The organism is Algoriphagus aurantiacus (genome assembly GCF_035156405.1).
GTDB classification, from domain to species: domain Bacteria; phylum Bacteroidota; class Bacteroidia; order Cytophagales; family Cyclobacteriaceae; genus Algoriphagus; species Algoriphagus aurantiacus.
This window is the reverse complement of the sequence record NZ_JAXRUT010000022.1, coordinates 57,510-99,854: the sequence shown is the minus strand read 5'-3', so window position 1 is coordinate 99,854 and position 42,345 is coordinate 57,510. Positions and strand designations below refer to the sequence as shown.

At 37.8% G+C, this 42,345-nt stretch carries 31 protein-coding genes (1 of these 31 cut by a window edge); 6 read left to right on the top strand and 25 right to left on the bottom strand.

Annotation, left to right across the window (positions count from 1 at the left end; all coding sequences use genetic code 11):
• Positions 1–1,209 precede the first annotated feature (1,209 nt).
• The gene (locus SYJ56_RS19400) at positions 1,210–1,491 is read left to right on the top strand and encodes a DUF6520 family protein (protein ID WP_323837044.1); all 282 of its coding nucleotides are present in this window, start codon (positions 1,210–1,212) and stop codon (positions 1,489–1,491) included.
• A gap of 43 nt (positions 1,492–1,534) precedes the next feature.
• Here SYJ56_RS19400 and SYJ56_RS19395 read toward each other — a convergent pair whose 3' ends face one another.
• The 3 genes from SYJ56_RS19395 to SYJ56_RS19385 are packed head-to-tail and all read right to left on the bottom strand — an operon-like array spanning position 1,535 to position 8,000.
• Complete coding sequence (locus SYJ56_RS19395) at positions 1,535–2,914, bottom strand: RagB/SusD family nutrient uptake outer membrane protein (protein WP_323837042.1); 1,380 nt, start codon at positions 2,912–2,914, stop codon at positions 1,535–1,537.
• Between the two features lie 41 nt (positions 2,915–2,955).
• Positions 2,956–6,123: a SusC/RagA family TonB-linked outer membrane protein gene (locus SYJ56_RS19390; RefSeq protein WP_323837040.1), complete on the bottom strand. Its 3,168-nt coding sequence runs from the start codon at positions 6,121–6,123 to the stop codon at positions 2,956–2,958.
• A 41-nt stretch (positions 6,124–6,164) separates the two neighbouring features.
• The gene (locus SYJ56_RS19385; protein WP_323837039.1) at positions 6,165–8,000 is read right to left on the bottom strand and encodes a TlpA family protein disulfide reductase; all 1,836 of its coding nucleotides are present in this window, start codon (positions 7,998–8,000) and stop codon (positions 6,165–6,167) included.
• Positions 8,001–8,773: 773 nt separating this feature from the next.
• Between SYJ56_RS19385 and SYJ56_RS19380 the strand changes: the two genes are divergently transcribed.
• Both SYJ56_RS19380 and SYJ56_RS19375 read left to right on the top strand, forming a co-directional pair.
• On the top strand, positions 8,774–9,172 hold the full coding sequence (locus SYJ56_RS19380) for a helix-turn-helix domain-containing protein (RefSeq protein WP_323837037.1): 399 nt from the start codon (positions 8,774–8,776) through the stop codon (positions 9,170–9,172).
• The gene (locus SYJ56_RS19375; RefSeq protein ID WP_323837035.1) at positions 9,169–9,507 is read left to right on the top strand and encodes a helix-turn-helix domain-containing protein; all 339 of its coding nucleotides are present in this window, start codon (positions 9,169–9,171) and stop codon (positions 9,505–9,507) included. Before SYJ56_RS19380 ends, SYJ56_RS19375 begins: the two co-directional genes overlap by 4 nt.
• Before the next feature lie 134 nt (positions 9,508–9,641).
• Here SYJ56_RS19375 and SYJ56_RS19370 read toward each other — a convergent pair whose 3' ends face one another.
• The 3 genes from SYJ56_RS19370 to SYJ56_RS19360 all read right to left on the bottom strand — a co-directional run bounded on the left by SYJ56_RS19370 (position 9,642) and on the right by SYJ56_RS19360 (position 20,373).
• A complete protein-coding gene (locus SYJ56_RS19370) occupies positions 9,642–10,730 on the bottom strand; it encodes a helix-turn-helix transcriptional regulator (RefSeq protein ID WP_323837033.1) in 1,089 nt (362 codons plus the stop codon).
• 91 nt (positions 10,731–10,821) lie between these two features.
• Complete coding sequence (locus SYJ56_RS19365) at positions 10,822–17,049, bottom strand: DEAD/DEAH box helicase (RefSeq protein ID WP_323837032.1); 6,228 nt, start codon at positions 17,047–17,049, stop codon at positions 10,822–10,824.
• 3 nt (positions 17,050–17,052) lie between these two features.
• A complete protein-coding gene (locus SYJ56_RS19360) occupies positions 17,053–20,373 on the bottom strand; it encodes an STY4851/ECs_5259 family protein (protein WP_323837031.1) in 3,321 nt (1,106 codons plus the stop codon).
• Between the two features lie 496 nt (positions 20,374–20,869).
• Between SYJ56_RS19360 and SYJ56_RS19355 the strand changes: the two genes are divergently transcribed.
• The gene (locus tag SYJ56_RS19355; protein WP_323837029.1) at positions 20,870–21,037 is read left to right on the top strand and encodes a hypothetical protein; all 168 of its coding nucleotides are present in this window, start codon (positions 20,870–20,872) and stop codon (positions 21,035–21,037) included.
• A 36-nt stretch (positions 21,038–21,073) separates the two neighbouring features.
• Positions 21,074–21,784, top strand: coding sequence for an HNH endonuclease (locus tag SYJ56_RS19350; RefSeq protein ID WP_323837027.1), 711 nt, complete (start codon positions 21,074–21,076; stop codon positions 21,782–21,784).
• A gap of 59 nt (positions 21,785–21,843) precedes the next feature.
• Here SYJ56_RS19350 and SYJ56_RS19345 read toward each other — a convergent pair whose 3' ends face one another.
• The 17 genes from SYJ56_RS19345 to SYJ56_RS19265 form a co-directional block, all read right to left on the bottom strand.
• A complete protein-coding gene (locus SYJ56_RS19345) occupies positions 21,844–22,926 on the bottom strand; it encodes an HpaII family restriction endonuclease (RefSeq protein WP_323837025.1) in 1,083 nt (360 codons plus the stop codon).
• Positions 22,920–24,194 (bottom strand): DNA cytosine methyltransferase, encoded by a 1,275-nt coding sequence (locus SYJ56_RS19340; RefSeq protein ID WP_323837024.1) that lies wholly within the window; start codon positions 24,192–24,194, stop codon positions 22,920–22,922. The genes SYJ56_RS19345 and SYJ56_RS19340 overlap by 7 nt, the downstream gene beginning before the upstream one ends.
• A 236-nt stretch (positions 24,195–24,430) precedes the next feature.
• Positions 24,431–24,970 carry a hypothetical protein gene (locus tag SYJ56_RS19335; protein WP_323837023.1) on the bottom strand — a complete coding sequence of 180 codons (540 nt, stop codon included), beginning with the start codon at positions 24,968–24,970 and terminating at the stop codon, positions 24,431–24,433.
• Positions 24,957–25,316 carry a hypothetical protein gene (locus SYJ56_RS19330; RefSeq protein WP_323837022.1) on the bottom strand — a complete coding sequence of 120 codons (360 nt, stop codon included), beginning with the start codon at positions 25,314–25,316 and terminating at the stop codon, positions 24,957–24,959. The genes SYJ56_RS19335 and SYJ56_RS19330 overlap by 14 nt, the downstream gene beginning before the upstream one ends.
• 147 nt (positions 25,317–25,463) lie before the next feature.
• The gene (locus SYJ56_RS19325) at positions 25,464–25,940 is read right to left on the bottom strand and encodes a very short patch repair endonuclease (RefSeq protein ID WP_323837020.1); all 477 of its coding nucleotides are present in this window, start codon (positions 25,938–25,940) and stop codon (positions 25,464–25,466) included.
• 345 nt (positions 25,941–26,285) lie between these two features.
• Entirely contained in the window at positions 26,286–26,843 is a 558-nt protein-coding gene (locus SYJ56_RS19320) for a TIR domain-containing protein (RefSeq protein ID WP_323837019.1), read from the bottom strand.
• Positions 26,844–26,943: 100 nt separating this feature from the next.
• A complete protein-coding gene (locus tag SYJ56_RS19315; protein ID WP_323837017.1) occupies positions 26,944–27,426 on the bottom strand; it encodes a very short patch repair endonuclease in 483 nt (160 codons plus the stop codon).
• Positions 27,427–27,856: 430 nt separating this feature from the next.
• Positions 27,857–28,780, bottom strand: coding sequence for a hypothetical protein (locus tag SYJ56_RS19310; protein ID WP_323837015.1), 924 nt, complete (start codon positions 28,778–28,780; stop codon positions 27,857–27,859).
• Entirely contained in the window at positions 28,777–29,229 is a 453-nt protein-coding gene (locus SYJ56_RS19305; RefSeq protein ID WP_323837014.1) for a hypothetical protein, read from the bottom strand. Before SYJ56_RS19305 ends, SYJ56_RS19310 begins: the two co-directional genes overlap by 4 nt.
• On the bottom strand, positions 29,222–29,644 hold the full coding sequence (locus SYJ56_RS19300; protein ID WP_323837013.1) for a hypothetical protein: 423 nt from the start codon (positions 29,642–29,644) through the stop codon (positions 29,222–29,224). Before SYJ56_RS19300 ends, SYJ56_RS19305 begins: the two co-directional genes overlap by 8 nt.
• Before the next feature lie 648 nt (positions 29,645–30,292).
• On the bottom strand, positions 30,293–31,078 hold the full coding sequence (locus SYJ56_RS19295) for a hypothetical protein (protein WP_323837012.1): 786 nt from the start codon (positions 31,076–31,078) through the stop codon (positions 30,293–30,295).
• Positions 31,079–31,314: 236 nt separating this feature from the next.
• Positions 31,315–31,968, bottom strand: a complete 654-nt coding sequence (locus tag SYJ56_RS19290; protein ID WP_323837010.1) for a hypothetical protein — start codon at positions 31,966–31,968, stop codon at positions 31,315–31,317.
• Between the two features lie 191 nt (positions 31,969–32,159).
• Positions 32,160–33,824, bottom strand: coding sequence for an amidohydrolase family protein (locus tag SYJ56_RS19285; RefSeq protein ID WP_323837009.1), 1,665 nt, complete (start codon positions 33,822–33,824; stop codon positions 32,160–32,162).
• Complete coding sequence (locus SYJ56_RS19280; protein WP_323837008.1) at positions 33,775–34,818, bottom strand: amidohydrolase family protein; 1,044 nt, start codon at positions 34,816–34,818, stop codon at positions 33,775–33,777. Before SYJ56_RS19280 ends, SYJ56_RS19285 begins: the two co-directional genes overlap by 50 nt.
• Positions 34,819–34,997: 179 nt before the next feature.
• Positions 34,998–35,717, bottom strand: coding sequence for a hypothetical protein (locus SYJ56_RS19275; RefSeq protein WP_323837007.1), 720 nt, complete (start codon positions 35,715–35,717; stop codon positions 34,998–35,000).
• 681 nt (positions 35,718–36,398) lie between these two features.
• Positions 36,399–37,277: a hypothetical protein gene (locus SYJ56_RS19270; RefSeq protein WP_323837006.1), complete on the bottom strand. Its 879-nt coding sequence runs from the start codon at positions 37,275–37,277 to the stop codon at positions 36,399–36,401.
• A complete protein-coding gene (locus tag SYJ56_RS19265; RefSeq protein ID WP_323837003.1) occupies positions 37,274–39,154 on the bottom strand; it encodes a caspase family protein in 1,881 nt (626 codons plus the stop codon). Before SYJ56_RS19265 ends, SYJ56_RS19270 begins: the two co-directional genes overlap by 4 nt.
• 774 nt (positions 39,155–39,928) lie before the next feature.
• On the opposite strand from SYJ56_RS19265, the gene SYJ56_RS19260 reads away from it, so the two are divergent.
• Complete coding sequence (locus tag SYJ56_RS19260; protein WP_323837001.1) at positions 39,929–40,174, top strand: hypothetical protein; 246 nt, start codon at positions 39,929–39,931, stop codon at positions 40,172–40,174.
• A 247-nt stretch (positions 40,175–40,421) separates the two neighbouring features.
• Here the strand turns inward: SYJ56_RS19260 and SYJ56_RS19255 are convergent, their stop codons facing one another.
• Positions 40,422–41,198, bottom strand: coding sequence for an NERD domain-containing protein (locus SYJ56_RS19255; protein ID WP_323836999.1), 777 nt, complete (start codon positions 41,196–41,198; stop codon positions 40,422–40,424).
• Positions 41,199–41,396: 198 nt separating this feature from the next.
• Positions 41,397–42,345, bottom strand: partial view of a PDDEXK nuclease domain-containing protein gene (locus tag SYJ56_RS19250; RefSeq protein ID WP_323836997.1) — the 3' portion only. It continues 329 nt past the right edge of the window; only the last 949 of its 1,278 coding nucleotides appear in the window; its start codon lies off the right edge, out of view — the gene reads right to left on this strand; it ends in the stop codon at positions 41,397–41,399.

Below are 42,345 nucleotides of genomic sequence, written 5' to 3'. Positions count from 1 at the left end.
AGTGTTGGTTTTAAGAATTTAAAATGATTTATAGATTCTAATTGGAACGGCGGATCAACTCCCCCTTATAGCAGCAATAGAATAAAATATTGCAGCCATTAGCAAAGGGGGTTAGGGGGATTTTGAGTGGAATGTATTGAAAAGTCTGAAGGCAGTCAGGAGACTGCAATATCCTCAGCAAAAAGTCAGGAGACTTGCGCTAGCTGAGCTTGACCAACCCCATAGGCATGGCAGATTTGTCACTTGTCCGCCGTGGCAGAGCACCGGGTTTTAACCCGGTGAAAAAAAGATAAAAGGCCGTTTCCCTCGGACATGAAGTATGGTGGTAGTACGAAAGTGTGCCCCGAGAAGGTCTATAGAGTCTGTGAATTGTCGGATTAGAAATCCTACGATAACGGATCGGGATTACAAATCCCGATCAGCTGAGCGGAGGACCCGATCAGCGGAGGACTCCGATCTGCGCTAATGCCGGTTAACATCACCACCAAAAAAAGCGGAACCTTTCGGTTCCACTTTGGGGGTTAAGTTTTAATCAGTGATTAGCAACTAATTCTTATACAATATAAACTAATTATCAAATATTCAGAACTATATATTAAAAAAATATCATAATCCGTAATAGTGCCAGTAGCCATAATTTCCTTGCTCACTAGGCCGGATGACCCGCCACAGCGAGGCAAGCCGAAGACGCCTGCCTGCCAGCAGGCAGGGGTGACCGAAGTGACCTCAATGTCCCGATGGCTATCGGGATTACCAAATCCTATAATGCTTTAGTCTCTTTACTGGCAGAAAAACGGATATACATATAAAAATATTTCAAATCTGAGCTGTTGAAATGTCCATGATCTAAAGCAACAACTTAAAAAAAGGCAGGGCTGCCGCCAGCCCCGCCCAAAAAATAAGGAGACTATCCTACAATTCCTTCGAGGAAACCTTCCTTGTTGAAATTGAGGACTGGTTTGAAATTGTTTCTTCCGGTTTCCTGGAGAAGCATCCGATAACAATGATAAAATAGAAAAGAGGTTCATTTCTCTTGATAGCCTGGGGTAAGAGACTGGCTAGCACCCAATGAGCCTCCTGAAGGGAAAAGCCGAAAACCCTTTAACAGAGTAGGCATTTTAACCACGTACCGAGTGGATGCATTTCTGCTTTTACCCGGAACTTCAAACGGTTTCCCTGTTTTTGATCTGTTAAAAAACAGGATATGTTATGAATAAACTAAAGGGCGCATTGCCCATAATCGCTTTTGTATTTGCTGCCTTTGCAGCATTTGCATTTAATGTTCCGCAAAACGGAACTGATCCGAGATACGGTACCCATGACGACAAAGTCTATGATGTCACCAATGTCGATATGGGACCAGGGGCTGATGAATATTGGTGTGATTCAGACCCCAATACCTGTCTATTCCAGGATCAGCAAGTCACAACTCCTGTAGTAGGTTCGCTGGGAGAATTCATCCCAGGCATTGACTTGGAGCCAATTGACTAATTGTGTTTTACAGCCATTGGACAGTATCCAATGGCTGTTTTTATTATAGCTTATCATTCAGTGCCTGCTCGTTTACAGGAATATTCATCTGATAAGCTGATGGATCTATTCCAAGCATGTAATCCATTCCCTCAATCGACCTTTCAGACGGACCCTCCCATTCAGGATCGCCAAGGAATCTTCTCAAATCCCTCCATCTGCTTGATCCTCTGAATACCAGCTCTTTCCTCCGCTCCAACAGGATTTTGTCCAGGATCTTTTCATCATCCTCAATATGATATGGCTCATAGGTACCTGTGAAATATCTTGACTCCATAAACGTGCTCAATGTAGAAGCCGCCTGTTCATCCATGGCTAGCCTGGCCTGACACTCCGCACGGATCAGGTAAAGTTCTCCGGTGGTGATTCCTGCAAACAACTGGAAACTGCCTGTAAAATTCCCCACAAAATTCACTCTTCCCTCATCGTCAGGTTCAGTGAAATACAGGTACTTCCTGATGTCGTTTTCCTCAAAAGATCCAAAAAGATCGGGATCTATAAATGTAAAGGCGGAAAACTGATAGGAACTCAAACTCGCCTGAAGGTGGATCACAACCTCCTTATTAAACCTTGGAATAGGATAATTATTCCGGGCTATAGGAATAGTGGACAGCGCAGGAATTTCATTGAAATCCAATAACTCACTTTGGATAGCCAAGGCATCCTCTGTGAAATCCAAAGCTTCCTGATACCTGTTCAGCTGCAGAAATATCCTCGCCAAAAGACCGTAACATGCAGCTTTGGATGGACGTAGGCTATTTTCTTCATTTACAGGCAACAGTTCAGAAGCTGTATTCAGATCATTAATTATCCGCGTGTAGATCTCCTGTGATGATGCCCTTCCTTGATTATCCTCCAGTCCGGGAGTCAGTTTCAAGGGAATGGACTCCCTATCCAGATCAGCATCTTCCACTATGGGATGGGTAAACAACTGAAGCAGGTCAAAGTAATGGAAGGCTCTTAGGAACAAGGCAGTGCCCCTCACCTGCTCGATCTCCCTGTGCTCAGCCTCACTTGCAGGCACCAGCTTTTCCACCTCTTCCAGTACCACATTTGTCCGGAAGATATTGGAATACGCCAGACTCCAGGGATAGAAATCGCCGTTCTGGTTGCCCAACTGTCTGATCCAGATATATCCGTTCCGGGATACCTCGTCGTACCCCAGCCAACCCTGGTCTGTGGTGTAAAGATCATCGGACAGTACCAGGCCAAATCCGTCACCTGTATTGATAATATCCGGGGTATTCAGTATGCTGCGAAGATCCTCTACTGTCTGGGGAACGACAATACTTTTAGAAGGCCGCTCATCGAGGTAACTTTCGCAGGAAAACAGCAGCAACATGGAGAGAATCCAGCCTGCCTTATCGCTTATTGATAGTTTCATAGTTTGTTATATATGTCTTGTTAGAATTACTGTTGAATCATTTATAGATCAATCCTAAGCCCCAGTGCTACACTTCTCTGAGGTGGCAGGTTCTGAAAATCGGGATCAATCTCATACTTGGTCTTTTTCCAGATCAACCCAAGATTTCCGGCATAGGAATACACCTCTGCGGACCGGAAAGGAAGCCATGGTGTTCCTTTCTTATCCAGCCTGTAGGCAATCCTTATATCCTGTAGCCGTACATGATCCCCTCTCTCTACCGTTATTTCCGAAAGTGCATACATGGATTGCCTGTTTGAATTGACCCTCATGGGCATCGAGGGTACCTGGGTAGTATTTTCATCACCCTTCTCCTGCCATCTAAACCGGTAATCCGAATGGGTAATCCGACCGTTGGCCAGCTCGACATAGTCCACGGTATTCCTTCTGAAATAGTACCCTAAGCGATAGGTGATGTTCAGGGATAAGCTAAACCCCTTGTAGCTGACTGTATTCCGGAAAGAACCGAAAGAAGTGGGTCTGGCAGAACCATGAAAGACCACACTCTCTGGTGTAAGTCCTGCCCTTATAGCCGTATAATCCGTGCTGGGATTTCCATCCAGAAAACCTCTTGGATCGCCCGTGTCAGGATCCAGGCCTGCCCATGGAAAGCTGTACACTGAAAACAGGGGATTTCCTTTGACTGGTACAAGTTGAAGACCGGAAACCATCAAATCAGCTCTGGGGGTGATTTCATATCCGGTGACTTTTTCCTTCACAACACTGTGGAATAGATTGATGTCCCATCTCAGCTCGCCCATGACAGGACTGGATCTGAGTTCCAGATCCAGTCCTTTGGTCTGGGTGGATGCAAAATTTCCCCTGAACTGACTCAATCCCATGGAAGGTGGCACAGGTATATTCCCTATCAGATCCTGGCCATTTTTGACATAGAATTCCAGAGAGCCATCCAACAGATTGTTTTTCAGACCGAAGTCCATCCCGGCATTGAAGAGCTGTATTCTCTCCCAGCGCAGATTGGGATTGGGCGGGTTCATGATCTGGGCTGCACGTTCTCCCGGGTTAAGGGTATTTGCCGCAGTGATGTAGTAGGCGGCTGTGGTAAACGCGGAAATGCTTTTGTCCACATTCCCGTTATACCCGAAGGTGGTTCTCAATTTCAGATACGGGATTAACCCTGAACGGTAAAAACTTTCCTCAGACACCGTCCAACCCATCCCGGCAGACCATAGCGGTACTCCCCGCTGGTTGGCATTGACCCCAAAAAGATTGGATGCGTCCTTTCTCATACTGGCGGTAAGCAGGTATCGCTTTTTATAGCTGTAGGACATGTTTGCAAAGACAGATACAAACCGGTCGACTATCCCTGTATGGTCGTCACCATTGGGCACAGTACTCAGGCTATTGTTTGGATTGATCCGGTATCTGGTGAGGTAATCTACCGGAAGACTGAGACCAAACCCATCATCATAACCGTAAAAGCGTGTACCGGAAGACAGTCCCTGGAGTTCTTTCAGTTCTGCACCCGCAATCCCGTGGATCTCATGCGCTTCATTCCAGCTGTGATCCACATTGAACTGCCCCCGGAGATAGTTTCCTTGGGAGGTACTGCTTCCCTGATCCAGAATACCACCCATAGGCACGGGGTAACTGAGCGTTCCCTCGGGAGAAGTTTGGGTATATCTGTTGATCAGCCAGCGGGTGTAGTAACTCTGCAGTGGTCTATGGTGTCGTGTCTCTCCCACATTGCTCCAATACTGATATCTTCCAGTGGCTTTAAGCCATGGCGTGAGCTTATAAGATAGCGATACATTCAGTCTGGCATCAGATTGATCAGAACGGTTTGAAGACAACCCGATTTCACGTAGCGGCACATAGGTACCGTCCAGAAAGCCCATATCACCAAGCTGGGACACATACCGGCTATTGAAGTCCCTGATGACGCTTAGCGGTAAGCCAGTCTCATCCTTAAGCCGCTCATAAGGTTCTAGCGAGGGCACCTCTGTGCCTGTCTCATTGGTGGCTTGCGCCCAATAGACGGAAGCGCCCAGTTCCAACCGTTGGTTTTTGGATCTCCAGTCATTTTGCAGGGACAGCGTATAGCGTTTGCTCCAGTTGCCCGGAACACCGGGAAGATTGCTGTCATAACCTACAGATCCTGAGTAGCGGTGGAGTTTAGTCCCTCCACTGATTCCCAGACTGTATTGCTGGTTTAATGCGGTATGATAAAAATCGTCACGGAGGGAGGATCTACCGGAATAGGACGCATAGTTGGCTAATGCATTGTCCTTTTCTGTTTCAGAAATAAGCCCTTCTCGATGTGCCAGCAAGGTCTCAACAACAGGCGAAAGGGCGGGTCTGCTGTTTTGGTTGATTTTGCTGTCATAGTTACCGTTTTCAAACAACATCTCCTCTACCCCGATGAATTCCGACACGGTCATTTGCGGTCGGGCCAGCAGATCCGGCCGTTGGATAAAATTCACATTGGAATTGAAACTGACCTGCAGGGGGGTCTGGAAACTCCCCGATTTGGTTCTGATCACTATCACCCCGTTGCCTGATCTTGCTCCCCAGATGGAAGCCGCGGCAGCATCGCGGAGTACGGTGATGCCTTCCACATCATTGGGGTTGATATTTTCCAAAGGGCCATCGTATGGAAAATTGTCCACGATGATCAAAGGCTGGGTTTCGGCAAAGAGTGTGTTTCTTCCCCTTATACTGACCGGATCATCAGATGAACCTGTACCTCTGTTGAATATCAGACTTGGGGTCACGTCTTCCAGCCGGTCCAATAAGCCGGTACTTACTTTTCTATTGATCAGCGCATTGTCTACCTGCACAAAAGAGCCGGTGGCCCTTTCTTTGGGGATTTCCTGAAATCCGGTGGAAAGCACGGTCACTTCATCCAATCCCTTAACTTCCTCCGACAGGTAGATAAGCGGGTCATCGGATACCGACAGGTCGCGGACTGCTATTTCTTGGGTATGGAAACCCAAAAAGGAAATGATCAGAACATCCTCCGGATCAGGCTGGGCTATCTGGAAAATGCCCCTGCTGTCAGCAACCGTGACTGAATTGGAAGACGCAACTTTTATGGTTGCACCGGGAAGCGGGAGACTGTCCTGTGCGGATAATACTTTTCCCTTGAGTAAGACCGTTTGTCTGGCGCTGAGTCCACCGATGGTCAGGCCAGTCATTAAAAGCAGCATAACTGCGAGTTTTATATAATATGAATGCATAGGATTTAGGATTAAAGGGTGGGATTGATTCCTTTTTTGAGGGATTCAATGTATTCGATCAGGCCTTCCGGTGTTTTGGGGATATTGCCGATATTGGCCAGTGTACCGTCCATACCCACCACCATCCGTGAAGGGAAGGCATGGATGTCGTAGTACACCAAAAACGGGTGATACTGCCCCTGTGCATTGAGGTTCAGGGATGATGCATCGGCATAGTTGCCCGACTGTAAATCCTCCAGCCATCTTTCCTCCGAAGTGCTGTTGCCGATGAAGACAAATTCCACCTGTGGATTGTTTTGGTAATGGTCAATGACCGGGGTCAGGAGATACCTGTACTGGCGGGCTGAAGCTTCACAGCCTGTGAGCCAAAAGTGTATCAGTTTCACTTTTCCGGGTTCTGCTCCAAGAAAATATGGTTCGCCATCCTCTGAGATCAGCGGGATATCTACCAAGGGTGCTCCTATACGCTGGGAGTTATAGAGGGAACTGACCAGTTGATGCACCCAGGGAGTTTCCATCCTGGCAAGTGCATCTTCAAACTGACGGTTGCTGTCAGTGAATCTGCGGAAGTTTTGAATGATGTATTTGGCATCCACCTGGTCCCGCACAGGTGGCGGAATAGAAGACAGCAAGTCAGTAAGCGGAATATTTTCGAGTTTCGAGATGATCAGCAAGCGTCTATAGAGAAAGTCCCCGTAGTACGCTGACCACTCCGCACCTACCGGTACTTGCGGGGTATTCTCCAGAATCTGCTCCTCAAAGAGCCTACGGTAGGCTTCCCGACTCTCTTTTCCCCCTCGCAGGTACAGAAAATCGGCAATCTGGTCATAGCGGAGTTTTCCCTCAATATCCGCTTTTAGTATATCCAAGAACTCCTGGGGCAGTCTGTCCCGGTAGCGTCTGATGATCTCAAATGCAGGATGGGATGGGATGTCGCGTGAGAAACCCTGACGGAGGTAATTTACCCCTACTTCCCCTGGGCTGATGTACACCATTTCCCTGCTGATAGAAGACTTGGAAGCTTTGGCTTTGGCGATAAGTAGGGAATCTTCCTCGCTATACCCCCAGAAATCCGGGTTGGAGGTGAACATTACCGGACTCTGGTCGTAGCGGGCATTTTCAAGCGCAAGAGCGAGTTCATATTGTATTCGGAATTTGTCTGCGGAAGGGCCAGAAAATAAAACTCCTGCAGTCTGAAAGTCAAATCTGATCCGGACACTGTCTCCCGGCTCAACCAGAAAGCGGTCGAGGTATATGAGGCGGTTGTTGCGGACGGTAACTCTGGAATATCCAGCTAGTGCAGGTGACTTCCACTGACCGACTTTGGCACCCCTTGAGCCGTCAAACAGGTTACCTGCTGACAGCTGGACGAATTCTACCTCAGGTTTTGGAATGCCCCGTTCATTCAGATACGGATCCCAAACACGAAACTCTATGGAGTCTAACGGCTCTATGCTAAGTATTTCCACATAGATGACGGCTGGAACCGTATCCCCTAGTGGGGCAGAAGAGCTAGCGCTCTCCTGCCCTTGACCGGAGTGATCAACCAAATCAAAAACCTCCGGCAGCGTATCGGAGCGGAGAATTCCGCCCCGATGGGTGTCTCCTTGTTCAAGGGAGACGGTGAGGCCGACCACTGTGTCGAGTGATAATACATCAGGCTCCTGTTTTCCGGCAGGCAGGCCTACCACTGTATTGAGTGATAATACATCAGGCTCCTGTTTTCCGGCAGGCAAGCCCGACCTATGAAGAAAATCCGCCCCGGGTGAATCAGCAACTTGTGCTGTGGATGTGCTTGTGGGAAGACATAGGTATCCCAGTAAGCAGATGAGTAGTAATTTTTTCATGTGCTTTTTGTTTTGGTGCTGGAAGACGGGAGACGGAAGACGGAAGTGTGTCACGCCCGAACTAAGTCGAAACGGATTAGCTCCTGTACGCTAGGGTGGAAGTCCGAAGTCGGATGTCGGGTGCCCGATGTGAGTACCGTCATTGCGATCCGCCACAGGCGGAGAAGCAATCTCACCTAAAGTCAGAAGCTGAAAGCTGAAAGTAGATCCTCAAACGCTTGAATCTTGGCTCTTGACTCTAAACAAGACATACCTCACCAACCCTACCGTCAACCGATAGTCCAGCAATTGTTATAACTAATAAATAAGATGTGTCAGCTCTACCGGCTATCCATAGCTTGCTGACGTGAGTGTGTAGTAACCGATCTGTTCATGGATGTGCACCTCCCCTTAATCGGCGATAAAAAACGAACCCTTTATATAGGATTCTTGGGCTTCAGGGGATAAAGGCGATCTGAAGCGATAATGCCCTGCTCCTCTGGGAATAGATTAATAGGTAAAGAGCAAGTTTTATCATTTCGAAAACCAAGCACACATAAGCAATCCTCTTGGAAGAGATTCCACTGATATTGAAGTATGTGACTGGTTTCGGACATTTAATGTCTAACTTTTCTCGATGTAAATCATGATTTATGTGCACTATAAGCAGAATCTTTGCTATCTTGAACTAAGATTCAACTATGAACAAATATTGAAAAATCAATTCTCCTGAAAGGGGTTAAAAAATGGTAAACAAGAGAATTTTGAACTAATTCACCCAAAAAACGAGTAATATGGAACGACCACAAAAAATAATGAGGATTCTTAGAGAATCAAAAGACTACTCTCAAGAATATGTGGCAAATGTCCTTAACATCAGTCAAAAAACTTATTCGAGTATTGAATTAGGGAAATCAAAATTAACCGTACACAGAATTCAGCAACTAGCTGAACTTTATAATGTCAAACCAGAGTATTTCCTATCTGAGGAGCTTCCAGTTATTAACTATAACACAGGCCCCAATAGTCATGGTGGCCATTTTGAGACGTATAACAATAATATCGGAGCGACAGATTTTTTAAAATCTATGTACGAGAAAATGCTGGAAGAAAAAAATCATACTATTAATAATTTGGAGAGTCAAATAGAAAAGCTTACAACAATCATTCAAGAACTAACAAAGGAAAAATGAGTTATACTGTAATAGGATCTTTTAGAATTAGCCACAATTATGCACCTGAACATCTTGCCGCTGAATTGGATATTCCTGTAGAAGAATATATAAGAATGGAAAATGGCGAACAATTGATAACTACTGAGCAGGCAGCTATACTTGCAGAATTCTATAAAGTTGACCCAGCTCTGTTCTTCCTTAAAGGATTGTCAGTAACCAATTACAACCATGGACCAAATTCCCATAGCGGCCCAATTACGACATACAACAACAATTATGGGTTTAAAGAGCTTGTAGAGAAATTGATGATTGAAAACGACGAATTGAAGAAAGAATTGTTGAAGTTAAAATAGGATGGAAGAGTTAGGGATGAATATATAAATTAGTCAATACTTTCCCTTTTTTCTGTCACCAAAGTTTAGCTAAAACTCTGTTAATTAATTCATTCACTATGTAGACTCTATGGTAAGTAGGTCAAAGAGCTTCACTAACGCTTCCAATCACGAGAAAAATTCTGATATTTCTCTGACATTTTTTTTATCCTTTCAGAAATATTTCTTCTAAAATAATCAGGGGATATCACCTCAAAAAAATCTCCTTTAGACAAAATTAATGACTCAAGTTCAATATTTGGATAAACAGAAATCATGATTGTAACGTGATCAGAGTTTCTTTCCAATACTACTTGACTTTCATGAAGAGGTTTACTTTCGATATAGTGAAATTGACTTGAATCAATCTTTATTTTTATGTCCTCCTTTTTTGAGTTTTCTTCAAAAGTAACTCCGATAATATCTTTAAAATATTCTGATGAGTTAAGTCCTTCATTTCGTATATAAGGCTTCTCTGATTTTTGAATTAAAGATATTCGATCCAATGGAAGATTGAGTAATCTATTTGGATTCACCAAAAATTGGGTATGAGACTTTCCGAATAAAAACCACCTCTTGTTATACTGTTTTAAGAAATAGGGAGAAATTGTAAAATCAAATTCCTGATTCTGCTTAAAGGAAAAATATTTAATTTCTAAAACAGATTTTTTAAAAATAGCTTCATAAAGTGGTCTTAAAAAATCGATACCCTTTAAGAGTGAACTTTCCTCAAATGAAATAATTTTTTCATCGGGTATTCCTTCGTTTCTTATTATTTGAAGTTCCTGAATGGTCTCTTTTAACCAATGAAAAGAACTCATGTGACTCAAACGGTATAAAACCCCTAAAGCCTCCAGCATACTTTCTCTTTCTTTCTTGTTAATAGGAAGATTGGCAATAGAAAAAGTTCTATCAGCATATCGGTAAGTATCAAGCTTTGATTTTGAAACTATTAAATGTTGCTTTTCATGTGGCACATCTCTCCTCTCTTTTATTATTTCGGCATTATAGGTTTCCCTAAAAAATTTTAAATCATCCTGAAGAGTTCTTTTAGAAATGGAAATATTTTCCAGAATATCGCCTGTTTCAAAGGCTATAGCTCTCTTACATTCCCTAATCAGTTCTTCCATAAAAACCCCTTCAGAATTCCTCAAGCAAGAATCAATCGTCATATAGCGAATGTGGGCTTGTTTTGAAAGTGACATTTACTAAGAAATTCTAGTTAGACTAAATGGGAAGCAGTTCCTATAATTAAAAATGTTAATGAGAGATTTAATTTACAAATTCCCCTTTCTATTAATCTATAATTATATCGATGTAAGTAGAATGTCTTTGTGAATTGACAGTTTCTAAATTCCCCGAATTTCGATCTATCCAATCTATCTGGTTTTCAATAGTTTCATCAAAAGGATAAATTGGCAACCTATTGACCTTCCAGTACCCAACTCCTTGATCTAATCTCAAGTTTAGGACTTTATCATTTTCGAACTCTAAAGTTAGCTCTCTTGAATGCGGCAGCTGGCTATTATGATCTGCGAGGTTTATTTCCACATTTTCAAACTGTAAAAGGATAGTTTTTAATAATTCTACCTTATTACCATTCTCTTCCATATACCAATTTTTAATCAAATTCCTATTCAGCTGGTAGTGATCATTCTTTGATTTTACAGTAGATATGATTACTTCAAGTTGATCAGACTTCTCAAATGGAATCTTATTTAGTATGCTGGTTAGAAGAATCACTGTCCAAGGTGTATGCAAAAAACGATCAGAATACTCCACCAACTTCAAATCATTAAAATCAGCTATACCAAATCCATTTTGTTCAAGCTGCGCAATAACCAAACTCCAAAATGCTTCTCCAAAATTTTTCACTTTTGTATTTAATTCCTGGACAAGACTTACTTGAAATGAATTTCCTCCTCGAAATGGTATCAAATCATTTCTATCAATTATTTTACCTTCAACAGTAAAAGATATATCCTTCGCTTTAATTAACATACACTGCCCAGTATTACCCCAAGAATCATTAAATCCTACTGATTTGACTTCCTTGCTCGCGTAAGAAATAGGTGTTCCATTTTTCCAAGTTGTTGCTAAAACTTCTCCATTCTCTATCAAATTCAAGGTATTTGTATGGAATAAATTAATATTTTGGTCTGCTGCCAACAAATACATCAAATCGAGTTTATCACTTTCAAGAAGTTGATAAAAAACATCACTCTCTATCCACAATTCAACTTCCTTGAATTTCCCAAATGGCCCAACAAGTTCTGAAATAGTTCTTCTAATGCTAGATTCTGAAATCGCCCAATCCTTTAAATCGCCTTTAAAATAGAATTGGATTTTATCAGCCTTTCCATTGTATGTCAACTTTATTTCTTTCCAAATATCAAATTGGCAGAACTCAGATATAGGACCTAGAATTTTTTCCTCATCCTGAAGGCCTAATGAATTAATTAAATTTCGACTTAAATAATTCTGCCCTATTCTTCTGTCTAAAAGCTCTGCATATTGTTTCGTATCAAATTGAAGAAGGCAATTTTGACAAGCATTCTGACAATTTTGACATCCTAGTAACTCAAAAGCATTTTCAAACATTGCTCTAAAAACACTTGGCTGTCCCGCTAAGCTTGAAAATCCGGAACCACCACTATTTGTATCAAATAAGCAAATAGCATAGATCGCATTATCAGACAGTCCTTGATTGATCACTTGTTTGACTGTAACTCCAATCTCTTCTGCATTAACTCCCAATGTTTTAGCTAATCCATATCTAAAAGCTACTCCGAGCGTCCAGGAAAGTTTTTTGTTTTCCTCATTGGAGACTAAGAAATATTCTTCTGTATGATGATGTTTTAGATAAAGCTCAAAGATATCGGTTCTATCTGCAAACCCAAGTGATATACCTGGCCTGATTTGGTTTGGCTCAGGATTACATCTAGAATTTTCACCAGCTGCAGAATTTTTACCTCTTAATTTATTGTGATTACCAAAACCATTGGGAGGATTCCCTTCGCTATCCAAAGAATCAGCATAGCCACATTTAAAGCAGAGCGCAAATCCATTTTCATTATTTCCTTTGTTATGAAAAAAGATTTCTCCATTTTCATCTGCAATAAAAGATCCTACATTTGGATTTACCAATTGCTTAAGTTCTGTACTGGTATTAATCCAAGGTACCTGTGCAGGAACATAATTTTGTTTGGAAATATCATTAGTTGGAGATTCATAGAAAGATGTAGCAAAACCTGCCGGCTCCAAATATTCAAAGTATTCTATATTAATAGGGTTGGTACAGTGCTGATTTGCACATCTAGTAATATTGCCAAAATGAGATAATCCTGATTGACCACAAGATCTACATCTCCAAGCAGTATGAATTATTTGGTGGTTGATTACAGTATCATCTGGATTTTGAAAATTAAGTGTAACACCTCTAGAAGTGTAAACTTTTCCGTCTAAAACAATCTGACTTCCAGGAGCATATTCAGATAAAGCAATTGCAGTATTTCTAGTTGGCTTTCCTGCTATTAATGTAAAATTATCATCCCTTCCATTCGCTTCATTTACCCTTTCCCTTCTAAAATCATCAACAGTATAATTATTAAAAGTCGAGATATTTGTTGGAAACCCATACCCTGGAAGAAATCCTCCGGTAATTAAAATGGAAAGGAGGTATGTTCTTCGGTGTGAAGCAAGATCAGATTGGACTCTTCGTAAATAGGCTGGGAATCTCTGGTTTTGGGGATTCGGAATACCTTCAAGTTCTACTAAATAGTAATTCAATCGATTTAGCCATTTTTCCTGCAAATCTTCTAAATTTTCCTTGGCAGGTAAGACGATGTCATTCAAATCGATTCCTTCTAAAACTGTTTTTCTTTTTATGTAATCCAATCCACTAGCCAAATTCTCAGGACAGTTATAAAGTAGACTTTCCATCCAAAAAATAAATTGGCTACTAATTGAAGGATCTCCCTCAAAAAACCATTCTGAATTTAGGGTAACTTGGTTTTGGTCTAAAGTTGTTAATTCGTTGTTTAGGTACCAGCCAAATAAATAAGCATTTAGATGTCTTCTAACTATCCGCTCACTTGATAAGGTGATTTTGGGCTGTTTCATTTTGGTAGTGAATGCCCAAAGAGGATTTTGAAACACTTGTTGATCGTGTGGATTGTTTTTACATAAAGTAATTGATAATGCCCTAGACTCCCCTCTTCTTCCTGCTCGCCCAGCTCTTTGGAGGTAATTAGACGGATGTGGAGGAACATTATTATTGCACACTATAGACAATCCTCCAATATCTACTCCCATTTCCATAGTTGTGGAGCAACTTAGAACATTGATAAAACCTTTTTTAAAATCTCTCTCATATTTCTGAAGTCTGTGCATGGATTGTTGAGCAGAATGCTCCGCACTACGAATAAAATTACCGCCTTCCAATATATTATCAGCCTGTTCAGACCATAATCCTCTTTCCTTTAGTTCTGAAATAGTTTGGTCATTACTGATCCAATTTTTCATTTTAAACCTATAATCCAAATCATCATTAGCGATGATATTAGGTAAGATTGGCATATCAACCTGCTCTCCACAATGATATTGACCGTTGGTTGCTCCAACTGGAAGATAAGGTGTATAACCTCGAAAAGTCGTGTCTAAAAATCTTTGGGTTATTGGACAAATACTTGCTTTTTTGATTAAACCAAAAGAAATAGAATTAGGATTCATTTGAAACCCACTTTCTATTGGACTTAAAAGTTGAACTCCTGTTAAAGAATTCCAAGCTTGTTCTAATATAGAATTGACACTATCAATTTCAGTTTGACTAATAGAAGTTAAGTCGATATTTAGACCTTGAGTAAGAATTCTAACCAATCGATGCTGTCTAATACCTCTACCTGCATTAAAAGATGGCCATCTTTTATATCTTCCTTGAGGGTTCTCTTGAGAATTTGGTGATAAGAGAATTTTTGGAAGATACATACCTCCTAACCAGTCAATAATGTCTCGGTTAATTGAAAGAAATATTCCATCTCTGATAAAAAAGTCAATACAAACTTTTAGGTAATCCCTCCATTCGTTTATGGATATCCCATATTGATTTAATTCTCCTGGAGTAGTGATAATATTTCCAAGCTGAGGATAGCTTGTAGCGACTAACCCTAAAGTTTCTAATGAGTTTGATCTTTTAGGCCTTCTACTGAATTCTCTAATAATTAGAAGATTCGAAATGAGGTTTAGATCATTACCTATCCCATAATTTAACTGAACAAAACTGTTCTTTATGTGCTCCGAAACGTCAGGTTCATGCTGAAGAAACTGTAATGCCTCACTATAGGACTTGGTTGAATTTAATAATTGACCAAGTTGATTCTGTAAATCTCCAATTAAATTTTGAATTACAGGGTTCTGTGCCCCTGCTTGTAGAACATTTATTTGATCTCTTTTTATTTTAATTTCTTGATTATTAACCCCTATCAGCAACGCCTTTAGAATTAGTCCTCTTGTCCTTATCCTTTCAGAATCTTGCTGGATTTTTATTGCAATTTTAGCCGTTCCTTGCCTACTATCGGTAAATGTTAACAGTCTTCTACCTCGAAATGGTTGATTCAATGGATTATTTCCATCCTTAGTGTGTTCCAATAAAGAAGGAACTAGTCCGGAAATGTAAAATGGCATTCCAAGATAAGCTGGTCTCATAGATTCTTTTTGACCTGCACCATTATATCCACAGTTGAAACAAGTTTCATTTTGTTCATTGAAATGAATTCTTATTGGATAATTGTTTGGATTTTCACCTAGGTAACCTTCATTATTTAATCTCCCTTCACTGGTCTCAACAGCTGCTCTGTAATGAATTAATGTTTTAAAGCTTTCTTCAGTTTGCTCATCCTCCAAATCCTCAGATTGTTCCTGAATTAATTCAAACTCATCAATGTCGTTTCTTCTAAGTTGAGAAAGTAGCCTTCTTCCTCTTTCATGATTCATTTCTCCTATTAAATGCGGTTCGTTACATTCGTTACAAAAAACCAATTCATAAACAGGAGCACCACACTCACATGTTAAGCGATGTTGGGAATATACCTTTCCAAAGTTCCAATTATTTACCAAAGCTGTTCCCTGTTTGCATTGACATTTTGTATCAGCACAAACCCATAAACCATTTAAAACCTTATGAAAGAAATGTCCTCTTAATGGCAAGAAATGAACTTCTTCTTTTAGCAATTTTTCGTCGGAAGCTACATCTATCCATTGAAGTGCCAATTTTTGAAATTGAATATTGCCTCCCTGTCCAGGATAGATTAAGTCGGTGATTTGAGTAAGCTTTCTTGCTTCTGCTTGAATATCTACCTCGCTTATGAAAAATGATCTTATTGCTCTAAGTGTTTTATTTTGATAAAAAGTGTTTAGACTTTCTGCCGGCTCAAGGTTTGATATTTCTTCAAGTTCTAAATCATTAATTCGATTTTCTTCTATAACTGGGATTGTTCTTGCACCTCCTACTACTTCAATATTTTCTATCTCAATCCCTGCGATATCTGCCAAATACTTTTTTAAAGCCAATTCTGATTCTTCATCACTTCCTATTGTTGCAGAAGTAGCAATAAATCTCACATTTTTAGCTTCCACCCCAAAGCCATTCAATACTCTTCTAATCAATAAAGCCAATTCTGCAGCTTGAGATCCTATGTAGGTATGAGCTTCATCTAAGACAACATATTTCAGTCTTCCTTGAGAAGCATTCAAAATAGGCCTATCCTTACCTCTGATCATCATATATTCCAACATGGTAGGATTAGTAACCAATATCGGCGGAGGAGATTGCCATAAATGATTTCGATCATAAACTTCATTTTTTGGCCTTCCATTTATAGTAGCTGCATTGAAAGCAGGTTCTGGAGTATTTCCATTATACAAACAGAATCTTATTTTTTCACCGTAATTGAGTGTCCAAGACAATACTCTTTCTCTTTGGCTGTTTATCAGAGCATTTAAAGGATAAATAAACAACGCTTGAACCCCTTCCAATTTTTGGCCATTTGATTCATATTGACTTACCAAATCATCTATTATTGGAACCATAAAGCACTCGGTCTTTCCTGAACCTGTTCCACTAGTGACAATTAGAGATTTTGGTTTTTTTTCCTTTAAAATTTCCCAAGATTTAAGTTGGTGCGTTCTAGGTTTCCAGTTCTTCTTTAAGGCTTGATCTTTTAAATTGAGTGACTCATTCCCGAAAAAAGGAACATTAGTATGCTCTGCATCTAAGGCTTCAACAAAAGAAGAATTCAAAAAAGACCTTACTCCTAATTCATCAAATGTTTCGTCTACTTCAGCCCATGGAAAAGCTGCTTCAAAAACCGGATCAGCTAAAATTCTATTACCTTGAGCTAACTCATCCGTCATTTGCCTTTTGATATGAGATCTTAATTGGGGGTTCCTTATTCCCAACACGCTAAGAGTTGAATCCACTGATCTTTTAGAGATTTCTGAAAATAGTGAGTGATAATAATTCTTCATAAACTAAGCGTTGTTAGGGTTGTAAAAATATTGGCTAAAGCAGAAGCCTTGGACCATTGAATAAACATCATCAAAATATTCCTTATCAAAATCCATATTTAATTTAAAACCTAAGAGGATTTCGGGATTAAGTTCTTGAGCATTTATTAGTCTGCCATTTACTGAATGAAAGGCTAAAATCACAGGTAAGTAGATGACTGGCTTCTGCCATCCATGTAATCCATCTGGCAAAATACTTCTAAGCTCTTCAGGGAGTTGTGTGAATTTTTCAACAATAAAATTCCCTACAAAAGACGCCCAATAAACACCTTGTGGATTTCTTGCCCTTACTCCTAACTTACCTGCTCCCCCATTGACCACTGAATGAAAAATATCTTTTAATGATTGTATAGGAAAGCTATTTGGGGTTTGATTCAAAAGTTCTACTAAGCTATATAAACCCAGTTCGTTCTCGATAATATTCAATTTATCTGACTTGAAAGCATCTAAAAATTGAAAATAGTTTTCCGAATTTGTCAATTTTTCTAACCAAGTGGTGAAAACTTCTTGCCACATATATAGCGATACCAAATGCCATAAAAAGCCTAATTCTTGTGATACTTTTTGAATTAAAGCTGAATCTGCATACGAGCTAAAAAGTAAAGTAAGCATGCCTTTAGGAGATTTTACCAAACCTTTCCAGACGTCTAATGCACTGATAGGCAGATGTTCAGTTGCTTTGAATAATTCATAGAGTTCTTTCCATACCTCATGGTCAAAATTCAAATAGCAGCTATCAAAAAACTCCTTGAATCTTTGAATTCTTTGATCATAGTCCAAAAAACTTCCTTCCCAAAGATGTTGTATAGGTCCATCATCAGCATTTATTCCTTTCTCTCCAATGATGATAACTGTTGGAATAATTAATTTTTCAGAATCTAAATTTGAAAAAACAAACCAAACACCCTCAGATGGAAGGGTTTCGATTAGATTACACTTGTTATCAATCAATTGGATATCGACCAATTCCTCAGAAGTAAACACTTTATCCAGTCTAAAGGCAGAAAGCTTCAGATTCAATTCATTCACTTCATTTTGGCATGATATAGAACCTGTTGAGTAATCAAATATGAATTCCATATCATACTTAGCAATTTCTATATAATGGTGAGGTGTGCTAGATGATATCCTCACTTTTGCCCTTGTATTATGTGTTAAAGCAAAAAGTTGATTGACAGATTTAACCCACTGATAAAGAGGTAAACGATTCGAAGAAAAAGGTTCAACGACAATTTCTTTTTTGATCACTAATGAACTTGCTTCACCATCATGAATATCAAAAAGCTTTAAAGAATAAGTTTTCTTTTCAGCTATTCCCAGATAGTTGTTAAGAATTATACTCGAGCCATGAATATTTGAAAGTGAAAATGAGGTTCTATTAACTACTTTTCCGTTACCATCCACAAAGACCTCATTAAAATTCGGATTTGGAACCTTCATATCCACAATTTCCCCAGAGCCGAAATTAATAGAAAGGTCAACAAATGTCCTATTTGAATCAGTTTCACTTGGATCAATCCTAATTTCGATTTTCTCTCCAATTGACTTAATTTCGGTTTCAATTCCATTTCTAGCTTCCAATAAACTGAAGTTTCTCTGCGATTGTAGTTCGATTTGTTTGGTGTTGGGCTTTACAAAAACTTTAAAATCTAATGGAAAAATGTTAAGGGTTTTTGTTCCAAGAATATTGCCTTTTCGGTCTTTAAATCGAAATCTCTTCCTGCCAAATACATTTAAGTTTGATACTTCCCACTGCTTTTCATAGTTAAGTACTTCTATTGTACCTAAAAAACTCTCCTTTAATCCATGCTTTCTATCTAGCAGATGAACTCTTGGGAAACCAAGAAATTGATTTTTACTTTCTCTTAAAAAATAAAAAGAACCTGATTCTGGCAACGATCTATTAGAAAAATCAAGTATTTTATTACTATCATTCTCTTGAGCTAGTTTTACCCAAAAAGCTGATTGATTTTCAATATCATTGATTAAACAATCTGAATCTAATTGATATACCGTCAATCCTTGTAATGTATTTCCAACTTGTTGAATTGCTAAGTTTTCAATGGAAAATAGAGATTCATCAATTAAAACTCTGCACACTAATTCTTTGATCTTTAAAGGAGCCGATCCCTTAAAAACCCATTTTCCATAATTTTCTTCTGTGAAAACTAATGGTTCACTTGATTGTATTTTAAAATATTTTGCAATCTCTGATTCTACTCTAAGTTCCATGTTTTCGGATGAAAAAGTCAGAACCCATTCCTTATCAATTACATCAAAAGGAAGTATAAATCCATCCAACCCTCTAGCCGATATTTTCCCACTATTAACCTTGGTGAAACTAGTCAAGTATTTAATCTTCCCCTCCACTTCAATATTTAAAGAGAAATAACCGGGAAGTGTATCAAACTCATCTTCTTTTAAACCAAAAGCTTCGTGGCTATAAACCCCTTTAGAAATTGATAGGAGAGTTTTAATAATAAATTCCCCATTACCTTCCGTTAAGATCGTCTCGAAACGTAAAGCAAGTGGCTCAATCTTCTCCAACTTAGAAATATCTGAAATTATCTTGTTGAAGAATTCATTCATTCGATCTCCTTCAATTTTCAGAGGCATTTCGTTTCTCCAAGTTGTCAATTGACTTTGCAGATATTCAGTCGGATTGCTCTTGCTAGCTAAATCAAATTGTAATTTGAATTCTAAAAATTTAAAGCAAAGTTTAGTCACAAGACTGTAAAAATTATACTGTCTCAAAACCATTGGAATTGGATATTTCTCTATCCTTTCCTCAATGATGGGTATCAACTCTTCCTCCTTTAGTCTGTAGCTTTCTGCAATTTGGAATATTGCTTTAATAAGAGAGGAGAGGTTATTATTATCATGAAGAGATGAATTTGGAAGACCTGATTCAAATCTTAGTGTTTCAAGAAACTCTCTATTTTGACCTTGAAATACTTCTCTCCTCCAGAACTTCAATCCGATTTCTACAATCTTAGTCCTATTTTGAGGGGAGTTAATCCGATCCTTTCCGATTGAATTAAAGATGTAATCCCATCTTAAATGACCTTCAGAAGATTCAGCCCTTAAAAACTCGACAGCGTAAAGAACAAAACATGCATAGCAAAAACTATTCTCTTGCCAAGATTCCTTAAGTAGGATTTTCAAACAATCATACCGACCTTTTGAAATTTTATACTCGTATAATGGCCTTCCATCTGGAGCATTTACTCCTCTTTTTTCTAGGAAAAATTGGAGGAATTCTTTGAAGTTTTGAATAGTAGGCATATTATCTTAATTATTTCTCAAAGTAATTAGCAATTTGCGCAAATCATCTGCGCATAAAAATAATTTTCAATATTATTGAAGTTCTTTGCAAATTTCGCTCAGCAGCAGATTTTCTTGAGTATCTGGAAACTACCTCACCCCCCCGCCCTCTCCTGAAGAGAGAGGGTGATCGGCTCTGCTCCAAATAGGCTAAAGAGTAAGAAGGAGGTTGGTTGTTCTCAATAATTAAAAGGCTTACGCAATAAAAGGAATAAAATGAACGAAAAACATACCCTGTACAGGGTATTTTTCAGTTAACCTAACCCCAACTACCGATATCGCGTTGCTCATCAGGACATGATCTCTTCCTTTAAGAGAGGGCGATTGGCTCTGCTAAAATATTCTACATAAGGAGAGATGGTGTCGTAGGAACAATGGTCTCCCCTGCCTAGCAATCAGTATCCTGACTTCATACTTGATATATTGCTCTAAATCAACATCTTTCTGTATCTTAGTAGTGATAGAAGCGCTACTGGATGATCATAATATTGAGAAGTTAAGAGCCGAATCCAAGTGTATCATCGTGAAGTTCGCCATAGCCATCGAAGATAATATTTATAGCATTACGATTATAGAAGCAAGTATTTCCACTTTGGTTCCCTTGGATTTGACAGAGATGATTTAGTAGTATCATGTTAACGGTATTCTTTTTAATAAAAGTATGAAAGAGCTTTTTGAATCTTGGATTTTGGAATTCAAAAAAAATATTACTAGACCAGATAAATACTCGTCTACAATTATAACAATATCAAATCATCTGTATTCAAAGGGAAATGATTTGGAAATATATTCTATCCGGGAAGCAGATGAAGTAATAAAAATCAGACAACTCTATTTTAGCTATGATGAATTCTACTATAAAAATATTACTGGAAATCGTATGTATAGCAGATCACTCGATCTTTACATTGAATTTCTGGATTCATCACAATTAATTACTGGCAACACCCCATCTCCAGAAATCCAAAGTATTTTAAAGAATAATTTGCTCACCGAAACTGAAAAAGAAAGTATCATATTAAGTAGACGTGGTCAAGGAAAATATAGAGAAAATTTAATAAAAATTTGGGGAAAATGTTCAATTTCGGGATATCCAGATTATAGGATGTTGGTCGCATCTCACATCAAACCTTGGAGCAATTCAAATAATACAGAACGAATCGACCCTTATAATGGGCTACTACTATTACCAACGTATGATAAGTTATTTGATTTAGGGCTAATTAGTTTCATAGAAAATGGAAATATTATAATTTCAAGTCAATTGAAAAATTACGACTTATTGTTTTTAAAAAAAGAGATAAAAATAACCACTAATATCAACCATTTAAAATATTTAGATTTTCACATTAAAAACATTTACAAAAAATAAGCCCAACTTATTAGTGGCTTTAATATTACATTATTTAATTTAAACTACTAGTTTATTTTTTATGCCTTAACTTGGAAATTTAATTTTATAAATGATTTTCCATCTTCTTTATAAACTGATCCATAATTCATTTTTGTACCTGAAGGATTATCAAGACGAGAAGAGTTTTTCAAATAGTCCCTAAACTTGTTAAAATCAATTAGATGATAACATAACAAATTCTTATCTGGTTTTACAATTATAATACCCCCCACCACATCATAAACTCCAGACCAAACTGTTTTTGAAGTCATGCCTAATGCTGCCTCAATCAAAAAATTAACAATTCTATATTCATAAAAATTATGACCTTGCGAGAGATCATAACCCATAGGATTACTACCATTTAATTTTTCAATTACTTCAGTTATTTTGGTTATTTTATTAATATATTTTTCAAGGACAATATGAGCAACTATCTCAGGTAAATCACTGTCTATCAATTGTAAATTTAACTTAAAGGTACTATCCTCATAAGAATAAAAATCAATACTATAACCTAATTGAATTATTCTTTCTATTCGTTTAATGTATTTATGACCTGTATCAATTTTATTTACATCATTTAAATCTGAATCCGAGATAGGATTACCATAATCATCTTTTATAATATATACTATATTGGTAGTTTTATTAGCATTAAATAATGTTGGAGCACTTCCTAAAAAAGATTTTATACTAAACTTTTGTTGGGAACTAATACCATGAACTGGGTCATAAATTAATATATTAATATCTCCTTTATTTTGAGATTTTTCTGAAATTCTATGTATTTTAAACTCTTCAATTTTTTCATTTATACTTTCTGACAAATCGCTATTATTAGTAATCTTTGAAACAATTTTATCTGCTATTTCTTTTGCTTCACTTTGTAAAAAAGAAAGTAATGTTAACCCAGAATTGGAATCAATAATATTTATTTTACTCCCCTCACCTCTTTTATAGTTTAATTCAAGCCCTGAGTCATTCCTTTTAATAGATTGTATTTCGACATAAAAACTAGTTTTGTTTAAATTCTCATCTGCAGAAAACAACGATCCATCAGAAAGTAATTTAAAAAAAGTATATAATTCACTCCACTCTCCTTTATTACCTGTTAACATTTTATTTCAGTAATTATTTGAAGAATTTTTTCCGCTGTAGCCTTAATCGCAGGTACAGCCACTGAGTTACCAAACTGTTTGTACGCAGAGGCATCAGCCACCGGAATCACGTATTTATCGGGAAAACCTTGTAGGCGAGCCCACTCCCGGGGGGTCATTTTTCTGATTCCAAGACGATTTACTTCTCCTTTGATATGGGTGATAGGAGTGAAATCTTCCAGTCTGTCGTCATACACCAGATTGCGTTCCCTACCCATTCCCCCACAAACAACTGCATTTGCAATCCCATCATCAGGAATGATTTCATACCCGAAGCCGTTCCCCTTACCCTCATGTCTGGCCTTATGTTCTTTGAGGGTTTTTAGGTATTGGTTAGAAAGATAATATTTTACAGAAACCACCGCTTCTTCCTTCACATCTTCAAATGATACTACCTTCTCCAAAGGCTCAGGATATTCAAATTCCGAAATCCCTAAATCTTGTCTGAAGCCTACAATGAAGATCCTCTCTCTGTTCTGTGGTACACCAAAATTCTTCGCATTCATGACTTGAGGATCTGGAACATAATACCCCAAATCTTCTCTCAGTACATTAAGAATAGTAGCTAACGTTCTACCCTTATCGTGATTACGGAGACCTTTTACATTCTCCAGAAAGAAGGCTTTGGGTTTTTTTCTTTTAATAATTTCAGCAACATCAAAAAAGAGTGTTCCTCTGGTATCTTCGAAACCACCTCTCTTACCTGCAATCGAAAATGCCTGGCAAGGAAACCCTGCACACAGCACATCAAAGCCATCTGGTATAAATTTCTTTGTTTCTTCCTTGGTAATATCCCCAAAGGGTACTTCCCCAAAATTGGCAGCATAGGTTTTCTTTGCCTGCTCGTCCCATTCGCTGGTAAAAACACACTTCCCCCCCAGACTTTGCATGGCAAGCCTAAAGCCTCCTATTCCGGCAAAGAGATCAATAAATTTAAAGTCAGCTTTTTTGGGTTCAGCGAAGGGAACATCATTCTTGTAATCGAACAGCATGTACTGAAGGGCTTGTTCGGCTACTTCGTAAGTGATGTCATCGTCAGGGAATTTGTATTCCATCGCATGCCTTACATGCTTAACTGCCTCCTTTTTATAGAATTGGGAAACTCCATTTCGGTGATTGTGGAGATAGTGGGTGAAAGCGGCTTTTCCGTAATCAGAAGCTTCGACCACCCGGATTTTGAATTTCTGGCCAGAAACCTCTTCAATTGATATTTTCTCCTTAAACTTCATTACTTAATTTATTTGGGCCGATATGGTTTTGCATATCGATGACTTCTAATCCTTACTTAAGATATTTCAAATATATCTATTCTCCCAATAGTCTCTTCTATTCAATTTTGGATAAAAAGGCATTTGACAATAACTGTCAATTTTATTTTGACTAGCAATAATTTCATCCCACATCTCTTTTACAAGAGCTCCCAACTTCATTTTCCACCTAGAATTCCTCGTGGGATTTGATGGCTTTAACCATTAAGGCCTGCGATAGAAAAGATCTCGTCTACAGTACTACCGTATTTGAGTACTTTTTGAGCTTTGTATTTCCTCTTGTTCAGCACTTTTGACTCTCCAAATCCAGATATTAGCCTATGGATAATTTCATTTTCTACAGCTTCGATAAATTCACGGTTCTCTTTGTGTAATTCTGGAGTACAATCATCCTGAAATTCCCTCAGTGGAAAAGCATGCATTTCGATAGTGGATGCCTTCAGGAAATTGGAAACCTGAGACTTAACCTCCGCATCGAATTTACCCCGCTTAGGTTTCTCCAATCCTAAAATCTTACTTACAATAGCCCTATATAATTGGTTTTCTGTGGAATGTCCCTGATCGCTGAGATGTCCGCCTAGTCTTCTGAAAGCCGGTCTGGCAGTTCTATGATTTCTGTCTCCGGTCTGTCCCACGTAGTAGTGAGTGTCATAATTTGGGTGGCGTACTTCAATGATATAAATCAAATATGCCTGTGCAAATTGGTTGCCCTCTATCTGTATTTTAAAGTATTCCATTAGCTAATAGTTTTTTGGGAGGATTTTCAGAAAACATGGTGATAAACTGCTCGCAGTCCTGCTTTAACTCATTGACAAGTTCGTCACGCAATGCCTTAATACCTGACACCGTTCCCATATCATACTTTTTTGCCAATGCCACTCTATTATTAGCCATGGAAGCTCCAGTACATTTATCAAAAATCTGTTTGGGAGGCAAATCCAGAGTATCGCTTTTTGATGTCTCTTCAATGCACACACATAGATCCTTTGCCGTTTTCTTTAGAATATCCTGAGACATGGCTGGTGGGAGGTGATAAAAGCAGAATAGTGTGAATGCTGAGATGATGAAGTAAATTTTAATCATAAGGTTTAATGAGATCTGACTTAAAATTTAATTCAAAAATTCCATTTAAGCACTATGTGATTTGGCTAAAGCCCCGTTGGGATTAAATTTGCTTTGGGGAACGGGCTGAAGCCACGTTCCTATTGATGGCGGTAAATACCAACTACTTTATTTGTTGTATTGGTCGAAATAAGACAACACATTTCCGAGAATAGTACCGAGTTCTTCTTTCACCTCAAAATCCCAAAACCTCAATACTGTCCAACCTTTGGATTGATAAAAGGTGTTGACCTCCCGGTCCCGCTCCATATTTCGCTCGATCTTGGCGATCCAGAATTCCCGGTTGGATTTGATGGATTCTTTTCTGTGTTCCCAGTCGTACCCATGCCAGAAGGTGCCGTCCACAAAAATGACGAGTTTGTATTTCTTCAGGCTGATATCGGGTTTGCCGGGGAGTGGTTTCTTTGGGGATTTATATCTAATTCCTGCATGCCACAGGGCTTTCTTCAAGAGTTTTTCGGGTTTGGTATTTTTGCCTTTAATTCTAGACATATTGAAGGAACGGGCTTTGGTGGTGTAGAAGCCGTTTTCTTCGCAGAACTGAGGGACTGCTGTTTTGGGGCGTATGTAGGGGGTGGGTTTCAAGGGGTTAAGGTAGTGGGTAGTTTAATTGTACCAACTATTTGTTCGTAATTAAGAAGTATAGGTTGTCTCTCATTAATTTAATTGCAAGAATGCTTTTTTCTCGTTCTTTTGGCTTAGCCCAAAAGAACCAAAAACCCAAGACGCCAGCAAAGCTACCACCGCACTTACCAGCCGCCTGCCTCGCTGCTGCGTCCTTCCAGCGCGCCCTTAACACAAGCACTTCTGCCTATTTGATAAGCTAAGATGGTCTTCTCTTGCTATTGATGTAATAACGCGAAGACTGATACTTTTACTGCGGAAGAGTTTATGAAGATTGGGGAAGTGATTAGGCAGGTTTGCGCATACCTAAAACCAATTTAAAAATCTACTAAAATAGCTTTGGGGATTGATTTTTGGGATTCGTCCATTTTTTATCAAATGCACATTTTTACGATTTAAATAAGCCCTTTCCAAACAAGCGTAAAAATCCTTGTCTAGATCTTCCCAATTCAATCTTAATGCATAACCAGAATCCAGATTCGCCTGCAACCTCTTAGGAACATTATGGAAGTCAACCGGAAGAAATAAAGCGACTATACCTTTTGGCTTAAACACTCTTTTTGCAGACCCATGAGCACTTATATTACGGAGGGAATACCAAATTTCCCAATCAATCCAATCACTTTCCCCCGTTTGATCACCAACAAGGACTACTGTTATAGAAGAAGACCAAATCCGGTATTGGATATATCTGGAAATTCCATATTTAGAACTTTCACCCAGATCTAGCTCTTTAAAGCCGTAGTCCCTCAAACTCCTATCATGAAGAATTTCTCTAAGGTCATTTAAAAAATTGAAATTTGAATGATGATGGTAAGAAACAAAAAAATTTCTTCTTTTATTGTTATTGAGCACGACAGCCATATGTAAATTATTAAAAAAGGAGTGTTATCAAATTTACTGAATCTTTTAAAATGTGACCCTCTTAAATTACGGTAAATGAAGAAATTTTCAATCTAATCAGTTAAGGACTAGCTACTTTTCCTTCTAATACATCCAATACCAGTTTAATACAGACACCCAACTCCCCCTCCACCTCAAAATCCCAAAACCTGAGGACAGTCCATCCTTTGGATTGGTAGAAGGCGTTGACCTCCCGATCCCGTTCCATATTGCGTTCGATCTTTGCGATCCAGAATTCCCGGTTGGATTTGATGGTTTCCTTTCTTTGTTCCCAATCGTAGCCATGCCAGAAGGTGCCGTCCACGAAGATGACGAGTTTGTATTTCTTCAGGCTGATATCTGGCTTGCCGGGGAGAGGTTTCTTTGGTGATTTGTATCTGATGCCTGCATGCCACAGGGCTTTCTTGAGGAGTTTCTCGGGTTTGGTATCCTTGCCCTTGATCCTGGACATATTGAAGGAACGAGCTTCGGTGGTGTAGAAGCCGTTTTCCTCCGAGAATTGGGGGACTGCTGTTTTGGGGCGTATGTAGGGGGTGGTTTTCAAGGGGTTAAGGTAGTGGATGGATCAATTGTCTTATAGTTTTTGATCGTAATTGGAGGGTAATGGTTTCCTTCATCAGAGTAATTTTAAGGATGATTTTGCCATCCGTATCCTTTTTAACCCTTTCCGATAGCTTTGAGGCGTTTTCTGTTCCGTCCTTTTGGCTTGGCCCAAAAGGAGGGCTGAGCGTCAAGTAAATGTCCTGTGGACATTTTGCTGCGTCACCCCACCACGCCCCAAACACAGGCATTAGTGCTAAATAACCCAAAATATCGCTTAGGGATATTCACTTTAGATCGAGATCAAGAAACAGAACTTTCTATTCCCCATCACTAGAAAACACAAATTCAAATCCATAGTTTTTATCCGGGCATTGAAGGTTCTGTATGAACTTCCGCAATTTCTCCAATTTCAACTTCTTTCCACTCACCCATTAATCTTGTTTTATCAAAAATGGTGTAAAAGCATTTTCGCCCATTTCGTAATTTCCTGTAGCTGTTTTGGTTAGTTCATCAAAACCAGGGTCATGAAGGAGCATTACCACGTCCATCAGTGTGAGCGGATTGGTGATATCCAACTGTTTTTCAATCAACAACATCTTACGACAAAGCGGTCCTATTTTTACGCCTTCCGGTAGGCTTGGGTCGGTTACAGTTTTTGTAGTCATTCCTGGTTGGGTAGCAAACAACACGGGGTTTTCCTGGTGGTACTCGTTCATAAACCGCAATACAGCAGCTACATCTTTAAAGTTTTGTGCTGCTGTTTGCGTAAACCAGGGATCCAATGCAGAGAAATCTTCTTCTACCCCTTCATAACAGGCATCGATAAGACAGAAATAAGGAAGCTCTGCTTCGGCAAATAAATCGGTGATTTCTCCCACATACAGTAACTTATCACTCAGCTCATTTAAATCTATAGCCAACGGGTCGGTATCCAAATAATCAGGTTTTTCGGTAAAGTCTCCGGGAACCAAGAACTGGCTCCAAGCAATACCTTCTGAAACACCATGTCCGCAATAATAAAATACTACCAAGGGATTTTTAGCTTTTGATTTTTTTACTGTATTAATCAAGTCATTAACAGCGGCAAGTATTTTTACTTTGCTCAGGAGATGGTTGCCATCAGACCGCAACATGTTGCCTTGTCCGTTAGACCTTCGTTCAAGTAATTCGGCCACATAGCGGGCACTTCTACGTGCTCCACTTACCGGGCTGAAGGGAGCATATTTGCCTTCAAACTTCTCTTCTCGGCTTTCGTAATTTGCATTACCTATTGATAAATAGAAAACCTCAAATTCTTGAGCATTTACTTCCGCTACAGTTAGCCAAAAGGAAATAAAGAACACTATTTGTTTCATTTCAATAATTGTTCGCTTATCCAACTTCGTTTAGAAGATTCTCTGCATGCCTTGGCAAGAGCATCAGCTTTCACTTTTAGTTTATATTGTGAATTCTTGTCTTGAGGATGGTAATCGTGCAAAGCATAATAAAATTCTTTCATAGCATCACGCACTTCTTCATCTTCTATCATAATCATTTCACCCCAATATAAGGCTCCAAAATTGCCTACGTTTTCTTCAAAATTAACCTCCGGACGATTCGCAATTAATCCGGAATACTTGCAGGCTTCAGTGTAGGCATTTAGTTGCTTTTGCCAGATTTCTCTCTTAAACTCCATTTCATGTTGAGAGGCTTGTTCATCGGTGTATTTCCAAACACCAACTAAGATGGTTGCTAAGGTGAGCAGCAAACCAATGGCTTTCAATATCAAGTCCCAGTTTACCTTTGAGCCTTGTTGGTTAGTCATCTTTAAGAAATTTTAATTTGATATCCAGTGCTGGGTCTGCCTTGTCTCTACCGTCGAACTTTCTGAGTTTGATTTCATCGTAAGCAGGAATTTCAGTCATTACCAAATAAAACTCTTGCTTTCCAATGGTGAGATACCAGTCAACAGAAGTTTCTTTTCTGAGACTATAGCTTTCTTCAACAAGTTTCCAACCGTTATGGATGCAATCCCCAATCACGACCTTTTTGTCGGATCGAAATGAGTAGTATTTTCCATTATCACATTGATCCGAGCCTTTCATGATGATTTCAGTTCCCTCATATAACCATGTTTTTTCACTGCCATGGTTTAATAGCTGGAGAACTTCAGCTTCTGTTTTTTGAGCCAATGCGTTAAGAGGTAAAAGAAACAAGAAAAATAGTGCTGTCTTCGTCATGATTTCATTTTTTGTATTGCTGGTTTATGAGATTATTATCTTTTTCAGATTCTTCTTGATGCGTTAGTTCAGTTCAGGTTCTTTAAGCCCCTTATGGGTGTAGTCAAATTGTGGTGGCACTGGGTGGAATTTGTAATTCTACTTTAATATCCCACCAATTTCCAATTGGCTTCCTAGCTCACCCTCACCCGAATCGCTTCTTTGGGGACAGTCATTGAAGAGAGAGGGCGATCGGCAGCGGTATCATTAGTCTATCAAGTTCAAATCTGATGGGTTCTGGGGATATATCCAGAAGGATGCTATAAAAGTTGGTGTAGTCCACCTCCTCCTTAAAGAGGAGGCGTTAGTCAGCGATAAAATTTTAGTTTTCAGTAACTAAAAGGCTTGTGCAAGAAAAGGAATAAAGTGATGGGAAAACATACCATATACTGGAAGGGCAAAGAAATTTTTCAAACACTTTTTTTTGAGGCAAATCAAATATACCTCTTACTTTTTAAGTTTTTTGGCCCTATATAAAATTCCTAAAATCTCTACTCAATCCCATAAGAACCACTACGGTTCCCCCGAAATAATCGGGGCAGGAGTGCAACAGCGGTTTCATCGCTCGTGCATCGCACGCAACGAAAACCTAGTTTTTATGTACAAATTTTATTCCTCTTCGTATTCAAAATCATAATCCACCTCACCAAAATAGAGGAGTTCTTCATTGGATTTTGCTTTATCAGGTGTCATCAAGTCCATTGATTTTATCTTATTCATTCTGAAGATTGGTGGATTAAAAAGGCTACTGTTTACTTTAGATGCTTTAAACAAAGGAGTTAATGATTCTTCTCCGATAATTTTTGTAGACAAGTCTTTAGAAAAAGTCAGTTCAAAACCTAATTTGGCGTCTGCTATATCTAATTTAGCAGCCTCTACTTTACCTTTGGCTTTTAATTCAATTTTTCCACTTGAGGAACTAGAAATTAAAATAGTAGCACTTTCTGCATCTACTTTTTCGGTAATAACTGACCAATCTTTGTCCCACTTACCTTCTTTATAAAGTTCAATAACTGCCTTACCTAATTTTATTTGGTCTTTAATGCAAGGAGATGTTGTTCTGTTTGCTTTAAATAATATTGCATTTTCTTTACTGAATTCAACAGTAATTCCTGCATCAACTTCTGCCAATGCACTTCCTTGAGGAGCTACTGTCCCGGATGCTTTTGTGGATATAGAAACGGCACCTTTAGAACTATGCTCAATATCTGATTTTGTTTTATCAATTTCTATTTCAAATTGAATTCCAAAGTCTGAAAGGTTTGAAATTTTTGTGAATTGGTTATTTTTCAAAATTCCAATATCACCTAGCGACAAAGGTGTACTAGGAAGCCAAGTTGCTAAATAACCAAACTGTTCTTTGATTTCCCGTGTGTACTTTTTACTTGTTTTCATATTAATTAGATTTTATGGTTAATTAAGTGGAAATCGACTTCTAATTTTGGCTAGATAAACTGAAAAAAAATAATTCTTAATGTGTTTATTTTTCAACTCAATAACAGGTTCTTAACTCACAACCATTGTCTTAATAAGAACCTACACTTACAGAATATTTTCCAGATATAGTATACCTAAAGATTCATGGAATATTGACAACTAATCTTCAGCCGATTGAAAAAAAATTTTTTTGATTAGGGTTTTACTTGAAAAATACCCAATGCTAATTTACCTGGTAATTTAGCCATAATTCTCCCGTCAAATTTCTCTTTTTTACCATACCGATCAAAACTACCTTCACTACAATACATCGCATGAGATTTAGTCCAGATAACCATTCCAAGAGGTTGTTTGACCCTTTTTTTAAGCTTATATCGAAAAGTTGGTGTGACATGTTCCTCAAGACCCAAGAATTCATAAACTTGAGGTGTAAGTGTCCCGTCATTTATAATCTCTACTGCTATCTCAAAATTCTCTGGAATTATGAATTTGCTGAATCTACTACTAAAGTCACCATTTAATTGGGCCATTTTACAAATAACTGCAAAACAGAGATGCGCAAAATCAAGAATCTTTTGAAATTCTTTCTTTTCATTTTCATCTTCCGATTTACCTATAATAAACGAGGATTCCTTTTTGGCATAGGATAATTCATCTTCAGAAAAGGAAACGGAATCACCATTTTTAAGCGTGACTTTATAGTCCTTACCCTCCTTTACATAGCTAATCACTTCGTGACCAAAAGTAAACATTGCCGCTTTAATCAAAGCCACTGAAGCGCAATTACCTGCTCCTAGAAATTCCTCATCCTTACCTTGGTAAAACGCTTTAAAAAGTAAATTTTTCATAGATTTTATATTTAAAATTAAGTTTCAATGTTTATTATACTACAGACTTTACAGTCAGTTCACGAACTATTATTTCATTGAGGTTCCAGTAATGTTATTTGTACCATTTTCATAAATAATTGATTATTTAAATTTTAAAGAGAGAATAAAAAACCAGGATAGGTTACGTCCATTTAACTAATTTCTAGAAATTAATTAAAATTTTCCCTCAAAAAATTCATTACGTTGTCCATGCAAAAATCTCGTGCTATTTGTTCGGGGGTATTGAAAATAAAATACCTTTCTGCTTTTCCAGAATCAATAAACTTTTGAATAATAGATTTCAAGTCTTTCTCTAACTCCTTAAATTCAATTACAGTGGGGTAATTTTCAGTAGGATCAATATATCCTTCAAAATCTGTCCCAATACACATGACATTCCAAATTCTAGATTTTTCTTCGGGGCTTAAATTTGTATTAAAAAACAGTCCCTCAAGCAGCCTCTCTAAATTTGTCTCAAGCAAAACAAATCCATTTTGCTTGTCAGATTTATTGAATCCCATTATCCTTTCATCAAGGCATATTCCCAATAAACCATTGGTTTTCAGTATCACCTCAATGTCCTGATCGCAAACATTAATATTCCAATGATTCAATCCTTGATTAAGAAATAGATCCTCAGTCTCTTTTTTGAGGGTCCAATTTTCTTTCAATTCTTCAAAGGTTGCAACACCTGAATAACAAACATGACTGGCAATTACTGGGATATTGTCATTTTTATGCAAACAAGGAAATATTATCTCATGGTATAATTGCTCTCTGGATTCTACACCCATGTGTTTCACGTCTAATAGGATTCTCCTACCGAGACTGTCTTCATTTTTTATATTTTCGGGAGACAAGCTCAGCAAAAGCCTTGCTGCAGCTAAACCTAAATCGTTGAATTCAGATTGAAGGCCATCATTTTGATTGGCAAGCAGTAAAGCACCTTTAATTAGACTATGGGCATGTCCGCATAGGTAATTATTAAAATGGTGAGAAAAAGTAACAAAGAATATTGGGTATTCCATGCGTTTCAGCTCCTCAATCCGATTGAATACTTCAAATTTATTTTTATCCAGACCAAAAGAATGAGCACCCTCTAGAGTTAAGACAATAACCAGTTTATTTTCATCCAACGCATCAGAAATATCCTTGAAATTTTTAGCAACTACATAGGTACCTACTGCTTTTTCAAAGGACTCAGATTTTTTTACTTCTTTTTTTAGTGACCTCTTTAGGATTTTACTTTTTGACTCCACTCCATTTCTACTCAAAATAAATTCAATTTCTTCTTTCGCCTCTGTCCAGTAATCATATTCCGGTGACTGTAAAAATTCTATTCGCTTTCCAGGCATTCTCATAAGCATTGATTGAAAATAGTCTTTCACTGATTTTCTTTCATATTCTGAATTGAAAACCGCGCCTGTGATTTTTTCTAGAATGGAATTAACCACTCTACCAAAAAGAGGGATTTTGTCAATAGTATTCTCTAAAACAAAGATTGAATCTTTATCCAAATGACCACCGCCTGAAAAAAATCCTTTTTCAAATGGATAAATGGCCGCAAAAACGACAGCACAGTCACCATTCCAACACTGAGCAAAATTACACTGCGAAAAAGAAAACGCCCTTTTTCCTCTTTCCATTGCCTTATAATTAGATTTAATAGAAGTCCATGGATTGTAATCTTCTGAGTTTTTAAGTTTACTATTTCTTAAAAAGTTAAATGTTCTACCGTGAGGATGAAGATGAATATCAATGTATTTTGGAGTCCTTCCCATGTGTTTAAAGTTTAAAAAAGCTTGTTGATAAATAATTACTGTTATTTCGGACACTCAAATCGAAAAACTCTTCTTTAGACAAGCCATAATTCTTAATGAACTCGGCAATTAATGATTCCTCTTCTTTTACCTTACTTGTCATATAATAATCTGTACCAAAGAGAATCTTATGATTAAGTTTTGGGTCACGGATGTCATTCAAAACTTTTGAAACTATCTTTTTATTGGAATGATGAAGGGTGTAGGAAACATCCGTATAGGTATTGGGGTATTCCAACAATAACCTTTTAATGGTATTATACCAGTTAGTCCCGGTCGGTGATGCATTCTCCACACCATCTATCATTTCCCCGCCTCCATAATGTGCAAAACACACCTTTAAATCTCTGAAATCTGGCATTTGGAGTACCTCTTCAAAATTTTGAGGGTCAGAAAAAAAATCCTTGAATTCTGATTTTTTCAAACCCATATGTTCGGTAAAAGATCTTGTCGGAGCAATTGGGTTTATTGAGAGTGGCAGAAGATGTTCAGATTTTAAATTCCCTCTATAAAAAATCCCTCCTATATCAGCATGTGTCATTATTGGAAGGCTTTTTTCAATTGCATACTCATATACTTTTCGAAGTCTTTTATCAAAAGGAAAAAACCCAAGTGCTGGATATAATTTGATACCGGTAAACCCATAGTTTTCAACATTTTCCTTCAAAAGATCAAATGCATTGGGCCTTCTTGGGTCGACTCCATAAAAAGCGATTAATTGATCTGGAAATTGGGTTTTGATTTCAGCTACAGTTTTTGTCTGAGTAATAAAATCATCAATTGCATCTCCTCCCCCCATGTAATCCATATCCATAGTGAGTGCCACTATTCTAGGATTTTCAAATTTTTGATAAACTGATAATAGCTTTTGAAAGATCTCTTTTTGATTTCGTTCAATCCCAATATCTACCATCGCCGCGAGTCGACTTAGTTGGTCTTCTCTGGAGAAAGGATTTATTATTTTCAAAAATCTTGAAAGAGATCTAGCCAAACCAGGAGCTACAGCCAAGGTCCTTGCCAGTNTAGTTGGTCTTCTCTGGAGAAAGGATTTATTATTTTCAAAAATCTTGAAAGAGATCTAGCCAAACCAGGAGCTACAGCCAAGGTCCTTGCCAGTGGTGCACCATAAAAGTTATTTGGAGCACATTTAATATTAAATATATGAGTATGGACGTTGATCATTTGATATTAATTAGGTTTTACCCCTGCTCCTCTAATGTTTATTAGTTTAACCAATGACTCAAACCAAAACGGCGCTCCCATGTGCAATGAAAAAGCCATTAACAGCCAACCTAAAATGGTTGAAAATTCAAAAAAACTTGAAAAGTTATAACTGATCAGTTTAAAAAAATCTTCTTCCTCATTTGGTAATTGACTATGCCAACCAATAGGAAGGTTTTTCAATTTTAGATCAGTATAAATTTCATCAACAAACTCTTTCTTCTCCTCCACTGTCTTGCCATTCATTTGGGTGACAAAATCTGGATTTTGAGTAACTTCAATTGCTTGTTCAACCAAACTATTCCTAAGGACATCATCATTCCATACCGCTTTACTAATTCGAAAAAGGTCAGCATTTACAAAAATTGTCACCAACAGGGCAGTATAAAAAAGAGGGAATTTCATGCGTTTTTTATACCAACCAGAAACCCTATCCATGTATGATTTATACCAAGACTCAATTTTTTGTTTCAATTCCTCTAAGGAATTAGAATCATGGAGAAAACTCTGTAACATCAATTTAAGATCACTGGGCTTCATCGCATTGACCGAATTCTTAAATAATAAAAATGTCTCAGAAGGTTCAATTCCATATTCAAGAACTTTAGGCTTTCCCAGTTCATCATATAAAATTTTGTAGGGTATATTGTCTTTTATAATTACTTCAATTAATACCTGGGAAATCACATTGGACTCCAGATATGCAGGTAGATCATTTTGGGTTGGTTTCGAATTCTCCACAAGTGGATGCCGATAGATAGCCTCCGCAAAATTTCTATTCATTTTGTCATTAAAAACTTTGAGGAGTGACTCAAACAGCAAGGAAGACCTTGAATTCTTACCAATTCGTGAACTCCAAAACTCAGTAAGTCCAGAAACCACCATGCTTAATAATAAAAATATTAAGAGTATGGAAATGCAAAAATCTAAAACAGGAGGCATATAGTATAATTTTTATATTATATAATGAGTGACATTAAACATCAATCCAACTTAGTAATCTTAACTCCCTATTCAATTTTATTTTAATCAGGAATCAATGAAAAACACTTAAAACACTAAAGCAAAAGACTTCGGCTTATATACTAAACCCAAAAATTAACTTTACTAAAAGACCTACTATTAACTCCAAATCCAACAATCGAATGAATACCCAAAATTTAGAGCGGCACTTACTTTAGCTTGGTGAGTATCCTTTCCCGACTGAAACCATTTTCAAAAAAAATCGAGACTTTTAAGGAAGAATATCACTCAATTAAAGAAAGGAGTAAAATATTCGTTTCTATAATAACAATCAAACTACCTTCATATATTACATATTTCAGATTTAGTCAAATTTTATTACCCTCTCTTATATCAATTAATAATTTAATATTCCTTCGTTAATGCATCATAAATTTCCTTTGCAACAGATTTATCATTCAAATAGCCAACAATTCCATGTCTATTTTTAGTCTGATTCAAAACATCCTTTTTGTTGGTTATAGTTGGGGTAATATTAAAACTCCTTTTATCAAGCGGATTTAACGCCACCACATCTCTGTCATCATAGGCATTATACCAACCATCTTGAACACAATCAGGCATTTTTATAGGAGTTTTAAGGTATTTTTTCACAGATTTTAGTCCAAGTGGAGAGCCCACAGTAATGTATTTACAAACATTTAAGTCAGAATGATCTCTCAAGATATTGTAGCCTACAATAGAGCCTAAAGAATGGCCAACAACAACACATGGCTCAGATGGATCGATGTCTTTCAAGACTAAATTATTAATCGATTCTTTAATATTCTCTTGAGTCAAATATACATAGACATCATATGTGAATTTTTTTAAAGACTTAACACTCCATTTGGTTCTCTTGTCCAATGTTCTCAAAATCACTTGAACCCATTCCCAATTCAAAGGGCCCTTTTCTTTTATATTATTTATTTGCTCTTCTTCAATTTCAGAAGTGGTAATATTTGCATTCTTAGAAACCTCCATTAGAAAGTCATGAAAGAATTCATCGTCTTTGCTATGAGCCTCTCCCCCTTTTTTTACTATTTCTTCTATAGGCCTATTTCTTTTAAAGATTAAATCATTTAATGAATCGCCGTAAAAAGGAAAGTAAATTTGATTTTCTTGAATAGGTAATGATAGATTTGATTTCTCCAACCCTTTGATCAAAGTATCAATCCAAAGTTTTTTCAATTTTTTAGGGTCTTTACCTTGTTGTGCCCTTCCGTGAATAAAAATTAGGTTCATCTTATTTTATTTTGTTTAAATAATTTTGAAATTAAATCAGTGCCATTTTCATTAAAAGTTGTCCAGAGATTTGGCTCCAAATGTTTGGATGCCTCCAAAATATCAGGAAGTAAATATTGCTCAAATCGATTCCTATATGCCCAACCAAGTGAAAGCATGGGGCAAAAAGGGGCAAGTTTAACATTTTCGAGATTCAGGTTTCCTGATAACATCGCTACATCGAAAATCAAATCCTCACTTTCATTATTCATATACTTAAATACAGAATTTATGTCCTTGATTTTTCCAGCCTGCATATATGCATAGACTGCATATAGGCCCAAAGATGGATCTAATGATTTTTCCATTCTTAAAAAACTTCCTGGATTGTCATATTTTATATGTCCAGTTTCAGTGAATTCATTTTCAAATGCCTTCTGATAATCAAATCCTTCGTTTGCTGCACTCGCTATATATGACCTTACTAAGTTTATTTTCTCTCTATTATCTTCGAATTCATAGTATCTATAACTTCCTTCACATGGAGTATAATTAATAGTAAGTAATCTGTCTTTATGAAAAACAACTGTACCGATAAAGTCTTCCAAAATTGCAACAGGAATTGATTGCCCATTCTCCAAAATCAGTAAAGCAGATTTAGATTCATTATGATCAACTCTAACTTCTTGTCTATCATTCTCAAAACTCAACCGCCTATTATTGCCTCTTACAAGCACGTCAGCTATTTTAGTCCCTACAATTGTAAAACCTGTATGGATTTTATATATATTTTTTTTATTTGATTTATGTATTATTTCTGCATTCTTTAAAAGTCTTGGATTTCCCTCTAACATCTGAATTTTTTCAACAGAGGACATCCGTTTCTTAAATGCAGATTCTTTAAACGCCTTCTTACTTTTTTTACTCCCACTACCACTACCTCTATCTATAGTTTCAAAAAATATCTCTTCATCTTCATGATGTAACCCCTTTTGATTCTGTACCCCCTTTTGATTCTGCAACAATTTGGTAGTTACCAATATTAAATTTTTTGCTTCACTATCATCAAACCTTGATAAATAAGGTTTAGGGCTTTGATGTTGAATTCGAATATCTGGATTTTGGTATAGCGTAATATTAATATCAGATGCTTTTTTCTTAACAATTGATTTTAATGGGTTTTCCATTTTTACAGTATCGATCACCCATTCCCCATTTTTTAACTGCTTGTATTTGGAATCTTTTATTAGTGAATTAGCATCATAAAAATTCAACAAATTACTTTCTCCCTCCAATTTGGGCCATATAGTTTCAGGATATTTTCCATTTAAAATCTCTAATATTGATTGTGTGAAAAGTCCAAACTTCTCTGAGTTAACAAGACTATTGTATTCATTGGCGGGACTTCCTGGTCTGGTTGCATATAAAACATCTATCGCACATTCGTGATTGTTATCATCATAAATGGGGAAAATAACAGACCCATTTCCTGTAAATTGAAGCTCAGCTGGTAATATTCGACATGCATCAGAAATAAAAACTATATAGGGAATCCCCGTAGTCCTGGCGTAATCAATGGAACCTGTTAGATTGATTGATTCGTTTGGATTATTTTTTGCATTTGAAAGCAGCCAGACTTCTTGATTTGGGCTTCTTAATATGCCATGTCCAGAAAAAAATATGATAAGCATTTCACATGTTTTTTCCTCAACAATTCTATTGATTTCATTAAAAATATCATTTTGAGATACCTGAGTATCTTCCAAATCAGTAAATATTTTGGTTTTATAGCCCTGTGATTTAGCCCAAGTATCAAACTCTATTGCACCTGAAGCAGCTGCACCCAGTGTTGGTAATCCTTTTACATTATTTACTCCAATACTGATTACAAATTTCATTTTTATCCAAGCTTATAATATCAGACTAGTTTAAATGCTCCTCTTTACTATTATTGACTATACCAAAAATTTTATATATCAGAATAAACTCAATATAATTCGACATTGTCTTAACTTGGTAATAGATCACTGCCATTAATAAAAATCCAAAACAATTAAGTGAATTTTGAATTCAAAAAAATACTCTGCACTACCTCATCCCACTCTTCTTCCCGATATCGCGCTGCTCATCGGGACAGGCTCTCTCCTGAAGAAAGAGGGCGTTCGGCTCTGCTATCATTACACTATCAGATTCAGAAATGAATGGGTTCTGGGAGTATTTCCAGAAAAATGCTATAAAAGTTGGCTGTTTGTTTCCTGCTAAAAGACAATTACAAGAAAAAGTAAATATTGAAGAAAACCCATACCCTGTACAGGGTATATTTAGCTGATAAGCAGAGAATTATTTGCATTTTTTACTAAAAACTACTCGAGATTGATGTTTTAAGAATGCGTACAGAATAATCTGGCACTTTGGGTAGTTGGGGATTCGTAATACAGAACCTGTAGTCATACCCTCTCTCGGCGCAGTTAGATTCACTTTGTTATCGGGGCAGGCTCGGTGTTCATTTACAGGTTTTTTTTTAAGAAAATGGCAGAAAAGTGGGGCACATGTAGTTTTCGGTAGTGAAAATGAAATAAAAATCTGACACCGCTTATCGTACATTTTACTTGATCATTTACTTTCAGGCAAGAAATGTAAGATCTTTGTTATTAAGCCAATTCCTCTAACACATGTACAACTGGGCAGAAATCTGCAGTGAGCTTAAGGATCTGGAGAAACGGGTGGATGCGAAAATAAGTGCGATTATTTCTGAGAACGCTAACCCATTTCCCCATTCAAGGATTACTAAGGCTAGGCAAATCGAAACGCTTTCCCGGGCGCTGAGACAGTTTATTGACTTGGAGCAGGAAAAGGATGCCACCGTGATCCTGCATATGTTAAGGGATATGGGGGTGAAGCTGAAGGCGATGAAGTGAGGTGTTTTTTCCGTTCTTTTGCTCCCGAAAAAATCGGGACAGGCTTTGACGCAAAAGAACCAAAAAGTCAAGTTGTGGCAAAGCTTCTACCCGCAAGGCCATCGCCTGCCCCGCTGCCACAACCTCCCACCGCGCCCTTCACACTAAACTTAGGTGCTAAATACCGATAAAAGTGAGGTGAGCGGTTGAGTATAAAATACTATTCTTCCTATTCTTCAGACTTACTTTAATTGCTGAGTCCAGCAAACTATCTCCTATTACTAGATGTATCCGCTATAGTTTGCGAGTACTTACACTTAGGATAGCTAGAGCATCCATAAAACTCTCCATATCTCCCTTTTCTCTTGATCAGGTAGTTACCACAACTAGGGCAGGTATCGCTTGTTAGGTTCTCCCTTTCTTTCTTCTGTATTCGTTGAACATGTTTTCTGATTTCTTCCTTCCCCCGCAGTCTAAGGCTATTCAATCGATCAGCAATATGAGCCATTTGATCAAATGACAGGATTGCGTCCTCATCATCCTCTCGGATTGTTCTGATTAGCTGACTGGCATAGATGACAGGACTCCAAGTGGTCATATTCTTCAGTACTGCACTTCCACTAAAGACCACAATTGAACTGAATTTGATATGGGGATAGTCTGATAGGATTTTCTTCAATACCTGCACATGTACCTCATTCTGTTTTACAGGGTTTTTGAGGGTGTACTTTCGGCGGTATAACGTCTGCTTCCAATATTCAGAATTTTCGTGCCCGTGTATCCAGCCCTTTAGGTTTTTGGTCTCGATTACATGAAGTCCGCTTTTGGAAATCACAATGTGGTCAATTTGAGTACTGGACTCACCGATTTGTAACAATACATCGTTTAGAACTATATACTCTTTTTTGGAAAGCCTTTTCAGCCTTAAGGATATCTTTAGCTCTCCGAAACGACCTATAACCTTTGGAACTACTTCTTTTTTGAGATACCAGGTAAACCAAAGAAATAATAAACTAATTACGGCGACAAGGATCTGTGTTTCCATTAAGAATAACTGAATTCTAAAGTTTAAGCTTATAGCTTAACCTCCTTACCTAAGAGAAAGAGCACCTTATCCAACTTTTCCTTGAAGGTGAGTTTATCTGGATCGGGGACCTTCTCCATTATTGTCTGGAACCATGTTCTATAGTTATCTAGAAGTGATTTGTCACTTGTTTTATAGACTGTCTACCATCGGTTACCCTTAACCGCTTAGTTTATTGTAGACTCCATCCACCCAAGTATCGAGGTATCTTTCTGAAAGATCTTGGATTTCTGTGACTGTAGGCAGCTCATGATACAGTTTTTCCATCCAAATATCTTCGTTTTTGGCTTCCCGGATACCCACACACATTGCATAATTTTCCAAGCGGATCGTGAGCCTTTCACAATGGTCAAAAGATTTTGCTCCTGCAGCCCTAAAGCCAATCCCTTTGACAGAGATCCCGAGGCTGTTAATCTCCTCCACTGTATTTCCTCCGATGAGAGGTTTGACAACTTTTAGTTCAACATCTGTAAGAGTATCCATTTCATGTAAATTCACATTAAGGGCAATTCTGGTCTCAATGAACATTGTGCTTAGTTTTTCCTGCATCAATTTAAAAATCAACTCAGTAAGCGGTTCAAAAAAGGAATGGAAAACAGTTTTGACTGTTTGATTGCTTTTAACTTGTCTTAAATACCGATCCTCCGGTTTCTGGCTAAGAAAATCCTTGATTTTTTCCAATTTGAGGTCAATCGGTGATTTAAGTTCTCGGTATTCACGGTCAAGTTCCTCCTCCAATTCTTCCACAGAAGGGATTCCGCCGCGCAATTTTTCAGGAAGAACGTTTTGGAGATGATATTCAGAAACACCGATTGGCTGCTTAATATCCTGAAGGGAAAATCTCACTACAGTCTGATTTGGGGTTTTGCAAAGCAGAATTCCTATTGTTTGGTTGTCTTCCTTTCCCTTCAGTTGTTCGTTGACTACATTAATATAGAAATTGAGTTTACCGGCGAATTCCGGTTTGAACTCCCCAATTTTTAACTCGATTACCACGAAGCAGTGTAATCTGTAATTGTAAAACAGCAAATCGAGAAAGAATTCGTCTTTTTCAACCCTGAATTTCTTCTGGTTACCTACAAATGCAAATCCATTTCCCAACTCCAAT

Excerpts from the sequence above, each read along its gene's own strand:
- SYJ56_RS19270 (WP_323837006.1), bottom strand. The coding sequence starts at position 37,277 with ATGAACCTAATTTTTATTCACGGAAGGGCACAACAAGGTAAAGACCCT.
- SYJ56_RS19265 (WP_323837003.1), bottom strand. The coding sequence starts at position 39,154 with ATGAAATTTGTAATCAGTATTGGAGTAAATAATGTAAAAGGATTACCA.
- SYJ56_RS19360 (WP_323837031.1), bottom strand. The coding sequence starts at position 20,373 with ATGCCTACTATTCAAAACTTCAAAGAATTCCTCCAATTTTTCCTAGAA.
- SYJ56_RS19295 (WP_323837012.1), bottom strand. The coding sequence starts at position 31,078 with ATGAAAACAAGTAAAAAGTACACACGGGAAATCAAAGAACAGTTTGGT.
- SYJ56_RS19330 (WP_323837022.1), bottom strand. The coding sequence starts at position 25,316 with ATGATTAAAATTTACTTCATCATCTCAGCATTCACACTATTCTGCTTT.
- SYJ56_RS19305 (WP_323837014.1), bottom strand. The coding sequence starts at position 29,229 with ATGACTAACCAACAAGGCTCAAAGGTAAACTGGGACTTGATATTGAAA.
- SYJ56_RS19395 (WP_323837042.1), bottom strand. The coding sequence starts at position 2,914 with ATGAAACTATCAATAAGCGATAAGGCAGGCTGGATTCTCTCCATGTTG.
- SYJ56_RS19370 (WP_323837033.1), bottom strand. The coding sequence starts at position 10,730 with ATGTCACTTTCAAAACAAGCCCACATTCGCTATATGACGATTGATTCT.
- SYJ56_RS19255 (WP_323836999.1), bottom strand. The coding sequence starts at position 41,198 with ATGGAAACACAGATCCTTGTCGCCGTAATTAGTTTATTATTTCTTTGG.
- SYJ56_RS19390 (WP_323837040.1), bottom strand. The coding sequence starts at position 6,123 with ATGCTGCTTTTAATGACTGGCCTGACCATCGGTGGACTCAGCGCCAGA.
- SYJ56_RS19375 (WP_323837035.1), top strand. The coding sequence starts at position 9,169 with ATGAGTTATACTGTAATAGGATCTTTTAGAATTAGCCACAATTATGCA.
- SYJ56_RS19310 (WP_323837015.1), bottom strand. The coding sequence starts at position 28,780 with ATGAAACAAATAGTGTTCTTTATTTCCTTTTGGCTAACTGTAGCGGAA.
- SYJ56_RS19385 (WP_323837039.1), bottom strand. The coding sequence starts at position 8,000 with ATGAAAAAATTACTACTCATCTGCTTACTGGGATACCTATGTCTTCCC.
- SYJ56_RS19380 (WP_323837037.1), top strand. The coding sequence starts at position 8,774 with ATGGAACGACCACAAAAAATAATGAGGATTCTTAGAGAATCAAAAGAC.
- SYJ56_RS19320 (WP_323837019.1), bottom strand. The coding sequence starts at position 26,843 with ATGGCTGTCGTGCTCAATAACAATAAAAGAAGAAATTTTTTTGTTTCT.
- SYJ56_RS19340 (WP_323837024.1), bottom strand. The coding sequence starts at position 24,194 with ATGAAGTTTAAGGAGAAAATATCAATTGAAGAGGTTTCTGGCCAGAAA.
- SYJ56_RS19300 (WP_323837013.1), bottom strand. The coding sequence starts at position 29,644 with ATGACGAAGACAGCACTATTTTTCTTGTTTCTTTTACCTCTTAACGCA.
- SYJ56_RS19365 (WP_323837032.1), bottom strand. The coding sequence starts at position 17,049 with ATGAAGAATTATTATCACTCACTATTTTCAGAAATCTCTAAAAGATCA.
- SYJ56_RS19345 (WP_323837025.1), bottom strand. The coding sequence starts at position 22,926 with ATGTTAACAGGTAATAAAGGAGAGTGGAGTGAATTATATACTTTTTTT.
- SYJ56_RS19260 (WP_323837001.1), top strand. The coding sequence starts at position 39,929 with ATGTACAACTGGGCAGAAATCTGCAGTGAGCTTAAGGATCTGGAGAAA.
- SYJ56_RS19335 (WP_323837023.1), bottom strand. The coding sequence starts at position 24,970 with ATGGAATACTTTAAAATACAGATAGAGGGCAACCAATTTGCACAGGCA.
- SYJ56_RS19290 (WP_323837010.1), bottom strand. The coding sequence starts at position 31,968 with ATGAAAAATTTACTTTTTAAAGCGTTTTACCAAGGTAAGGATGAGGAA.
- SYJ56_RS19400 (WP_323837044.1), top strand. The coding sequence starts at position 1,210 with ATGAATAAACTAAAGGGCGCATTGCCCATAATCGCTTTTGTATTTGCT.
- SYJ56_RS19350 (WP_323837027.1), top strand. The coding sequence starts at position 21,074 with ATGAAAGAGCTTTTTGAATCTTGGATTTTGGAATTCAAAAAAAATATT.